Genomic DNA, 57,671 nt, shown 5'->3' on the forward strand with positions numbered 1-57,671 from the left:
TCTCTAATAGATCAAGAGTTTCTAAGTCTATTTAAATTACATTTCTGAGTTCATTTGCCGTGTTGCGCAGTAAGGGCAAAATTTGCTGAACCAAATAATCTTCTTGTACGCGGTTAGTTTGAGACATGCAGTTAAGTGCTGCTATGGCTTGACCTTGGGCGTTAAAAACGGGCACTGCAATCGCAATTACGCCAAGTTCATGTTCTTCTTTGGAAAGACAATAATCCGATAAAGAAATACCCTTAAGCACTTCAAAAAACTTTGACTCATATACTATGGTAAAAGGCGTTAAGCGTTTTAAACCGTAATTTTTTACCCACGTATGTTGGGCTTCTTCAGGTAGTGCTGCCAGCAATACTTTACCCGTGGAAGTGGCATGGGCAGGGAGACGGTTTCCTAAATGCATGCCATAAGGGCTAACGCGCAAATTATCTTGCTGTGGTAAATAACTACGGGCAATCGGCACCACTTCGTTATCGTCTAACACCACAATCGAAAAAGTCAGCGACGTCTGGGCACACAAAAGATTTAAAAATGATTGAGCAACTTTAGGCAGGTGGGCAGAGCTTAGATAAGAACTCGAAAAGCGCAGTACGCGATGAGTGAGCCAAAAGTAATGTTCATCTGTTTCTAAATAGCCTAAGTATTTTAAAGTTTTTAGGTAACGCCTTGCCGCTGTACGACTAATACCTGTTCGTTCTGCCACTTGAGTGACATTAAGCCGTTGCCGATCTGTTCCAAAAGCTTCCAATAAGGCCAAGCCTTTTGCTAATCCTGCAATGTAGTCATCTTGACGAATTTTCTCATGCGAGTTCGGGTGCTCTAGAAAAGCATCGAGAGAAGGCATCCTTTCATTCCTGTTATTTTGGTTGTTTCTGTCCGCTATTCGGACAAACTAAATGATAAACGGTTATTTTCGTCTTGGATACATAGTGAACAAAACTTAAAGCCAGTAATTTAAAAGTCAGGATGAAACAAGGATGAAGTTATGGATATTTTAAAGACACAGGTTGCAATTATTGGTTCTGGACCAGCAGGGTTATTGCTTGGGCAACTTCTATATAAAGCTGGCATCGATCATATTATTGTTGAGCAACGTAGTGCTGAATATGTGGCTTCACGGATTCGTGCAGGAATTTTAGAGCAAGTTTCGGTCGATTTACTTAAACAAGCAGGCGTTGACCAAAACTTAAAAGAAAAAGGATTACCACATTCGGGCATCGAAATCTTAACCAATGGTGAAAAGCATCGGGTTGATTTGGCTGCACTCACAGGTGGAAAACAAGTGACAGTATATGGTCAGACCGAAGTCACCAAAGATTTAATGGCTGCGCGTGAAGCAGCACAGCTCACTTCATTTTATGAAGCTCAAAATGTACAAGTGAAAGATTTCTACACTGCACCAAAAGTTGAGTTCGAGTACCAAGGTAAAGCCTTTCAAATTCAGTGTGACTTTATAGCAGGGTGTGATGGCTACCATGGTATCTGCCGTGCCAGCGTGCCTGAAGATAAAATTAAGACCTTTGAAAAAGTTTATCCGTTTGGCTGGTTAGGGGTATTGGCCGATGTCCCACCTGTAGCCGATGAACTCATTTATGTACAGTCTGAACGTGGATTTGCTTTATGTAGTATGCGCTCAGAAACACGTAGCCGTTATTATTTACAAGTCCCTTTAACAGATCACGTCGAAGACTGGTTGGATGAAAAGTTCTGGGATGAGTTAAAAAACCGCCTAGATCCTGAAAGCCGTGAAAAGTTAGTGACAGGTCCTTCTATTGAAAAAAGTATCGCGCCGTTACGTAGCTTTGTGACCGAGCCAATGCGTTTTGGAAAACTATTTTTAGCAGGTGATGCTGCGCATATTGTTCCACCAACAGGAGCAAAAGGCTTAAATCTCGCTGCATCTGATATTGCTTATTTATCAAGCGCACTCATTGAATATTACGCCGAAGGTTCTGAACAAGGTATAAATGAATACTCTGAAAAATGCCTACAACGCGTATGGAAAGCAGAGCGTTTTTCTTGGTGGATGACTCATTTATTGCATCGTTTTGAAACTGAAAGTGAGTTTGACCATAAGATTAAACAAGCCGAGTTGAGTTATGTACTGGGTTCGATTGCGGGTAAAACCACATTGGCCGAAAATTATGTCGGTTTGCCTTATGAGATTAAGCAAATTGATAGTTTTAAGCACGCAAGCTAAAGACTAAGTAAAAATAAAAAGGGCATGAAAATGCTCTTTTTTTATAGAAAAATTTAAGTGGGTCGTACTAGCTTAAGAGATTGTTTTGCTTAAAAGATCAGCATTAATAAAAGCTTTTGTCATATTTTTTCAGTATATTGCTATTAATTTCTTTATTTATAAATTCTAAGTTTGTATGGAACAGGACCAAGCACGCATACCTAAATATATTCCTATTCGCGATGCAATTGCCCATGACATTGAATCTGGCGTATTAGAAGCCCACGCAAAACTCCCTTCGGAAAGAGTGCTTTCTGAACAATTCCAAACCACTCGTGTTGCTGCACGTGAAGCTTTGCTGGCTTTGGAAACTGATGGCCTGATTTATCGACTAGACCGCCGTGGTTGGTACGTTCGTTCTCCTCGTATTATTTATCACCCACAATCGACTAAAAACTTTAATCAGTTTGTGATTGAACAAGGCTATGAACCTTCGACAGAAATGATTTCGAGTGAACTGACTCAGGCCACTTCTTGGGATGCCAAGCATTTAAAAGTTGAAAAAGGCCATCCGATTTATTCAGTTTGGCGACGTCGTTGTATTAATGGACGACCTGTTTTGGTTGAACATTTAAGGGTGAATGCCGAGCTTTTCCCTGAGTTTTTAACTCATGATCTCAAGCAATCCATTACTTTACTGATGGCAAATCAATATAACTGCCATATCACCAGAGCTGACATTAACCTCTATCCAACCGCTTTATCGGAACAGCAGGCCAAAGCACTGCATGTCAATGTGGGCGCGCTCGGTTTATATATTTGCCGTAGCAACAGAAATGAAGAGGGCGTGATTACCGATGTTGACCAAGAATATTGGCTACACGATGTTTTAGATTTGCATTTCGAAGCACGAGCATAAAAATACAATCTGGTTTAAACCAGATTAATTAAACTGTCATATAAAGCTGTTGAAATACGATCATCAAATAATTGCATTCGATGGTTTGCAGATGAAACAGTATGTTCAACAGACAATTAAACTCGGCACTGCATCAATTTTAGGTGTAGTAGTTACTATTCAAATGGGATGTTCATCAGCAACATCAAAACAATCAGAAGAAATTACAGTCTATACGGCAGTGGAAGCCGATCAGCTTAAGCAATACCAAGAAGAATTACACAAAGCCTATCCAGAACTCAAAGTAAAATGGGTACGTGATTCAACTGGTGTAATCACCGCGAAACTTTTGGCAGAGCAGAAAAACCCACAAGCGGATGTGGTTTTTGGTGTGGCTTTAACCAGTTTGTTGGTCATGGAAAAGAAGGACATGCTTGAGCCTTTTAAACCTGAAGGTATTCAAAATTTAAAACCAGAATTTGTAAGTCAAAAACCTGTACCAACTTGGACGGGTATGGATGCATGGGAATCTGCAATTTGTGTCAATAAAGTCGAATTAGAAAAGCGTAAATTACCGATTCCAAAAACTTGGAAAGATTTAACCAACCCAATTTATAAAAACTTAATTGTGATGCCAAACCCAGCTTCGAGTGGCACAGGCTATTTAGATGTCACGGCTTGGATGCAGATTTGGGGCGAAAAGCAGGCATGGGACTATATGCAGGCTTTAGATAAAAACATTTCACAATATCCTCACTCGGGTTCAAAACCTTGCAAGATGGCAGCACAAGGTGAAATTCCAATTGGTGTTTCTTTTGGTTATCCGGCATTTAAGTTAAAAGCAGAAGGTGCACCTTTAGAAGTGGTTTATCCAACTGAAGGTTTAGGCTGGGAAATGGAAGCCTCAGCAATTGTGAAAGGAACCAAGAAATTAAGTAGCGCGCAAAAATTTATAAATTGGTCGGTAAGCAAAGCGGCAAACGAAGCCTATGCCCATAACTTTTCAATGGTGGCCTATAAAGGCATTGAAAATACTACTATGGACTTCCCGAAAAATCTTCCTCAAATGCTCGTGAAAAATGATTTTTATTGGGCGGCCGAGCAGCGTGAACGTATTTTGGCTGAATGGTCAAAGCGTTTTGAAAAGTGATCTTTGGGATAAGGGCCTCATTATGCAAATACCTTCGTCATTGCAGTCATCGCTGCTAGGTCAAAATCAAAAGGCCGAGTTAGCAGGGCATTTATTGTCGACCTTAACGATCTATAAATATCCTGAACATGGTCCGTCGGTTTTAGAAGTGGTGGATATTCAAAAAAAGTTCCAACACTTTCAGGCCCTAACGCATATTAATTTAGACCTGAAAGCGGGCGAGTTCGTGAGCTTTTTGGGACCTTCTGGATGCGGTAAAACCACATTGCTACGCATAATTGCGGGTCTAGAAAAACCTGATTATGGAAAAGTCATAAAAAAGGGCGCAGACATTACGTTGCTAAGTGCTGAAAAGCGTCACTGCGGTATTGTGTTTCAGAACTATGCGTTATTTCCAAACTTAAACGTTGAAGAAAATATTGCTTTCGGCTTAGATAAAAAAAAGTGGGATAAAGTACAGCGTAGCCAACGAGTTCAGCAGTTATTAGAACTGATTGAATTACCCGATATTGCAAAAAAATACCCTAACCAATTATCAGGCGGGCAGCAGCAACGTGTTGCGCTTGCTCGGGCAATTGCACCGAAGCCTGATATTTTACTGCTAGATGAACCGCTTTCTGCACTTGATGCTCAGGTACGTCTAAAGCTAAGACAAAAGATCCGTTCGATTCAATCACAGCTTAATTTGCCGACCATTATGGTCACACACGACCAAGAAGAAGCATTAAGCATTTCTGACCGTGTTGTGGTGATGAATCATGGCGTTATTGAACAAATTGATACGCCGCACAATATTTATTACAAGCCGCAAACCCAATTCGTTGCAAAGTTTATTGGCACCATGAACTTTTTGGCAGCCACTTGTTCGGTCGTTAATCAGCTCGAGGTTTTAGGTTTTATTCCTCTAAATTTGGAGCAACAAAAACTTAAAGCAGGGGAAAATTACAGTATTGGTTTTAGACCCGAAGCTGTCGAGTTGGTTGATGATTTCGGTAGTGATAAAGAGTCGTTGTATTTGCCGGTTAAAGTATTAAGCACTGAATTTTTAGGTGCCAAGCGTCGTTTATTTTGCGCTATTCATATCGATGGAATTGAGCAGGCAAAACACCTTTTGCAAATTGAAATTGAAAATACCAAGTTCAAATCTTTACAAGAACTCATGTTTATAAAAGTGCCTAATCAGCTCATCCATGTCTTTGACGAACAAGGGTACGCACTATGTTAAATGAAGCTGCTTCAGCGGTTTTAAAAACACAGCCGCGTCGAAAAATTGAATATTCGTTAAGATCAAATGTTGCTTTAGCAACCGTTGCGATCGCTTTAACTTTAGCGATTATTGCTCCTTTAATGATGTTGTTTGAAACTGCATTTTTTGATGAAAATCAAAATTTTGTTGGTCTTGAAAATTTTTATAACTATTTTGCAAGTCCAGCTTTACTCAGCTCTGTATTTAACTCGGTGTGGGTTGCTTGTGCTGCTACTGTCATTACAGTATTTCTTGCCAGTATTTATGCTTTTGCACTCACCAATGTAAATATAAAAGGCAAAGGCTTCTTTAAATTAGTGGCTTTTTTACCGATTTTAGCGCCATCACTTTTGCCTTCTTTGGCATTGGTTTATTTGTTTGGTAAGCAAGGTGTGTTTAAACCTTTGCTGGGCGATATACAAATTTATGGTCCAATCGGTATTTTAATCAGCTACTGCTTTTGGCTATTTCCAGCAATTTTAATGTTGATGATGGTGTCTTTTCGCAGTGTCGATCAGCGTTTAATTGAGGCATCTTTGTCACTGGGCAAAAATATCTGGAAGACGCATTATCACGTTACGCTACCTGCAATTCGTTATGGACTCATCAGCTCAAGTTTGGTGGCTTTAATTTATGTGCTGACCGATTTCGGAATTCCGAAAGTCATTGGCGGTTCATTTAACATGATGGCGCTTGATGTCTATAAACAGATTATTGGTCAGCAAAATATGAGCATGGGTGCGGTGATTTCCATCTTGTTATTGCTACCAGCAGTGTTCGTCTTTATTTTCGATCGTATTCAAAGCAAACGTCATGCACGGTTTCAAGCCTTTCAGGCTAAACCTTATGTTTCAGCATCGAATAAAAAACTTGAAGTTGTTCTGAGCCTATTTTGTGGGTTGGTTTCAGGTTCGATTTTACTGATTATTTTTACGGCAGTGCTGGCTTCATTCATTCAGTCTTGGCCTTATGATTTGTCTTTGACCCTAGCACATTACAGTTTTGAATATGTCGATGGTGGCGGTTGGGCAGCGTACTTTAACTCGATTCGCATGGCACTCTTTAGTACTGTTTTTGGAACAGCACTCATTTTTATGGTAGCGCTATTAACCGAACGTTTTAAAGCATATCCACTTATTAAAAACTATGTGCAAGCTTTGGTTTTATTACCTCTTGCTGTGCCGGGGCTGGTCTTGGGTATAGCCTATATTTTGTTTTTTAACCAGCAGAGTAATCCGTTAAATGTGCTGTATGGAACCATGACCATTTTGGTGATTTCAACCATTGTGCATTATTACACCGTGCCACATCTGACTTTAACCAATGCGATTAAACAAATTCCGCTACAGCTCGACCAAGCAGCAGAAACTTTAGGAACATCGAAGTGGAAAACCTTTTGGAAAGTGTATTTGCCCATGTGTTTTCCAGCGCTATGCGATGTATCGGTCTATGTTTTTGTTAATGCGATGACGACTGTATCGGCTGCCATTTTCCTCTATTCACCAGACACCAGTTTAGCTGCTGTAGCTGTTTTAAATATGGATGATGCAGGAGATACTGTTGCTGCTGTTGCGATGAGCATTTTGATTTTAACCACCTCATGTGTTGTAAAACTCATTCACTGGTTATTTACCAGAAAAATTATGGCAAGAAGTCAGCAATGGCGTGAAAGTTCTCACTAAGTTTTAGCTAAACACAATTTTTATTTAACCGACTGAAACGAAATGCTTTGTTCAACAAGGCAAGGGTTTATTCATCCTAAATTTCGCAAATTGGAAGTCTTATGAATCACGTACAGTTTGATTTAATTGTTGTCGGAGCAGGTATTTTAGGTTTGTCCGCTGCCATACAGGCACAAGAACAAGGCTTGAAAGTTTGTATCTTCGAGAAAAATGCCAAGCCTGTGGGCGCAACTCGCCGTAATTTCGGTATGGTCGGAACATCGACCTTAACCCATCCAGAGCAACAGTGGCGAAAGTACGCTCTTGAAACGCGTTCTTTTTATCAACGCATTCAGGCTGAAACCGATATTTCATTTGAGCAAAGACAAGGTGTGTATCTCGCCAATACGGCACTTGAATGGCAGGTTTTAAATGAGTTTGCCGAGCGTGCAAATAGCTACCAAATTCCAGTTCATTTGTTTAGCCATGAGGAATTGGTCACCCAATTTTCTTATTTAAATCCTTCGCAGCAGTTTCAAGGTGGTTTGGTTTTTGAAGAAGACTATTCGGTCGAACCGCATGTGATTGGGCAGCGACTATTGGCATATGCCGAAAGAAACGGTGTAGAGATTTATACCAATGCCTGTGTTGTTCAAACCCAATATCAGCAGGAAAGTTGTCAGGTTCGTTTGGCAAGTGGCGAGGCATATCGGGCAAATAAAGTTTTGATCTGCCACGGTGAAGTCATCGATGTTTTATATCCAGATCTTTTACAAAGTTTGAATCTGAAACGTTGTGGCCTACAAATGGCTCTGACTCAACCGTTTCACCAAAACTTAAATGCTTCTCTTTATTCAGGCTTATCTATTTCACGTTATCCGGCTTTTGAAATTTGCCCAAGTCATGCTGAGCTAGTTAAAGCATCACAGCAGGGTTTCATTAAAGAATTCGGTATTCATATTCTGATTAAACAAAATGAATTTGGTGAACTGATCGTAGGCGATAGTCACGAATATCATTCTATTAATGAAGCGCCTCAGTTCGAGCAGCGTGAAGAGATTAATGAGTTTATTCAAACATACTGCCGCCAAAAACTAGGGCTGAATTTACCTCCAATTCAAAAACGTTGGAATGGTTATTACCTGACCCATGAACATGAGTTGGCCTGTGTCACTGAAGCTGAAAAAAATATCTTTCTGGTGAGTGCGATTGCTGGCAAAGGCATGACTACAGGGGCTGGCTTTATGAAAGAAATATTAGAACAAAATATTTACTAGTTTGTCATCTGGTTTAAACCAGATTGATGTATATTGAAATGAACGCGAACGAAATGAGTAACATTATGAACATGCAACCCCAACTCGATATGGATTTAGAGAACAAGTATTTGCTTCTTACTCCAGGACCCTTATCAACATCGGCAACAGTACGCCGTGCCATGCAAAAAGACTGGTGTACTTGGGACCAAGAATACAACTCGCTGGTACAAGATATTCGCTCTCGTCTAGTCAACTTAGCAACCAGCCAACCTGAAAAATATACGGCTGTGTTAATGCAAGGCAGTGGAAGTTTTGCTGTGGAGTCTGTGCTTGGGTCAGCTATTCCACGTGATGGCAAAATCTTGATCATTAATAACGGCGCATACGGTGCACGTATGGTGCAAATGGCGCGTTGCTTAAATATTGAAGTGATCGAGCTGAACTATTTAGAAACCCAAACACCAGATTTACAAGAAATTGAGCGTGTTTTAGTAGATAAAACCATTAGCTATGTTGCTTGTGTGCACTGTGAAACCACCACAGGTATTTTAAATCCGATTCAAGAGATAGGCCGTTTAGTTAAAGCAGCAGGAAAAATCTGGATTGTGGATGCCATGAGTTCATTTGGTGGTGTGCCAATGGATATCGCTGAGCTTGAAATTGATTTTCTAATTTCAAGTGCAAATAAATGTATTCAAGGTGTTCCGGGCTTTGGTTTTATTTTGGCGAAACGTGATTGCCTAGAGGCATGTAAAGGTTTAGCTCGTTCAGTCAGCCTCGATTTGTATGATCAGTGGAACACGATGGAGCAGTATAACGGTAAATGGCGTTTTACCTCGCCAACCCATGTGGTACGTGCTTTTTATCAAGCCTTACTTGAGCTTGAGACAGAAGGCGGTGTTGCTGCACGTTATCAACGTTATTTACAAAACCAACAAACCTTATCGCAAGGTATGCAACAACTGGGCTTTGAATTGGTACTCGGTGAAGAGTGCCCACAATCACCCATCATTACCACGTTTCTGTACCCGACAGCCGAAACATTTAGCTTCCAGTCATTTTATGAAACGCTGAAAAAAGCAGGCTATGTGATTTATCCGGGCAAAGTCACTGACCTTAACTGCTTCCGTATTGGCAATATTGGCGAAGTTTATATTCATGACATTGAAGGACTTCTTGCTGCGATTGCCAGTTACTGCGAAAGCCATCTCAATCAAGCTGTAACAGCATAACTTTTATTAAAACATTGGATTAAAGGGAATACACCATGACGACCAACAATACACAAATTCAGGCTGTGGTTTTTGACTGGGCTGGCACAACTGTAGATTTTGGCTCACGTGCACCAATTTTAGCTTTTATGGCTTTATTTAAAGACAATAAAATTGAAATTACGGTTGAAGAAGCTCGAGAGCCAATGGGTTTAGAAAAACGTAACCATATTGCTGCCGTTTTAAAAATGCCGCGTGTCGCAGCTGCATGGCAGGAAGTCTATGGGAAGCCTGCAACTGAAGCAGATATTGACCGTTTATATAAAGACTTTATTCCGTACCAGTTAAATTCTATTCCGAAATGTTCTGCTTTAATTCCAGGCGCATTAGAAACGTTTGAAAATATTAAAAAGCGTGGTGCAAAAATTGGCAGTAACACTGGTTATGCGTCCATGATGATTGGCCGCTTGGTCAAAGATGCTGCTGATCAGGGTTACCGACCGGACTGTATCGTTACTGCCAGCGACGTGAAATATGGCCGTCCATATCCTGAAATGCTATGGAAGAACTTAATTCAACTCGATGTGTCAGATATCAAAACTGTTGTAAAAGTAGATGATACCGTGGTGGGTATTGATGAAGGTTTAAATGCCGGATGTTGGACAGTCGGGCTTGCGATTAGTGGTAACGAAGTCGGTTTAAGCTATGAAGAGTGGAGTGCATTATCGGCGGATGAGCAGATCATTCTAAAAGATAAGGCATACCAAAAAATGAATGCGTCGGGCGCTCACTATGTGATTGATAGTGTCGCTGATTTGCCAAATGTACTCGATGATATTGAACGCCGTTTGGGGCAGGGTGAACGACCTTAAACAAAGTTTAGGTTTATATATTTTTAAGCTTAGCTCCCTTGGGAGCTAAGCTTACCTAAAAAATTAAAATGAAGAGTAGATACACTCTACATATTTGTGGAAATAAGGAGTAACTTTGAGGAGTAAATTCCTTATTTCCGGCTAACGATTTAAAACACATGTTTCGATTGTTAGCACCATCAATCAGATAGGCATATGACCTATGTGATAGATCTTTTTATGACTTTTGAGGGTCATATAATTTTTCTTTAATAAATAGGGCTGGTATCACGCCACAAATCAGGTAGGCAGCACCCATCACGACAAAACCTAAACCAATTGAACCGCCAGAGGCTAAGAAACCAATCGTTGCAGGGGCTAAAGCAGCACCTAAACGTCCGACGTTATAAGCACCACCAATGGCTGTACCGCGGATTGCTGTTGCAAAGCTTTCGGTCATATAGGTGGCATTTACGCCATACGGGATGCCGTAGAGGAAACCAAAGGTCACCAGTAAATATAAAATGTTGCTTGGAGAGTTATAAAAAACAATTAAAGGTAGGAAAATAGCAGTGCCGATTGCACCAAAAGCATAGGTAAAACGACGTCCTAATTTATCAGCCATCATGCCCGCAAGAACTTTACCCAAAATCATCGCGGTATATGTACCTACCATATAGGCAGTCATTTCCTTAAATTTCATACCGAGTTCACCTTCAAGGTATGAAGGCATCCAGTTATTTACACCATAGTAGCCAAACTGTAAAAAGCCAGCTGTTAAAGCCCATAAGATAAACATATTGCGGTTTCGTTTATCTTGGAAAATAAGCTTAAATGCCGAAGTTTTTTGAGCATTCTGAGTCACAACAGGTTGTTGTAGTCGAGACTTTTGCCATGCTTCTGGTTCTGGTACAAGAATATGCATGAGGAAAGCAATAACAACAGGAATAATCGCAACATAAAACAGCATGCGCCAGCCATGATCAGGAATAATCCAACCTGCAAGCAAGGTCGCAACAATATAGCCGACGGTCCAGCCAGCTTGTAGTGTGCCCAGTACTGTTGTGCGATAACGGGTTGGGACATACTCGGCCATGAGGGTATTACAGGCAATATAAAGTGAACCCAAACCCAGTGATGCAAAAAATCTTAAAATACCAAACTGAAGAAAGCTTTGAGTAAAACCTAAGCCACAGGTGAGGAGCGAGAAAGTTAAAATAGAAATAACCACAATGCGCACACGACCAAATTTATCGCACGCCCATCCCCCAAAAATTCCACCAACAGCCATGCCTGCCAATGTGAAACTGCCAAGCATACCTGCTTGTACTGAACTTAATCCAAAATCTGCCTTAATACTATTTAAGCTATAAGACAGTAGCATCAAATCTGCACCATCTACCAACAGTGCTAGAAAAGCAAAAATAAAAGCTATTTTCCACGTATGAGGCTGTATACGAGAAAGACCTTCTTTGTAATTTGTAGCCATAATCCATTACCTACATTTGATAAAAAGCACTTCAAGTCGTTTTGAAGTGCTTAAAATTTGATTAAGACGCAGCGCGAATCATGTTTCGGGCAATAATCACTTGTTGAATTTGAGTGGTCCCTTCATAGAGACGGAACAGACGAACATCTCGATAAAAACGTTCAATGGCATATTCACTGATATATCCCGCACCGCCGTGAATTTGTACGCAGCGATCAGCAACGTGGCCACACATTTCGGTTGCAAACATTTTTGCGCAAGAAGCCTCGGTGCTAACGTTTTGTCCTGCATCGCGTAGGCGTGCAGCGTCTAAGACCATACATTTAGCGGCATAAATTTCGGCTTTTGAGTCGGCAAGCATGGCTTGAATGAGTTGAAATTCGGCAATTGGTTGCCCAAATTGCTTACGTTCGATAGCGTAATTTAAAGAATCATCTAGCATTCGTGTTGCTGCACCGACACTCAAGGCCGCAATATGCAAACGCCCTTTATCCAGCACTTTCATAGCAGTTTTAAAACCAACACCTTCAACACCACCAATGAGTGCCGAAGCAGGAATACGACAATTTTCAAAAATCACATCACAGGTATGTGCGCCTTTTTGCCCCATTTTTTTATCGCGTTTGCCAAGAAAAATGCCCGGAGTTTGGCTATCGACAATAAAAGCAGAAATGCCACCAGCGCCTTTAATATCAGGGTTTGTACGTGCCATGACTGTAAATACACCAGCGTGAGGAGCATTGGTAATAAAGCGTTTAGTACCATTTAAAATGTAAAAGTCACCGTCTTTTACAGCGGTGGTTTTTAAAGAGGCAGCATCAGAACCTGCGTCCGGTTCGGTTAAGCAAAAAGAACTGATCACTTCACCACGTGCTAAACGTGGCAAGAAAAATGATTTTTGTGCTTCGGTCCCATCAATAATCAGGCCACTTGAGCCAATCCCATTATTGGTCCCAATGAGAGAACGAAAAGCAGGAGAGGTACGACCTAATTCAAAAGCCACATAGACTTCTTCTTCCATCGTCAGGCCAAGACCTTCGTACTCTTCAGGAATGGTTAAACCAAATAAACCGAGAGCTTTCATTTGCTCAACAATATCTTGAGGAATTTCATCCGTTTCAGCGACTTCATTCTCATGAGGAATTAATACACCTTCAACAAATTGTCGAATCATATCAACAAGTTGATCTAAGGTTTCCTGATCTCGAATCATAGTCTCGTCCTTTTACTACATACTAAAACATCAATGTGATGTTCGTAAAATCACCAATATTTGAAGCGATAGTAATCAAAGGGCGAACGCAAAACAATATATTTTGAAAATTAATTTCGCAATGCGATACTTTGTTGTTGATTTATGTTTGGCTAATTTATTGATTTATTTAAGCTATATTTTCTTATAAAAAATCATTATTTTTAGTGGAAAATTAAAGTTTGATTTTAAAAAAGAGCTGTGTATATTAAAAATATATATCGCTATGCGAAATTTTAAATGGATAAGTTTTCCTATAGGAAATGAGTCACAAAATATAGTGGGATGAAGATGGGTGCTTTAAATGGAATTCGGGTACTTGACTTAAGTCGGGTATTGGCTGGACCTTGGTGTGGGCAGATTCTTGCCGATCTAGGCGCAGAGGTAATCAAGATTGAACGACCAAAAGTCGGTGACGATACCCGTTCTTGGGGGCCACCTTGGATGAAAGATGACTCAGGCCAAGACACTCAAGAAGCTGCATATTATCAGTCTACCAACCGCAATAAACTATCGGTTGCCATCGACATTGCTAGCCCTGATGGTCAAGAATTGATTAAAGCTCTTATTCAAGACACCGATGTTGTGATTGAAAACTACAAAGCGGGTTCTTTGAAAAAATACGGTTTAGACTACGAGTCTTTATCTGCGATTAACCCTAAACTGGTGTATTGCTCGATTACAGGTTTTGGTCAAAATGGTCCAAGAGCAGAAGAGCCCGGTTATGACTTTATTATTCAGGGCATGGGTGGACTCATGTCAGTCACAGGTGAGCGTGATGATTTGCCGGGTGGCGGACCACAAAAAGTAGGGGTCGCATTTTCCGATTTAGCCACGGGTCTTTATTCTACGATTGCCATACAGGCTGCTTTACTCAACCGCCATGTGACAGGTTTAGGCCAATACATTGATATGGCTTTGCTTGATGTCCAAATTGCCACAATGGCAAATCAGGGAATGAACTACCTTTCATCGGGTAATATCCCTAAACGTTATGGCAATGCACACGCCAATATTGTGCCTTATCAAGTGTTCAAAGCTTCTGACCGTGATTTCATTATTGCGTGTGGAAATGACACTCAGTTTATTCAGCTCTGTCGAAGTATTGGGTTACCCGATTTAGCAAATGATGCACGTTTTGCCAGAAATGCAGACCGCATTAAGCATCGTGATGAAATTATCGGGATTTTACAAACCCACTTTTTAACAAAAACAGCAGATGAATGGGTAGATGCAATCTATGCGGCTAAAGTTCCCGTAGGTGTAATCAATAACTTGGAACAAGCTTTTCAAGAGCCGCAAGTAATTGCCCGAGAAATGTTAGTCGAGATGAACCATCCTCAACGTGAGAAATTGAAGGTAATTGGCTCGCCAATCAAACTTTCTAGAACGCCTGTTGAATACAAAACAGCTCCTCCATTGTTGGGTGAACATACGCAGGCGGTTTTAGGTCGATTAGTTTCTCCTGAAAAACTAGCTGAGCTCAAAGAAAAGGGCGTAATTGGGTAATTAATTTAAAAGCGGAAGGTTAAAATTATATTTAAAATCAGAAAATAAAATATTTAATCTTTCGCTTTAATGAGTTAAATGAAGTTATCTTTTAGATGCAGACTTGGATGTTTGCTCTTTTGCTATTTATAGAAAAAATAGATTATAATTTTCGCAGTGCGAAACAAAATGTGGATTGGTATGACAATGAACGACGCAGTTGATGCAGAACAGACAGAAAAATTATTAGCGCCTTTAAGGCATGAATTATTACATCCGATTGAAGACATGCAGGATGAAAATGATCGCCAATTTATTACTGCATTAGCACGTGGTTTAGAGCTATTACGTTGTTTTACACCGAAGCATCAGCATTTGGGCAACCAAGAGCTTGCTCAAATGACAGGTTTGCCAAAACCAACCATTACTCGCCTTACACATACCTTGTCGCGTTTGGGCTATATCAAACAAGTACCTAACTCAAGCAAATTCCAGCTTTCAGTAGGTGTTCTTGCGTTTGGTTATTCCATGCTGTCTAACGTATCGATTCGCTCTATTGCTCATCCATATATGAAAAATTTGGCAGACTATGCTGGCGCTGCTGTTGCCATGGCAACACGTGATCGATTGAACATGATTTATCTTGATGTGGTACAAGGCAAAGGCAATATGACCATGCGTCGTCAAGTTGGAACTTATTTACCGATTCATTTAAGTTCGATGGGACGTGCATGTTTAGCCGCAATGCCTGAAGATGAACGAGAATTTTTACTTGATGCCATCCGTAGCAAACACAAAGAAGACTGGATCAAAATTAACCGTGATCTAGACAAAGCTTTTAAAGACTACCAAGATTTTGGATACTGTTTTTCAATCGGCGAATGGCATAAAGATGTAAATTCGGTTGCAGTCCCACTTATTCATGAACAACATGGTTTGCTGGTGTTCAACTGTGGTGGTCCAAGTTTTATTATGAACCGTGAAAAACTTGAAGAAGATATTGCACCGCGTCTTTTACACATGGTGAATAATATTCGTACCGAGATTAGCTAAACCTATTTGATTTATTTATAAAAGCCAGCTTTGATCTTCAAGGCTGGCTTTTTAGTGGGTGAGTTTTAGGCTGTTTGCTTGTGAAAGTTCGGTTTCCGTTTTTCTTTGAAAGCATTTAATGCTTCTTTAAACTCGGAACCTTGTAAACAACGCGAGAAAATAGTCGACTCATGATCAATACGATTGAGTAGATCATCAATTGGCATATCTCTTAATAACTTTTTACTCAGTTGTAAGGCTTGGCTTGGTTTGTGAGCAAGTTTAATAGCCACATCTTCAACCGCTTGATCCAGCTCAGTTGCCTCAAATATTTCATTTACCAGACCATAATTTTTTGCTTGTTCCGCCGAAAACTTTTCACCGAGTAAAATAATTTCCGAAGCTCGAGCAAAGCCCAATAATCTTGGCAAGATGTAACTTGAACCCGCTTCGGGTACAAGTCCCAAGTTTACAAAGGGGAATTGGAAAATAGAGTTTTGGCTTGCATACACAAGGTCGCAATGTAAAAGCATGGTGCTACCAATACCAATTGCCACACCATTTACTTTAGCAATAATCGGTTTTGGAAACGTTGCTAAGCTTTTTAAGAAAACAATCGAAGCGGGTGGTTCTGAAGTGGTGGTATCGCGTTTTTCAAATGCGTTTACATCATTGCCGCTAGTAAATGCGGAGTCTTCACCAGTCAGCACAACCACATGAATGTCTTGATTAGTTGCAGCCTTATTTAAGGCCTCACTTAGGGCCGCATACATTTCGTAATTAATTGCATTCTTTTTAGTGGGATTACTCATGATGAGCGTTAGTATATTTTTATCTAAATGCTGTTGAATTGAGCCTGTTTTAAGCTGGTTTTGGGTTTTGTTGTCCTGCTGCATCATTCATTCCTTTAACTAACTTGCTGTCTAAAATTTAAACTTATTAAAATAATGCTATCGAAAAATAATTCCGCTATCAATTATTTTGTTTTATATTGTGGTATAAAGTTTTGTATTGTGAAATTTTCACCTTAAGTCACTTTAAATGACCATAAGATTTATGCGTAAATAAGCATCTAGCTCTGCTAAGGAAATGAGAAGCTAGCTATAGAACAGTGAGTGGGAATAATATGAAGACCAAAATTACAGAACTATTTGAAATCGAGCATCCAATTATTCAAGGTGGTATGCATTATGTTGGTTTTGCTGAGCTGGCTGCTGCGGTTTCTAACGCGGGTGGGCTAGGCATTATCACTGGCCTGACTCAACGTACTCCTGAAAATCTGGCAAAAGAAATTGCACGTTGCCGAGAAATGACCGACAAGCCTTTTGGGGTAAATTTAACCTTTTTGCCTACGGTGAATACTCCTGATTATCCGGGTTTTGTAGAGGCAATTATTAAAGGTGGCGTAAAGATTGTAGAAACAGCAGGGCGTAATCCTGAACAGGTGATGCCATATTTAAAGGCTGCTGGTATTAAAGTAATTCACAAATGTACTTCGGTTCGACATAGCTTAAAAGCTCAGCAAATTGGGTGCGATGCAGTTTCTGTAGATGGTTTCGAGTGTGGTGGGCATCCTGGTGAGGATGACGTGCCAAATATGATTTTATTGCCCTTAGCAGCCGATGCATTAGACATCCCGTTTGTTGCCTCGGGTGGTATGGCAGATGGACGCTCACTCGCGGCTGCTTTAGCGATGGGAGCCGATGGAATTAATATGGGAACGCGCTTTATTGCGACTCAGGAAGCTCCTGTACATGAAAATGTGAAACAGGCGATTTTGAATGCAACCGAAAGAGATACGCGTTTAATTATGCGTGCTTTGCGTAATACAGAACGTGTCATGAATAATGCGGCCGTAGAAAAAATCGTGGCAAAAGAAAAAGCACTTGGCGATAACATTAAATTTGAAGATATTATGGAAGAAGTTGCGGGCGTCTATCCTAAAGTCATGATTGATGGCGATGTAAATGCAGGTGCATGGTCATGTGGGTTAGTGGCAAGCTTAATCCATGATATTCCGACATGCGATGAACTGGTTAGCCGGATTGTCAAAGAGGCAGAAGATATTATTCGCGGTCGGTTATTAGGGGTTTTATAAAGTGGATTATTATCTATTTAAGCTTAATATTTGACAGAGATTCTATCTTAAAAATTTTTTAGCCCAAATTTAATCATTGATACTAGACTAAAATTGGGCTACTAATTAGGCTTGTTAATTATATTAGTGTTTTGAATATTGTTTTTTAATTACAATAGTTCCTGCAATAAAGTCATGAATAGCTCTTTTCCTCTTATTAAAAAGTAAAACGATAAACTCACTCCAAGTCCATAATTCACTCGCTGAGCGAACAGTACTATACCAAGCTGGATATAAAAGTAGAATATATTTTGCTCGATCAATTGGCCCTGCATTTAGATATATTTCAGGATCTGCATAGTTTAATGCGATTAATTGGGATATAACCATAACAATACAAAAGCCAATATCAATTGAGGATCTTAATACAGCTTGTGTAAGACTGATTTTACTACCATCAGGACGTGTGATTTTTATACCAACGACCATTTTTCCTATCGTTGCACCAAAATGATAGTGAAAGAAAATTGTATAAATGATACCCAGTACTGCCATAATAACTAAAGTTATCATTGAGCTGATTATAGATATACTTTGAGTAAAATGAGTTATTACCATAAAAGGAATCATCACTAGCATATCAATAATGCCAGCACTAAGACGTTTCCAAAAACCAGCATAGACTTTTTCATTATCTATTTTGATTGGTAAGAAAAATATTTCTTTTTTGTTGAACATACACTTAATTATTAAAAGTTTAATATTGTTAATGGTATGTTAAATAATTAGTCTAAGCAATTTATTATTATTTTTTTGTTGGTTATAAATATTAAAATAAGAAAAACTTTACTCGTTTTAAAAAATGAATATTAAGTTTATTAGTTGCAATATCAAAGAGGCAGAAGATATTATTCGTGGCCGATTATTAGGACTTTTATAGAGTTATCCTAGCTTCTATAACTCATTATTAGCCTAATTTATATACATCAGCACAAGTTTTAATTGTGCTGATTTTTTGCATCACTCACACAATAATAGAGACATAGCACGGCAAAAATTAAGCCTAAAATGCAGACACCAAACCATCCAAAGTGTTTCCAAGCATAACTTCCTGCTGTTGTACCTAAAGCTCCACCCGCAAAGTAACCTGTCATATAAATCGCGTTAAACCGTGAGCGTAATTCTTGATTAAGTTTAAATACAATACTTTGATTGGTGACATGCACAGCAGAAAGAGAAGCGTAGAGAATGAGTAAGGCAATAATGTAAAAAGCGAAATGGTAGGGTAAAAGTGAAAAAAGTATCCAACTTAAAATAAGCCCGATGCCGCAATAAATCGAAATTTTATGGATATAGCCTTGGTCAATAAATTTACCTGAAAAATTGGCAACGAACGTTCCTAACACGCCAACAAAACCGAAAAGGCCAATGGTAAAGTCGCTAAAAAAATAGGGTGCCGGAGCCAGAAGCAACGACATGGTGGTAAAGGTTAAACTCACACATGCAAATGTAAAACCACCAATATAAGTTCTGGTTCTTAACCGTCGACTTTGAATAAAAATCTGTGGTAAAGAACGAATAGTTTTTACATAGTTTTCAGATTTAGTCGGTGGGAATAACCCGATATTACGATGCAAAATAAAGGCAATAACAAGTAATAGAAAACCACTGACCAGATAAATAATATTCCAAGCAAAAAGTGTAGACATCAGCCCTGAAAGGGAACGGGCGAGTAAAACACCCATCATCAGGCCGCTCAGTAAAAAGCCAACCACACGGCCGCTTTGTTGAATCGGAACCAGACTTGCAGCAAGGGGTAATAAAAGTTGAGCTGAACTTGAAAATAGACCAGTAATCACAGTACCAAGCAGTAAAAGATAAATATTGTGTGAAAAACCGCTAATAATTAATCCACTTGAAGCCAATAACATAAAGATAAATAGTAGTTTGCGCTTTTCTATTATGTCCCCTAATGGCATTAAGAAGAGTAAGCCACAGGCATAGGTGATTTGGGCTAGAGTGGGCACCCATGCTGTAGTTGTTTCAGTTAAATTTAGACTTACACTAATTGAATGAATAAGTGGCTGACTAAAATAATTTCCACCTGTACAAATGCCTGCGGCAATTGCCATTAAAATAATGGTTGGGGTATAGAGTGCGTTTTTCATCATGCCTATAGTCATAATGAAAGTGGAACTTTAATCAACACAACCATGACTGTTTTAAGCAAGATTGTTAGTGCGTTTCATTCAAAGCATCTTGAATATTGTGCACCATGTGGATTAAACGTGGTCCAATTTCACCTTCAAGTTTTTCCGGATTTAAATGAAAACTTGGCGCACCACAGTTAAAAACATAAAGACCGTGTTTAGAACTAACCAAAGGTACAGCCACTGAGTTCACTTCTTTATGCCACTCACCTAACGACAAACAATATCCATAATCTTGATAATCACGGAAAGCTCGTTCTAAAGAGCGTTTTATGGCTGGCCAGTTTTCGGGGTTCTTTTGTTTTAGTGCATCAAGTAGAAAATTGCGCTCACGTTCAGGGGTCGCAGCCAAGCATGCTCGTCCCATTGAACTACTATGCAGTGGTAAAGTAGAACCAATTGGACGGCGCATATTCAATGCAGTTTCAATTTGCACAACATCGATATACACCATATTTAAGCGGTCACGCGTTGCCATCGCCACAGGCGCTTGAACATACTGACTCATCTCTTCCATATATTGATGAGCAATATTGCGAATCGAGATGTTAGATAATGCTGCATATCCTAAAGATAAGACACCAATATCTAGTGTGTATTTGGTCGAGTTAGGCAATTGTTTTAAATAACCTAATGAAACAAGGGTATTGGTAATACGTGCAATGGTCGGTTTAGGTAAACCTGTCATTTTTGCTAATTCTTGGTTGCCAAGCACCTGATTATTTGCAGAAAAGCATCTTAAAAGTTCTAAACCGCGTGCTAAAGAAGCAATAAATTGCGGGTTGTTTTCCCGATGTATATGCGAAATAGGATCTAAACGTATCTCATCAAAATTTATTGGTTTTTCAGTTTCCGTGTTTTGAGACATTCGATCCTCAAATATAATTAAAGCAATAGTTTTGCCATTATATTTCGCTCTGCAAAATAAATCCATTCATCACTGCGCTGTTGTGATGAATGGATATTGGGTTCAATGGTTATGAAACGTTTTCAATCACCATCGCAAGACCTTGACCTACACCAATACATAGACTCACCACGGCATATTTCTTCTTACGGCGCATTAACTCGCGCGCTACTGTTAAGCTAAGACGAGCGCCAGAGGCACCAAGTGGATGACCAACAGCAATCGCACCACCGTTCGGGTTCACACGTGGGTCATTAAAATCAACATTTAAACCTTTTAAACAAGATAAAACCTGTGAAGCAAAGGCTTCATTAATTTCAATAATATCCATGTCATCTAAAGTAAGGCCAGCGCGCGCAACAGCTTTTTTAATGGCTTCAATAGGACCTGCACCCATAATGCGTGGCTCAATACCAGCCGCCGCAGCGGACAAGATTTTTGCCATTGGTTTTAGGCCATATTTTTGACCTGCTGCTTCTGAACCAATCAAAAGTGCTGCTGCACCATCATTAATACCTGAGGCATTACCAGCTGTAACCACGCCACCTTCAAAGAGTGGTTTTAACTTTGTGAGTGCTTCAACAGTTGAGCTTGGGCGAGGGTGTTCATCTTCAGAAACGAGTTTAGGTGGCAATTTTTTGCCTTGGAAAACCTCAATTGGTGTAATTTCATCGACAAAGAAGCCTTCTTCTTTGGCTTTTTGATATTTGGCTTGTGATTGGGCTGCAAATAAGTCTGCTTGCTCGCGGCTAATCCCAAACTCGGCCGCAACGTTATCGCCTGTTTCAGGCATTGAATGACCGCCGTACTGCGCAATAATTTTTTTATTGGGAAAGCGAGAACCAATGGTGGTGTCATAAATTTTTGCATCACGGCTATAAGCACTTTCCGCTTTACCCATCACGAAGGGAGCACGTGACATACTTTCTACACCACCTGCAATATACAGTTCGCCTTCACCACAAGTAATAGCACGTGCTGAGTCAATCACAGCACCTAAACCACTAGCACATAAGCGGTTTACTGTCTGGCCTGGCACAGTAACAGGTAAACCTGCAAGTAATAGCGCATTTCGTGCCACATTACGGCTATCTTCTCCAGCTTGGTTGGTGTCGCCTAAGATCACATCTTCAATATCCGCACCCGGCACACCAGTTTTTTCTAGTAGTTTTTGAATGACAGTTGCGGCTAAATCATCAGGGCGAATTGAGGCAAGTTCACCTGCATGACGGCCAAATGGACTACGTAAACCATCATAAATATATGCATTTAACATTGAGAAATTCCTTTTCAAGACTCGTGAGTAAAAGTAAGAGGTAAATGAAGTGCGACACGACGCTGTAACCACGGGCTAGGGCGGTAACGCGGGTCATGCGTAAGTGCTGTTATACGGTTCAGAATGAGTAAGATTTTTTCGCTGCCGATTTGATCACCCCATTCAATTGGACCAAATGGATAGCCTAAGCCAAGACGTACTGCGGCATTAATATCATCTACCGTTGCAATATTTTGCTGGGCAATATCGCAACCTAAATTAATAACCATTGCTAAAACGCGCTGCGCAACAAAGCCAATACTTTCATTAATCATGCTGACCAGATTTCCATCTAGATTGAAAATAGAGTGAGCTGCTTGACGATATTCAGATTTGGTAATGAGTGATGGCATCAAGGAGCGATGCTTTGCAATGCCATAAAGCATGTCTATAGCAACAGCTTGCGCAGGATTAACCCCAAGGCGAGTAGCCGTTTGAGTGGTATCTTCACCATAACAAGCAAGTAAACATAAGCTATCTGTTTGTGGTTCCGAATTGGTGTCTAAGGTAATATTTTGCTGAGTTAAATAATCTTCGAGCTGTTTTTTATCGTCTAAGAAATCGGCAGCGATCCAAACTTTTGGATATTTTGCTAAACGCTCTACAAACTTCGCAGGTTGTTCACCTGTTTTTGAACCAGTTTCATAGTTATAAAAACCCTGATTAACTTTACGTCCAAGTTGTTTAGCATCTAGCATTTGTTTGGTGAGCGGGTTTGGTTTGTAGCGGGCTTCTTCATAGTACTGGTGATAAATCGACTCCATAACTGGATGCGAAACATCAAGGCCTGTTAAATCGAGTAATTCAAAAGGACCCATTCTAAATCCTACGCCGTCACGTAAAATTCGATCAATTTCACTGATATCACAGACATTCTCATTTAAGATTTTGAGCGCTTCGGTGCCATAAGCTCGGCCCGCGTGATTAATAATAAATCCAGGGGTGTCCTTCGCTACAACAGGGCGATGACCAAATGCACAAGACAGATCGTTTAAAGCATCAATAATAAGTGGGTCTGTTTTTAAACCACGAATGACTTCGACCACTTTCATGAGTGGAACGGGGTTAAAAAAGTGATAACCCACAACACGCTCAGGCTTTTTGCAATTTGCAGCAATGGCTGTAATAGAAAGAGAAGAGGTGTTTGAGGCTAAAATAGTATTATCCGAAACAATATCTTCAAGCTGCTGCATCAAGCTTTGTTTGATATCAAGACGTTCAACAATTGCTTCTACAATGAGGTCGCAATTTTTTAAATCTTCAATTTGATGAGCAACAATTAAATGGTTATTTGCCGCTGCTGCTTGCTCAGATGTAATTTTATTTTTGTCGACTAACTTTTGAAATGTAGCAGCCAGTTTTTCTTTAGCCTGTTCTGCTGCACCTGCTTTGGCATCATATAAATAAGTGGTATGACCTGACTGTGCAGCAATTTGAGCAATACCACTGCCCATAACACCTACACCAATCACAGCCATGCTTTTAATATCATAAGTCATGTCGATCATCCTGATTATTGATCTATATTTGAAATTAAACGGAAAAATAGGGTTGGGTGATTTAGCTTAAGCATTGTTTATCACCATCAATTGGTAAGATTTGTCCTGAAATTGAGCGACCACTGTCTGACGCTAAAAATAGGCATAAATCTGCAATATGCTTTGGATTGACAAAATATTTGAGCGACTGATTTTTCAGTGCATTTTGAGTCACTTCTTCAAGTGAGGTCTGCGCTACATCGGCACGGGCCTGTAATACGCGTTGAACCCGATCACCATCGACTGCACCCGGAAGAATAGCGTTAACTCGAATATTATCTGCACCGAGTTCCATAGAAAGCGTTTTGGTAAAACCAATCAGTCCCCATTTTGAAGTGGAATAGGCCAATCGATATGGATAGCCTAAGCGTCCGGCAATAGATGACATATTTATAATCACGCCTGCCTGTGCTTGCTTTAAATAGGGAATGGCTAACTGGGTAATTAAAAAAGTGCTATTCAGGTTTAAATTAATCACCGTGTTCCAATCTTCAAAACTTAGCTCATCTGCTGCAACGGTTGGGCCGGAGATGCCTGTGTTATTGACTAAAATATCAATACCGCCAAGTTTCTGAATGGCTTGACTAAACATCAGTTTAATTTGCTCATGATCAGCCAAATCACAGGTATATATATGTAGCTTTGGATAATCTTGTTGAAATTGTTCTAGGCTTTTAGCATTAATATCACAAACAAAAACTTCATCCTGATTGTTTAAAAATACCTCGGCAATGCATCGTCCAATCCCTGAACCACCTGCACTAATTAATACTTTCCTGGCCATTTTCATTCCTTTGTTATTATGGTTTTAAATTATTTACCTTGATACGACGGCTTACGCTTTTCGATAAAAGCTTGAACGCCTTCATTTTTATCTTCCGTAGAAAACAACAACTGGAATGCTTTTCGTTCTAGAGTTAAGCCTGCATTTAATGGAACATCCTCGCTCATCAACGCAACTTCTTTAATTTGTTGCAGGGCAATCGGCGGCATTTTTGCGAGGCTTTGTGCCATTTGAATTGCAGTTGGAATAGTTTGGTCATCTTCTGTGACTTGTGAAACAAGACCAATCAAATAAGCTTCTTCGGCTTTGACCATGGCGCCTGTCATAATCATGCGCATGGCATGGAATTTACCCACAGCACGGAATAAACGTTGTGTACCGCCAGCACCAGGCATTAAACCGACTTTAATTTCCGGCTGGCCAAAGGTTGCACCTTTACCTGCAATAATAATGTCAGCGTGCATTGCAAGTTCGCAGCCACCCCCTAATGCATAACCATTTACGGCAGCAATCACGGGTTTAGGGCACTGGGTAATCGCGTTCCAATAACGTTCTGTATGACGCAATAACATTTCTGTGGAAGTTGCGGTTGCCATTTCTTTTAGATCTGCACCTGCAGCAAAGACTTCTTCACCGCCTGTGAGCACAACCGCATTGATCTCATCGTTAAAACTTAACTCGGTAAAAACTTGTGCGAGTTGTTTGCGAACTTCACCGTTTAAAGCATTTTTTGCTTCTGGGCGGTTAATTTTAACAACCGCTATTTTTTGAATAGAAAAGTCGACTTCTACGAAATTATTCCCTGTTGACACACTCATTTTTGAATTCCTTGTTTCGCATATCAAAACTATATTCCTTTTATGATGCTTATTTTGGAATTTATTTCAAGTCTTATTTCTTTTAAGAGCGTAGTTGTTATCTTTTAAAAAATCTAAGTTATTGATATTACGTATTGGTCTAATTTTAAATTTCGTTAAACGAAATTAATTTTCAAAAAAGCTTGAAATTTGTATTTTTGTTCTCGTACTATGAAACACATCCGCAGTAAACAAGATTTAAAACATGGTATCCAGACAAGCTGGAGATGGCTGATGGGTACGATGGAAATACATAAAAAGGGAGATCACAGATGATCCGTGATGAAGGGATGTTGGAGCAGTTACTTTCAACAATTCGAGATTTTGTAAAAAATGAATTGATCCCTCGTGAAAACGAAGTGGTAGAGAAAGACAAAATTCCGGATGACATTGTGCAGCAAATGCGTGAGCTTGGTTTGTTCGGTCTTACAATTCCCGAAGAATATGGTGGCTTAGGCATCACTATGGAAGAGGAAGTCAGAGTTGCATTTGAACTTGGACAAACTTCACCGGCTTTTCGTTCTTTAATTGGTACTAATAACGGTATTGGCTCAAGTGCAATTTTGATTGATGGCACAGAAGAGCAAAAGCAGAAATATTTACCACGTTACGCAAGTGGCGAAATTATTGGTTCATTTTGTTTAACCGAGCCTGAATCTGGCTCTGACGCTGCCTCTTTAAAAACCAGTGCAATAAAAGATGGTGACTTTTATGTGTTAAATGGCACCAAACGTTTTATTACCAATGCACCCCATGCTGCAACTTTCACTGTAATGGCTCGGACGAATCCTGAAATTAAAGGGTCGGGTGGCATTTCAGCTTTTTTAGTCGAGGCCAATACACCGGGCATTACATTAGGCAAAATTGACCAAAAAATGGGGCAAAAGGGTTCACATACCTGTGATGTGATTTTTGAAAATTGCCGTGTACCTGCTTCTGCACTCATTGGTGGCGTAGAAGGTGTCGGTTTTAAAACGGCCATGAAAGTGCTTGATAAAGGGCGTTTGCATATTGGTGCCTATAGCGTGGGTGTTGCCGAACGCATGTTAAACGACGCATTGCACTATGCGATTGAGCGTAAGCAGTTTGGTCAAGCTATTGCAAACTTCCAGCTTATTCAAGCCATGCTTGCCGACTCAAAAGCCGAGATTTATGCAGCTAAATGTATGGTCCTAGATGCAGCTCGCCGCCGTGATAATGGCGAAAACATTAGTACAGAAGCATCTTGCGCAAAAATGTTTGCGACTGAAATGTGCGGACGTGTTGCTGACCGCTGTGTACAGATTCACGGTGGTGCGGGCTATATCAGTGAATATGCCATCGAGCGTTTTTATCGAGATGTGCGTTTGTTCCGTTTATATGAAGGAACCACGCAAGTTCAACAACTTATTATTGCCAAAAACATGATTAGGGAAGCTACAGCCTAATAAAAAATCAAATGCCATGAGGCATGGGATGCCTCATGTTCCTTCTGAGGATATGGACATGACAACAAAGACTGTTACAGAGAATATGAGTAGCACTGAAGCTATTCAAACACCAAAAAAGATTTGGATTACAGCTTTTATATTCGCTTTTTTTACACTTTTATGTGACGGGGCCGACTTAGGTTTTTTGGCATTAAGCCTCACTAGTCTTAAAGCAGAGTTTCATTTAACTGGTGTGCAAGCCGGAACATTAGGAAGCTTGACACTATTTGGTTCGGCCGTGGGTGGTCTTATTGGTGGTTGGGCTTGCGACCGTTTTGGTCGGGTCCGCATTATTGTTTTCTTTATTGCTTTTTCTTCGATATTAACCTGTGCACTCGGCTTTACACATTCTTATATGCAATTTGCAGTTTTAAGAACAATAGGCGCCATGGGCTTAGGTGCATTATATATTGCCTGTAACATTCTTATGTCTGAAATGGTGCCAACGAAACACCGTTCTACTGTTTTAGCAACGCTGATGACAGGTTATACCCTAGGTTCTTTATTAGCGACATTACTAGCGGGTCATATTATTCCTGAACATGGCTGGCGTTTTCTATACTGGATTGCAATTACCCCTGTGGTTTTGTCAGTTTTGATGCACTTTTGCGTACCTGAACCTGAGTCATGGAAAAAAGCCCGTCAACTAAAAGCGCTAGAAGTCGCTCAAAGTAACCAACCTAAAAAACGCCAAAATCCATATCTTGAGATTTTAAGAGATAAGAAACATGGCACCATGTTTGTTCTTTGGATTATTAGTACGGGTGCATTGCAGTTTGGTTATTACGGCGTAAGTAACTGGTTACCTGCTTATTTAGAGTCTGACCTTGGCATCAAGTTTAAAGAAATGGCGATGTATATGGTCGGTACATTCCTAATTATGATGTTTGCCAAAGTAATTGCAGGTATTGTTGCCGATAAATTAGGACGCCGCGCTGTATTTGCTTTCGGAACCATTGGTACAGCCTTATTTATTCCGGTCATTGTCTACTTAAATACACCAACCAACATTTTATGGATGATGCTGTTTTTCGGTTTCCTTTACGGTATGCCTTATGCAATTAATGCCACATATATGACAGAAAGCTTCCCGACTTCTATTCGAGGCTCGGCAGTGGGTGGTGCTTATAACATTGGCAAAGTACTTTCTATTTTCTCTCCATTAACAATTGGTTATCTATCGCAAAACGGTTCTATTGGTTTAGGGCTCTTGGTGATGGCTGCAGCTTATTTTATCTGCGGGGTAATTCCATTGTTATTTATTAAAGACCGACTATTTAACCCGCAAAAGGCAGAGTGACAGATCAATCTGTCACCTTAAATTAAGGATGAAAAGGGACAAGTGAGATGATAAATAAAATCACCAGTGACATTGAACCGATTTTAAAACCTATTCCTGATGGGGCAACCATCATGACAGGCGGGTTTGGTGTGACGGGGCAACCTGCTGAATTAATTGAAGCCTTAATCGATTTAGGAAAAAAAGAACTCACCATTGTAAATAACAATGCAGCTTCGGGTGACCGTGGTTTAACCAAGCTGATTATTGCTGGCTGTGTTAAAAAAATGATTTGTTCATTTCCGAAATCTGCCGGATCAACCGTTTTTCAAGACTTATATAGAGCGGGAAAAATTGAGTTAGAACTGGTTCCACAAGGTAATTTGGCTTGTCGTATTCAGGCCGCAGGTGCTGGTCTCGGGGCTATTTTTACTCCGACTGGTTATGGTACTAAAGTTGCCGAGGGTAAAGAGACCCGAACCATTAACGGTAAAAACTATGTGCTTGAATATCCACTTGAAGCTGATTTTGCACTGATTTATGCCGATAAAGCCGACCGCTGGGGCAATTTAACATACCGTAAAGCAGCCCGCAATTTTGGCCCAATTATGGCAAAAGCCGCCAAGACCACGATTGTTCAAGTGAATGACACCGTAGAGCTAGGAACGCTTGACCCTGAGTGCATTATTACACCGGGAATTTTTGTACAGCACGTTGTAAAAGTAGGAGATATCTAATGTCAGTTCAAAAGCGTTCTCGTGAAGATATTGCCAAACTCATTGCCAATGACATTCCGGAAGGTTCTTATGTCAATTTAGGGATTGGCTTACCGACCAACGTTGCTAAATTTTTGCCAAAAGACAAAGAAATCTTTTTACATTCGGAAAATGGGGTTTTGGCTTTTGGTCCACCACCACAACCGGGTGAGGAAGACCAAGACTTAGTGAATGCCGGAAAAGAGCTTGTTACTTTGTTAGACGGTGGATGCTTTATGCATCATGGCGACTCATTTGACATTATGCGTGGCGGTCATCTGGACATTTGTGTGATTGGTGCATTCCAAGTTGCGGTAAATGGAGATTTGGCAAACTGGCATACCGGTAAGGCAGATGATGTGCCGGCAGTTGGCGGTGCTATGGATTTGGCAGTCGGTGCAAAAACGATTTATGTCTATATGGAGCATGTCACTAAAAAAGGTGAGCCCAAAATTGTAAAAGAACTGAGCTATCCAATAACGGGTGAGCAGTGTGTAAACCGTATTTATACCGATTTATGCATTATTGAACTCAAAGACCAAAAAGCTTACGTCAAGGAAATGGTAGACGGCTTAACTTTTGATGAGTTACAGGCAGTCACTGACTGTGAACTAATCGATGCACGTGTAGCCTAATAAATACACACGGAAAAACGCTTCTTTAAGGATTAAAAGATGAAAAAATTAATTTTAGCTGCAGCTTGTGCTGCGGCTTCAGGGACTATTTTTGCAAATTCTTCAGATACGACAGAACAAAGAATTAATTTGCTAGAAACTGAGCTGCAAAAATTAAAAGCAGAACTTGCTGCTCAGAAACAAACTCAAAATAATTTACAGGTCAAACAGGTTAAGATCGAAGAGAACATTGAAAAAACTAAAGCAACGGTAACAGAAAAGCCAGTTGCTCCTTCATGGGTCACTTGGACGGATAATGTCAAGGTTTACGGTATTGCCCGTATTGATGCAGCGGTGGATTTTAAATCATCGCCTGATTCGGGTGGTAGAACGACCAGCAGCCTGTACCGAACACCTTTTGAAAGTGAAAAACGTTCAAACCATGCACGCTCTGATGCCATGATTAATGCAAGCCGATTAGGCGTTTATTTTAATAGCCCAAATAAAGCGGTTACAGGGAATATCGAAGCCGATTTCTTTGATAGCTCTAACATGGGAACGGGGGATGGTAAATTCCGTATCCGTCATGCATTTTTTACCTATAAAGACTGGACTTTTGGTCAAACATGGTCACTCATGTCTAACATGGAAACCCGTACAGAAGCTGTCGATTACACCCAATTTGTGGGGACTTCTTATACACGTACTCCTCAAATTCGTTATGACTGGAAAATTGATGCCAATAATGATTTAAAAGTAGCTTTGGAATATACAGGTTCGAGAGTATCGGCATTTCCAACTTTAACGGGTCGCTATACCTTTAAACAGGGGCCTCTAACGGCACTTGCTCAAGGCTTTATTAATGAAAAGTCTACAGATGTCGCAACTGCCACGGTGAAAAAAGTAAGCTGGGGTGCTGGAGGCGGTTTAAAATATCAACTCACGCCACAACAATCAGTACAAGCAAATTATCAATATATTGTCGGTGATCAAAAATTTATGCCGTATACCACCCAAAGTGGGTTGGCAAATTCAACAAGTTTAAATGCCGCGGGTGATTTCTCATTAAACGAAGACAAAACAGATTTGGTTATGAATAAGTTGAATAGCATCAATATTGGTTATTCATATAAATTTAATGAGCAATGGCGTGCAAACTTATCGGCTTCAATGTTTGATTATGATGACGACACGGCATATGCCAAACTCAACCCAGATGCTAATAAACGCTTAACGGACTACGCAGCTAACGTCTTTTATTCACCAATTGAGCAAATGGATATTGGGATGGAATATCACCAAGGCAAACGAGAAGTGTTTGATGGCAGAACCGCTGATGTATCACGTGTAAACTTTGTTTCGATGTATAAATTTTAAAATAGGGCGTAGTTAAAAATGGAAAAAATAGTTGAGCCCAATGCAGAAAATATACTGTCAAAAAGCTTTATTTTTATCATGGCAATGACATGTGGAATTTGTGCGGGTTCAAACTATTATAACCAGCCCTTAATCTATTCGATTGCTGAAGCATTAAAAGTTAATGCCGATCAAGTTGCTTTAACTATTGTGATTAGCCAACTGTCCTATGCAGTTGGCCTTTTTATATTGGTTCCCTTAGGCGACTTTTTTGAAAAGCGAAGTTATATTTGCTTGCTCATGTGTTGTACAGGCCTTGCCCAAGTAGGGCTATCTTTAAGTCAAACCTTGCCAGCTTTATATGGCTTTACCTTTTTAGCCACATTCTTTTCGATTGCGACTCAAGTTTTGGTTCCTTTTGCCGCAGGTTTAGCTAGCCCGAAAAAAAGCCCTCAAGTTGTAGGCACTCTCATGAGTGGTTTGTTCTTGGGAATATTATTAGCGCGCTCTATTGCAGGCTTACTTTCTACAGTTTGGTCTTGGCATGCGGTTTATTTAATTAGCGGAATTGTCATTTTGGTATTTGCTTGGGTGATGTGGGTGAAGTTACCGGTTGCGCGAAAATCCCATCAACTCAATATTCTACAGATTTATGGTTCACTATTTTCATTAGCTGTTCACCAGCCGCATTTATTACGCCGTGGTTTGGCAGGGGGGATTGGCTTTGGTATTTTGGCTCTCATTTTTACCACCATGACCTTTATATTAGCGAATGAGCCTTATCACTTTAACGATTTCCAGATTGGTTTATTTGGAATTGTTGGGTTGGCTGGTGTATTTGCGACCCCATGGGCAGGTAAGAAAATTGCAGCAGGTCTTGAAAATAAAATTGCAGTGATTTGCATGGGGTTATTAATGAGTGCATGGATACCACTATTTTTTGCGCAGCAGTCTCTGGTTGCCTACGCTGTTGGTGTGATCATGGCGTACTTCGGTTTGTCAGCATTTCATGTACTCAACCAAAATCTGGTCTATCGAATTTCGGCCGAGGCACGTTCTCGTATTAATTCAATTTATATGACCTTATATTTTGGTGGAGCCGCCTTAGGTTCTTTTATTGCGGTGTATGCTTGGAAACACTGGGGATGGGAAGCATGTGCAGCCTTAGGGCTAGGGTTGGCAATATTAAGTTTCGTGATTGATCGCTTTGATTTTTATGAAATGAACAAGATAGCAAAGCAAGAAAAAGCTCCATAAACAGGAGCTTAGATATTTTATTATTTGCGAATAATCATTAAGGTTGCCGAAGCAAAAGCATACACTTTGCCGTTTTCATCTACGATTTTACCTTGGGTACTAATAATATTGCGGCCCGCATTAATCAACTCGGCCGTCGCATAATAAGACGTATCAACCTGCATGGGGCGGATCATTTTTACATTTAAATCAATAGTTCCATAGCCAACGCCATGTTCAAGTAGGGTATGGGCCGCACTGCCTGTCGCCGTATCTAAAGCTGTCGCACAAAAGCCGCCGTGTACACCGCCTTGTATATTTCTATGTTCTTTGCGAGGAGTAACTTTATAAGTTGCTTTACCTTCGGAAACTTCAACGAGTTCCATTGGTATGGTGTGAGCCATAGGTGATGGAGAAACTTCACCATTTTTTAAAGCGGTTAAAAACTCAAGACCTGTGTATTTCGGGCTTTCCATAAATCGTCCTTGCATGATTAAGCAGTCTAATCACCATACTATAAATTGATTTTTTACGGAATAAAATTTTGCAATACAAAATAAAAATTTATTCTAGTTAAACGAGACTAACTACTTTTTATATTATATTTGTATTTAAAAACATATGTTTATATTTTATCTCTATAGCTAAGTTAGGATAATTTTATTAAATTAGTGAAAATATATTTTGCTATAAGAAATTTTTTGATATTTTGGTGAGATTGAAACAATAAAAAGTCCATTTTAAGGAAAAACGATATCTGCCCATGACACAGGCAGTGAAGTGAAAGGAAAAAACTATGCCTTTATACAAAGCTCCATTACGTGATATGCAATTTGTACTGCATGAAATGCTTCAAACAGAACAAAACTATCAAGGTTTAAGCAAATATCAGGAAAGCGTAAATCGAGAATTAATTGATCAATATTTAGAGGCAGCAGCAGATTTTTGTGAAAATGAATTGGCGCCTATAAATCAAAATGGTGATCAAGAAGGGTGTCATTTAAATCAAGGCGTAGTCACAACGCCGAAAGGTTTTAAAGAAGCCTACCAAAAATATGCCGAGCTTGGGTTTACTTCATTAACCGCCGATCCGGAATATGGTGGGCAGGGCTTGCCGACATTGCTGCGGATTGCGATTTCTGAAATGTTATGTGGTTCTAATTGGGCTTGGGCAATGTATCCGGGATTGTCTCATGGCGCAATGAGAACAATTGAGCATCATGGGACTGAGCAACAAAAACAAAAGTTTTTGACTAAACTTATTAGTGGGGCTTGGACTGGAACGATGTGTTTAACCGAATCCCATGCAGGCTCAGACCTTGGGTTAATTAGAACGAAAGCCGAACCAAATCCGGACGGTAGTTACTCAATTACGGGGGAAAAGATTTTTATTTCAGCAGGTGAACACGATCTTTCAGAAAATATTATTCATATTGTTTTAGCCCGTTTGCCTTAGGCACCTGCAGGGACCAAAGGTATTTCTTTATTTATTGTGCCTAAATTTAATGTAGTCGATAAAGGTAATCTAGAAGACCGTAATAAAGTCGTCTGTAGCGCGATTGAACATAAAATGGGGATTCATGGCAATGCCACCTGTGTACTGAATTTTGATGGTGCCAAAGGTTATTTGATTGGTCCTGAAAATCGCGGGCTCAATTGTATGTTTACCTTTATGAATACCGCACGCATTGGAACAGCAGTACAAGGGCTTGCTGCTTCTGAAATTTCATTTCAAGGCTCATTAAGTTATGCCAAAGAGCGCCTCGCTATGCGTTCGTTATCCGGTCCTAAATATCCTGACAAAAATGCCGATCCAATTATTGTGCATCCCGCTGTACGTTCAATGTTAATGACACAAAAAGCTTTTTCCGAAGGTGGTCGTGCGCTGGCTTATTTTCTGGCTCAGCATGTCGATATTGTCGAAAGCTCAAACGATCAGGAACAGCAAAAACACTCCGACGAATTACTGGCTTTTTTAACGCCAATTGCTAAGGCCTTTTTAACAGAGTCGGGTAATGAGTCTGCAAAGCATGGCGTTCAAGTATTTGGCGGCCACGGCTTTATTGTTGAGCATGGTATGGAGCAAATTGTACGTGATGCACGTATCTCAACCTTGTATGAAGGAACAACAGAGATTCAGTCTCTAGATCTGCTGGCACGTAAAGTCCTCAAGTCGGAAGGCAAACTTTTAAAGAACATGACTGATTTAATTGATCAGTTTATTAGCCAGCACCAATCCAATGAAGTGCTGAAACCTTATCTAGAAAAATTAGCTGAGCTTAAGCAGCAATGGCTGTCACTGACCAAATCGATTGCAGAGAAAGCCAAGCACAACCCTGAAGAAATAGGAGCCGCTTCAGTAGATTATCTTTATTTTTCCAGTTACGTTGTGTTCGCGTATTTGTGGGCTCGAATGGCACAAGTTGCCCATGAAAAAATAGAGGTGGGTACACAAGAGGAAGCTTTTTATAAAGCAAAATTAACGACAGCTAAGTTTTTCTATCAAAAACTTTTACATCGTACACAGAGCCATGCTGCTTCTATTGAGTCTGGAGCTGAATCTGTGATGGAGCTCGATCAAGATGCTTTTGCCTTTTAGTGAATGGTAAGTTCTAGAATCGCTGGGTGAAATTGACATGCGAAATTTTACCTAGTGATTAAATTTGTAATTTTAGACTCATCAGTTTTTGGTAGGAAAAACCAGTTGAGCCAATGAAATAGAGGGTTAACATAAGCATTAAAACGTGAATTTTCATCAAATATTGAAGTTGTATAAGGACTAAGGAAAGAAAATCATGAATGCTTATTATCAATTACTGAATAGAACAATTGGTCCTCAAGGTGAAGTGATTGCTCATTATTGCTCAACTGTTCATGCGCAAGGTGCTTGGAACCCTCATGAACAGCATATGGCGCCTGCAAGTGGTGTCATCGCAGTAGAGTTAGAACAGTTTTCACCGCGACAAGATATGCGAATTGGCCGAATTAGTTTTGATATTTTTGGATTAATTGCATTTGGTGAATTTACGATTAAGACCCATGTGATTCGTGCCGGTAAAACGATTGAATTGATTGAAGCAGAACTACAAGCACAAGGTAAAACTTGTATTGTGGCTAGAGCATGGCGCATGTGCACTCAAGACAGTTCCGAGATTGCGGGGCTTGAAGATCAACCAATTCATCATCCCGATACCTTTACAGAATGGACGGGTATGAAAAGATGGCCAGGTGGCTTTATTCAAACGCTAGTCACTAAAACGGATGATCAGCATCGTGCGGGTAAAGGCATTGTTTGGCTCAATAATGATAAAGAAATCGTGGAAGGGCAGCCGACCACAGATTTTGCGCATTTAATTGGCATGGTAGATGCGGCAAACGGCATTGTCCCAAGACAAGAAGGCGAATTTACTTGGGGCTTTCCAAATCTTGATTTGCAAGTTCACATGCACCGTTATCCGCAAGGGAAATGGCTAGGTTTGGAAACCGTTCAGCAATATGGTTCGGATGGTATTGGTTTAACCAGTGCGGTTTTACATGATGTATATGGTCCATTTGGACGAAGCGAGCAGATTTTGACGTTACGTAAAATGACTAAATAAATTTTTGAGCCAATAAAAAAGTCATCCCTAAGGATGACTTTTTTATTTTGATATTTAATTTTAGTTACGGACTTTTAGCAGTGTTGGGGTAAGTTCATCCCAACGTTGTTTTGCAGCGTCCATTGCTTTCATTTTGATATGCCCATAACCACGAACTTCTGCCGGTAATTTTGCAATTTGTTCAGCAACTGCCAAGTTATGATTGTCTGGTGCTTCAACAAGTGCTTCAACAAATGCGATGTAACGGTCACGCCAAGCTTGTTCGTGTTGACGTTCTTCTTGACGTGCAAATGGGTCAAGGAAAGTTTCACGAAGCCATTGTAAGCGAGCAAGCATCATCATTGGGAAGCGCATCCAGTAACCAAACGCACGTTTACGGACATTTTTCAGGCCACCAAGTAATGCTGGCGGAGCAAGATGATACGTTAAACGTAAGCCTTTACCGAATTGGGTTTCAATCGATTCTTTGAAGCTTTTACCTGTTAGTAGACGTGCAACTTCATATTCATCTTTATAAGCCATAACTCTATAAAGCTGAGTTGCAATCGTACCTGTTAACTCTTCTGGTAACTTTTTAGCTGCCAATTCTACAAGTGTGCGGTATTTAGCTGCATAAGCTTCATTCCAGTAGTCTGTTAGACGAGCAGAACGGTCTTCAACAAGTTCAGCCAAAGTTTGCGGAGTTTTAGTTTTTGGCATTGCTGCAAGTAAACGAGCAGCTAAAGTCGGGTCACTTGCAAGATGACAACCCACGCGGAAAGCTTCGATGTTCTTTTCAACAGCCGTACCATTTAGGCGAATTGCTTTTTCAATGCTTTCACGTAATAGCGGAATGCGACCAGATTGCCATGCCATACCGAGTAATAACTGGTTGGTATAAATTGAATCACCCAAGAGTAGTGTGGCAATGCGAGCCGCTGGTAGAGAAACCAGTTGACCTTGACGAACACGACCACGAAGACGATCAATTAAATCGGTAATAGGCGCATACCAGTCACGAGATTTAATAAACTCAGAAGTAGGAGTGCTGTCTTCATTCACAATGACTAGAGCATCTTCTTTTAAGCGCGAAAGGGCTGCACCACTACCAGCAACTACCGCATCTGCACCAATGAGTAATTCACATTGACCTGCTGGAATTTTGGTCGAAGAAATTTGCTCATCACTTGCTGCAAGTTGTACGTATGAATAAACCGTACCACCTTTTTGCGCAAGACCTGCCATATCCATAACACGTGTTGCTTTGCCTTCTAGGTGAGCTGCCATACCAAGAAGTGCACCAATAGTCACAACACCCGTACCACCAATACCGCCGACCATAATACGACTTGGAACATCATATAACTGAGGAATGATTGGGGACGTTGGCCATCCTGCGCTAATACCTTCAAATTTAGCAGGACGTTTCATATCACGTGTATGAACAGTCACAAAGCTTGGGCAGAACCCTTCAGCACAAGTGAAGTCCTTATTACAGCTACTTTGGTTAATTTGACGTTTAGTGCCTAAAGCTGTTTCTACTGGCTCAATAGATAAACAGTTTGATTTTTTAGAACAGTCGCCACAACCTTCACAAATATCACTGTTAATGTATAAACGCTCAGCCGGATCAGGGTAGGCATCACGTTTACGACGACGGCGTTTTTCACTGGCACAGGTTTGTACATAGATTAAAGCAGTTACACCTGTAACTTCACGAAGCTCACGTTGAACTGCGTCGAGTTCATTACGGTGGCGAATTTCTACACCTGGTGCAATGCCATCTTCTTCGTTTAATAGTTTAACTTCATCAGTCACAATGACTTGTTTTTTAATACCTTCGGCAGCGAGCTGACGAGTTAACTGTGCAACGCTCAAATGTCCATCTACATGCTGACCACCTGTCATAGCGACCGCATCGTTGTAGAGGATTTTGTAGGTAATATTAGTTTTTGCAGCGATAGACTGACGAATTGCTAAGTAACCTGAGTGGAAGTAGGTTCCATCACCAAGGTTGGCAAAAATATGTTTTTCATTGGTAAATGGTGATGCACCCACCCAACTTACACCTTCACCACCCATTTGAGAGAATGTTTCCGTACCACGGTCAAGTGAAACGGCAATATAGTGACAACCAATACCACCTAATGCACGACTACCTTCAGGAACTACGGTTGAAGAGTTATGTGGGCAACCACTACAGAAATAAGGTTTACGTTCAGCAAGGTCAATAACACGTTTTGATTCTTGCTCTGCTTTTAGTAGGAGGTCGATTCTGCTTTGAATTTGTACTTTTAAGCTTTCTGGAATATCTAGTTTTAAGAAGCGAGCAGCCAACATTTTTGCAATCGGTTCAGGCTGGTACTCATAGTGACCAATGAGCGGTGCTTCTTCAATAGAGGTACTCCATTCACCTTTGCCGTCAGTTGCTTTACCAATGACACGAGGACGTTGGTCATCAGGCAGTGAGTAAAGCTCATCTTTAATTTGTGTTTCAAGAATTGGACGTTTTTCTTCAATAACGATCAACTCTTCTAAACCTTTGGCGAATTCACGAATACCTTGTGGTTCTAAAGGCCAGATTAGACCAACTTGATAAACACGTAGCCCAAGCTGTTGGGCTGTTTCATCTTCAATTCCTAAAATACGTAGGGCTTCAATGGTATCTAAATAACCTTTACCACTTGCAGCAATACCAATACGGGCATTTTCACAAGGCCATGTTACGGTATTGATTTTATTCGCACGGGCATAGGCCAAAACAGCAGGTAAGCGATATTTATAAAGACGTTCTTCTTGTTGGATGCCATGATCTGGCCAACGAATGTTAACGCCACCCTCTGGGAAATTAACATCTTCTGGTATAACAGGAGTGACACGGTCTAAGTCGACATGAACTGAAGCGGAAGTTTCTACAATTTCACTGACCAGCTTCATGGAAGTCCAAAGACCAGAAAAACGTGAAACTGCGATGGCGTGAACACCAAAGTCTAAAATTTGTTGAACGGATGTTGGGTAGAAAATTGGAATACCGCAACCAATCATGACATGTTCAGACTGGTGGGGAACTGTAGAAGATTTACATGAGTGGTCATCACCGAATAAAGCAACGACACCACCACGTTCAGAGGTACCAGCTAAGTTAGCATGGCGGAGTACATCGCCTGAACGGTCAACACCCGGGCCTTTACCATACCACCATGAAGACACTCCATCATATTTGCCTTGACCTGAAAGATTTGCTTGTTGTGTACCCCAGATTGCGGTAGCAGCCAAGTCTTCGTTTACACCAGGTTGAAATACGACATTATGGGATTTAAGTAATCCTTCAACTTGCCAAAGGAAATTATCATAGTTACCAATAGGGGAGCCACGATAACCAGAAATAAAACCAGCAGTATGATAACCATTGATCGCGTCACGGCGAGTTTGGGCAAGAGGCAAGCGAACAAGTGCCTGAATGCCGGTCATAAATGCTGTACCGTTATCACTTACATATTTATCTTCAAGTGACACATCCTTTGTTGCAATAATATTTGGAGTGACTTTTGTAGCTATATTCATTTATATCTCCTTAGAATTTTTAGTAGCTCGGACTACTTTCTTTTTTCAACATCCAGTTGAATATTTGGAGCAAGTGACATACGAAATAAAAAAGATCGGTTCCTCTTCTTAAAAAAAGAATTAGTGCCAATGTATGTACATTTAGTCATTGTGGTTGATCTAAACTGGTGCAACAATCCGTAATTTAGGAAAAGATATTTACGTTATGCGCAAAAATCTCGATGGTGGACTTTTGCATGCAATGCATGCATTCCTGAAAGTGATTGATAGCGGGAGTTTCACAGCAGCAGCTGAGCAGATGGATCTGACCACAGCACAGGTTTCACGTCTTATCAGCGAGCTAGAAACACGCTTAGGTACAAAATTAATACAACGCTCAACGCGCCAGCAGGCACTGACTGATATTGGTGCAACTTATGCAGAGCGTTGTCGGCAAGTTATTTCAATGGTGGATGAAGCAGAGGCAGAAGTCACCGGAACGGCATCTAAACCTAAAGGTCGTTTACGTGTATTAAGTATGGGAAGCTTTGGGCATCATTATGTTTTCCCTGTCATGGCAGAGTTTTGTAAGCATTATCCCGAATTAACCGTGGAATATACGACCTCACAATACGTTCCAGACCTGTTGGCAAAAGGGGTGGATGTCAGTCTTTATCTCACTGAATCATTAACAGACTCTCGTTTTGTTGCACGTAGAATTGGCACTATTTTTTCTGTTTTATGTGCTTCACCTGCGTACCTAGAAAAACATGGTGTGCCGAAGTCTCCAGAAGACTTAAAAAATCATGCCTGTTTACGCTTGGTAAACCCGTCTATTACGCCAGATTGGCATTTGTTAAATGCCAATGGTGAGTCTTATCAAATCGATATTGGGGGGCAACTCATTGCAGATAACCCTGAGTTATTACTAGATGTGGTACAACAGGATATGGGGGTCGCGTTATTGCCGATGTTTTCGGCTTTAGACGCGGTTCAAAATGGAAGATTATGTCATATCTTGCCTGAGTGGCGTTCGCCCGATATTGGAGTTTATACCTTATTGCCTTCACGCCATTTTATTGATGCCAAAACACGCGCATGGCTGGATTGGGTAGAAGAATATATTTCTCCAAAAATTGAAATGGATGCATCTTATTTTTATAAATAATGAGATAAATTTTTTAAGGATTAAGATAAAAAAGGATGAAGAATAATACGGGTTAGAATAAAAATAGGGTAGAAAATGCTTCTTTTTAAAGAGGCATTTAATACAGAGATGAACAATAAATTTTAAAAAAATTGCATGAGAGATTGTGTCCCAATTCCTGAACAGAATGAGATAAAGATGAGATAGGATGATCTGGTACCTTGCCTAATATTCAGCTTTATACCAGATGCTGAACTATTTTAATTTATGACTATGCACACTTGGTTTGCCAATACGCATTTGCATAATTCGACAAGCTTTTTCGGTTTAATACGTTGCTAATATTTTGGCTGGCTTGCATCAGTTTTTCTAAATCAATACCAGTTTCAAAGCCCATGTGTGATAGCAAATAAAACAAATCTTCAGTTGATACATTACCTGAGGCGCCTTTGGCATAAGGGCAACCCCCAAGTCCTGCAAGAGACGAATCAAAAACACGAATACCTTGCTGTAAGGACTGATAAATATTGGCAATTGCCATGCCATAGGTGTTGTGGAAATGCCCAGCTAAAACCTTGCTATCGAGTTCAGCAAGGCAGGCTTGCCATACCTTTTGAACGCGATCTGGTGTTGCGGTGCCAATGGTTTCACCTAAAGACACTTCATAGCAGCCCATGTCATAGAGTCGTTTAACCACTTTCACCACTTGCTCAGGTGCAATTGCGCCTTCATAGGGACAATCGACAATACAAGAGACATAGCCGCGTACACGGATGTTATGTGCTTTTGCTGCATTCAGGACATCGCTAAACTTTTCAAAGCTTTCGTCGATTGAACAGTTGATATTTTTACGGGTAAAACTTTCAGAAGCTGCGGTAAACACCGCAACCTCTTTGCATCCTACCGCTTGAGCAGTTTCAAAACCTTTGATATTGGGGGTGAGCAGGCTAAATTGCACATCGGTTGTTTGGGGTAATAACTTAAATAGCTCATCACTTTGAGCCATTTGCGGTACCCATTTTGCCGAAACGCATGAACCGACTTCAATGGATTTTAGGCCTGCACTGATTAGGTCATTAATAAAGTTTAAGCGTTGTTCGACAGTTAAAGCCTGCTTTTCATTTTGGAGGCCGTCTCTGGGACCGACCTCTACGATTTTGACAAACTCACTCATGCAACTTCCTCCTGTGCAGGCTGAAATTCCACAAGCTCATCGCCAGCTTTGACCTGATCACCGACTTGGAAATAGGAGTCTACAATCACGCCGTCTTTAGGCGCACGAATGGTATATTCCATTTTCATCGCTTCAAGTGTCATTAAAATATCGTCTTTTTTAACGCTATGATTTGCACTCACCAAAACTTGCGTGACCACACCCGGCATTGGTGCTTTTAGGTGACCTTCATCGGCTTGGCTATCTGCCTGATTAAAGTCTTGGCGGATATAAGCAAACTTATAGCTTTGACCATTTTGGAACAAGGTAATGCCTTGCTGACTTTGGTTAAAAGGTAGCTTTTGCTGAGTCTCACCAATTTGAACAGACGCCGTATGCGCATCAATCAATTGGCCAGAAATCGGGTAGCTTTGACCGTTATATTCTGCGGTGAAGCCATCTTCATTTGAGGCAAATTTAATTTGAATATTTTGGTTTAAATAATTTAATTTAATACTGTGCTGATAGGCAATATTTAAACGCCAAAGCGGTTGAGCCTGCCAAAGCTGTTTTTGGCTTGAACTGTTGTTATTAAGTTGGCTTAAAAACTCAATAAATGCCGCTGCTACCACCAGTTCCGGTTTGATCTCTTCAGGGCTAAACAAGAAGTTTTGTTCACGTTGAATCAGGTTGGTATCAAGCTTGGCTTGTTTAAACGATTCGCTACGAACAATCTTTTCCAGAAAGGCAATATTGTTGCCTAAACCATCGACATGGAATTGGCTTAAAGCATTTTGCATTTGAATAAGCGCAGCTTCACGGTTTTTACCCCAGACGATGAGTTTGGCAATCATCGGGTCGTAATAGGTCGTGATTTCATCGCCTTCAACAATACCGCTATCTACACGCACATATTGGTTTTGGGTTGGGTAGTGCAGATAGTCAATTTTACCAATTGCGGGTAAAAAGCCTTTTTCTGGTTCTTCGGCGTAAATACGTGCTTCAAGCGCGTGTCCATGAATTTTTAATTCGTTTTGTAGTTTAGGTAAAGGTTCGCCATAAGCGACGCGAAGTTGCCACTCGACCAAGTCTTCACCTGTAATCATTTCAGTAACAGGGTGCTCGACTTGCAGACGGGTATTCATTTCCATGAAATACGCCGTACCGTCTTGTTCTACAATAAACTCAACCGTACCTGCGCCCACATAATTTACCGCGCGTGCAGCATCAATTGCCGCTTGGCGCATTGCATCGAGCTTCTCGCTTGGCATTTGTGGAGCAGGGGCTTCTTCTAACACTTTTTGGTGACGGCGTTGTACAGAACAGTCGCGTTCAAACAAATGTACATAGTTGCCATGTGTATCGCCAAACACTTGCACTTCAATATGGCGCGGTTGAATCACATAACGCTCAATCAAGACATCATCATTACCAAAGCTGGATTTGGCTTCACGTTTACAAGAGGCTAAAGCATGCAGAAAATCTTCACTGCGTTCAACCAGACTCATGCCTTTACCACCGCCGCCAGCACTGGCTTTAATTAAAACAGGATAGCCAATTCGGTCTGCCTGTTGCTTTAAAAAGTCAGCATCTTGGTTGGTTCCGTGATAGCCCGGTGTTAAAGGGACACCTGCTTTTTCCATTAAAGCTTTCGAGGTCGCTTTTAAGCCCATCGCTAAAATGGCATCCACTGGTGGCCCAATAAAGCAAATGTTGTGTTGTTGGCAAGCGAGTGCAAACTGGTCATTTTCAGAAAGGAAGCCGTAACCCGGATGAACCGCTTGGCTGCCTGTATCAATGGCAGCTTGAATAATACGATCAACCTGTAAATAACTTTGTGTTGCAGGGGACTGACCAATATAAACCGCTTCATCTGCAAGTTTGACGTGTTGGGCATTTGCATCTGCATCTGAGTAAACGGCAACCGTTCTAATACCTAATTTTTTAGCTGTACGAATTACGCGGCAGGCAATCTCGCCACGGTTCGCAATTAAAATCTTTTCAAACATGATGATCGTCCTTAATTGTTGTTATTCGAGTTAGAAACCCAAGCAGGCTGTTGTTTATTTAAAAAGGCACTTAGACCTTCTTTTGCCTCACTGCCTTGACGAACTTGAGCAATATGATGTGCTGTCTGTTGCAGCAAGTCATTGCTCATGGTCTGGTTGCTCACCATTTGAATGAGTTGTTTTGAAGCCGCTTGAGCGTGCGGGCCACCGAGTAATAGAGCATCAACAATTTCTTGAACTTTTTTATCTAAGTCTTCAGCATCTGCTACTTCGTGGGCCAAACCAATTTGCTTGGCTTCACGTGCTGAAATCCGCTCGGCAGTTAAGAAGTAACGGGAAGCTTGTCTTGCACCAATCGCACGAATCACATAAGGACTAATGGTAGATGGAGCAAGCCCTAAACGAACTTCAGAGGTTGCAAACTTGGCATCAGTGCTGGCAATGCAAATATCACATGCCGATGCTAAGCCCATACCGCCGCCAAAGGCAATGCCATGCACGCGGGCAATAGTCGGTTGCTTAAGTGTTGCAAGTGCATCAAGCATTTGTGCAAGTTTTAATGCATCTGCTTCATTTTCTGCTGAAGATGCCTGACCTGCCTGTTTCATCCAGTTGAGGTCGGCACCTGCCGAAAAGCTTTTACCGCGACCAGCTAAGACCACAACACGAATGTCATCACGAGTATTAATTTGCTTAAAGCAAGTATGCAGCTCTTCAATGACTGTCGTATTAAAAGCATTGTGCAATTCAGGGCGGTTCAGCCATACATAGGCAACCTGACCTTGTTGTTCGAGTTGTAAAAATTGATAGCTCATATACACCTCTTACATGCGGAACACGCCAAATTTGGTTGGCTGGATTGGAGCGTTCATGGCAGCTGCAAGACTTAAACCAAGTACATGACGAGTTTGAGCTGGATCAATTACACCGTCGTCCCAAAGGCGGGCAGAAGCATAGTATGGATGGCCTTGGCGCTCGTATTGTTCACGAATTGGTTGTTTAAATTCGTCTTCTTCTTGCGCTGACCACTCGGCACCTTTTTGCTCAATTTGATCTCGTTTTAAAGTCGAAAGTACGCTCGCTGCTTGTTCGCCGCCCATCACTGAAATACGAGAGTTTGGCCATGTCCATAAAAAGCGTGGTGAATAAGCGCGGCCACACATACCGTAGTTACCTGCACCAAATGAACCACCAATAATTAGGGTGAGTTTAGGGACATTTGCAGTGGCAACTGCCATCACCAGTTTAGCGCCGTGTTTGGCAATCCCTTCATTTTCATACTGGCGACCAACCATAAAGCCAGTGATGTTTTGTATAAATAACAATGGAATATTGCGCTGTGTGCACAGTTCAATAAAGTGCGCGCCTTTTTGAGCAGACTCGGAAAATAAAATTCCGTTATTGGCAATAATCCCAACTGGCATGCCGTAGAGAGAAGCGAAACCCGTTACAAGTGTTGAGCCAAAGCGGGCTTTAAACTCGTCAAAGCGAGAGCCGTCTACAATACGTGCAATGACTTCACGTACATCAAAAGGTTTACGTGCATCACTTGGAACTACGCCATAGAGTTCAGATGCATCAAACAATGGTTCATCAACTTGCTTATTTAACTCATTTGGCTTTTTATTTAAGTTCGCAACAATGTTTCGTGCAATCGCAATGGCATGTTCATCATTTTCAGCTAAGTGGTCAGCTACACCTGAAAGACGTGTGTGTACATCGCCACCGCCTAAATCTTCACTGCTCACCACTTCGCCAGTTGCAGCTTTTACCAAAGGAGGTCCACCTAAGAAAATCGTACCTTGATTACGTACAATAATGGTTTCATCAGACATCGCTGGTACATAAGCACCACCTGCGGTACAGCTACCCATTACTACGGCAATTTGAGCAATACCTAGGCTCGACATGCGTGCCTGATTATAGAAAATACGCCCGAAATGATCGCGGTCTGGGAAAACCTCATCTTGCATTGGTAAATAAGCACCGCCTGAATCTACTAAATAAATACAAGGCAAGTGATTTTGTTCGGCAATTTCTTGTGCGCGTAAATGCTTTTTAACCGTAAGTGGGTAATACGTTCCGCCTTTAACCGTTGCATCGTTGGCAACGATCATGCAAGTGATGCCGTTGACTTGACCAATACCAGCAATCACACCCGCAGCAGGAACATCATCTTCATAAACGTTGTACGCTGCCAATTGACCAATTTCTAAAAATGCTGTGCCGACGTCAATGAGTTGATCAATACGTTCACGGGGTAAAAGTTTACCTCGAGCCAAATGTTTTTGACGGGCATTTTCGCCACCACCTAAAGCAATACGCTGGGCAACTTGTTTGAGATCTGTGACCAATGTTTGCATGGCTTGCTGGTTTGTTTTGAAGTCTTCGCTTCGAACATTAATCTTGCTTTGTAATTGGTTCATAAGATGCGTCCTTATTTATAATTATTATTTGGTTTCATTGAAGAGTTCGCGGCCAATCAACATGCGGCGAATTTCAGAAGTTCCCGCGCCAATTTCATAAAGTTTTGCATCGCGCCATAAACGGCCAGCAGGGAATTCATTGATATAACCGTTACCACCTAAAGTTTGAATTGCTTCACCCGCCATCCATGTTGCTTTTTCAGCAGCATATAAAATGGCACTTGCAGCATCTTTACGTAGGCTGCGGTCATGATCCGCTTTGTCACAGGCAGCACCAACAGCATAAACGAGAGCTTTACATGCCAACCATGTTGAATACATATCGGCAAGTTTGCCTTGCATAAGTTGGAATTCACCTAAAGCCTGACCAAACTGTTCACGTTGATGCAAGTATGGAATTACTACATCTAAACAAGCATCCATAATGCCTAAAGGTCCGGCACTTAAAACTGCTCGTTCATAGTCCAAGCCACTCATGAGTACTTTAACCCCGTTACCCACACCACCGAGTACGTTTTCAGCAGGGACTTCTACATTGTCAAAGAATAGGGGGTAAGTGTTAGAGCCGCGCATACCGAGTTTGTCTAAGTGGTTGCCGTGACTAAAGCCTTTCATGCCTTTTTCAATCAAGAATGCGGTCATGCCTTTCGGGCCAGCTTGCGGGTCAGTTTTAGCGTAAACGACCAGTACATCTGCATCACCGCCGTTGGTAATCCACATTTTTGAACCGTTTAAAACAAAGTGATCACCTTTTTGCTCGGCGCGTAATTTCATGCTGACGACATCGGAACCGGCATTTGGCTCAGACATGGCAAGGGCACCAACATATTCACCGGAAATCAGTTTTGGTAAATACTTTTGTTTTTGCTGCTCATTACCGTTACGGTTAATCTGGTTTACACATAAATTAGAATGAGCACCATAAGAAAGACCAATGGCTGCCGAAGCACGGGAAATTTCTTGCATGGCAATAATATGAGCTAAATAACCCATATTGGCTCCGCCATATTCTTCAGAAACCGTCATGCCTAAAAGGCCCATATCTCCGAATTTTTTCCAGAGATGTGCAGGGAATTTGTTGTCTTGATCAACTTGTTGGGCAATTGGTGCAATTTCCTTTGCACAAAATGCGGCTACCGAATCTTGAAGAGCAATTAAAGTTTCATCTAGACCGAAATTCAAGCTGCGTAGGTTCATGATATTTTCATCCTATTGGTTATATTTGTTGTCCATAAAATATTTTGTGGGTATTTGATAATTACCATACAATGATTTTTTGAAAAAGTGAATACAGATTCATAAAATGATTTACAATTCATTTTATTTGTTAGAGAATAAATTATGAGCTATAAACGATCATCTTTAATGCAAGAGCGGATGGAGCAAAATCGAAAGTCGATTTTGAGTTCAGCCAGAAAAATAATTTCAGAGGGAGGGTTCAAAGACGCACAAATACAAACAATTGCAGAGCAAGCGGGTGTATCTAGTGGACTGGTTTATCGCTACTTCGATAATAAAAGCCAAGTGCTAATAGAAGTTTTGTCTGATGCCATTAATACAGAACTATTGGTGATTGAATCGATTACCGAAAGTGATTTATCGGCAAAGCAGAAATTACACAAGGCGGTAGCAACCTTTGTAAAACGGGCACTGAATAGTCCTCAGCTTGCATATTCACTCATGTTTGAACCCGTCGATTCAACGGTTGAACATGAGCGTTTTCGTGTGAAGCAATTGATTAAACAAAGTATTAAAAAAATACTTGCGGATGGAAATGCAAGTGGTGAGTTTGTCTTGGATGATTTAAACACAGCAGCACTTTGTGTAGTCGGTGCTATGACTTATGTGGTAGTTGAACCTCTAGACCCAGCTCAAAATACAAAGTTTGATCATGCGCATAAAGACTATTTTTCAAAACAGATTGCTGATTTTTGTGTGGATGCTGTGCAGAAAAAATAGGGCATATAAAGGATAAAACAACACAAAATAAGTAGTTTGGAAAAGTAGTTGCAGTAACAACAATTAGATCAGGTAAGAAGAGAATTACAAAGAATCAAGGAGAATGATTCAATGCAACAAGAACGGTTAAGCTACGCCTCGGGACCAAGTACACAACCCTTATTGGGTATGACCATTGGTGAACAATTTGATCAGGCCTGTCAGCAATATGCTGAAAAGGAAGCGATTGTCAGTTTTCATCAAAACAGACGATTAACCTATAAAGCTTTACAGGATGAAGTAAACGCTTTTGCTTGTAGCCTATTAAAATTGGGATTAAAAAAAGGAGACCGATTAGCGATTTGGTCACCTAACTGTGTGGAATGGACCATTACGCAGTTTGCAGCTTTTAAAGCAGGGATTATTTTAGTCAATCTAAATACAGCTTATAAAAGTCATGAGCTTGAATATGTGTTGAATAAGGTCTCATGCAAAGGATTGATTATTGCTTCTCAATTTAAAACGACGGATTACCAAGAATTACTCACAAAAATTGCCCCTGAGTTAACCACCTGTACAGATAAAGTGCTCAGTTCAGAGCGACTGCCACATTTAAAATTTGTCATTAAAATTGATGACCAACAACATACTGGTATTTATCGTTTTAGTGATTTACTAACTACACCAACTTCTGAACAGCTAGAACAATTAAAACAATTAGCCAGACAGCTCCAGTTTGATGAAACCATTAATATCCAATTTACTTCAGGTACAACAGGTAACCCGAAAGGGACCATGTTAACCCATCATAATATTTTAAATAATGGTTATTTTGTCGGTGAAGGCATTCGTTTAACCCCCCAAGATAAAGTCTGTATTTCTGTGCCATTATTCCATTGTTTTGGCATGGTGATGGGAAATCTGGCGTGTGTGACACATGGGTCAACTATGGTCTATCCATCTGCTGTATTTAATCCTTTGGAAACTTTAAAAGCGATTCATCAAGAACGTTGTACGGCAGCTTACGGCGTACCAACCATGTTTATTGCAACCTTAGAGCATGAACAGTTTAATGATTTTGATCTGTCGAGCTTAAGAACAGGCATTATGGCAGGTAGTCCTTGTCCACGTGAAATTATGCAACGTGTTATAGACCGAATGCATATGTCTGAAATCACCATTTGTTATGGCATGACCGAAACCTCGCCAGTGAGTGTACAAAGCTCAGTAAACGATTCGATTGATAAGCGAGTAAGCACAGTTGGGCATGTCCATCCACATGTTGAAATTAAAATTGTCGATTTAGAAGGGCAAATTGTTCCGCAAGGGACTTTGGGTGAGCTATGCGTCCGTGGTTATTCAGTGATGGCTGGTTATTGGGGTGAAGAGGAAAAGACCCGTGAAGTGATTGACGCGGCTGGCTGGATGCATACGGGTGACATTGCCGAGATGGATCAAGAAGGTTTTATTAAAATTAAAGGCCGTATTAAAGATGTCGTGATTCGTGGTGGGGAAAACCTCTTTCCAAAAGAGATTGAAGACTTTTTATATACTCATCCAGATGTAAGCGATGTACAGGTGATTGGCTTGCCAGATGCGAAATATGGCGAAGAACTTTGTGCATGTATTATCCTGCATGAGCATCACCAAGTCGATGAAGACAGCATCCGCCAATTTTGCAAAGAACACATTTCACATAACAAAGTGCCGCGTTATGTCCGTTTCTTTAATGAGTTTCCAATGACTGCTTCTGGCAAAGCCCAAAAGTTTAAATTACAGGAAATTATGCGAGCTGAACTTAATTTAACAGGAAATGTCTTTGACTAAATAAGTCAAAAGCTCGGTCAAAGTGCAGCAAAGGAAAATCGAAATACGGTTTAAATAGAGGACACGCAAAATGGCAAAAGACTTTAATAGCCCTAAAGTAGTCGAAGGATATGATGCGCATATTCGTAAATTAATTCCGGGCTATGAAGTGATCCATCAACAGGTGGATGCCATTTTGCAGTCGGTGTTGCCACCAGATGCTCATATCTTAATTGTGGGCTGTGGTACGGGTTACGAACTCGAATATTTACTTAAAAGACATCCAAACTGGCAATTTACAGCGGTTGATCCATCTTTAACCATGCTGCAAAAAGCTCAGGAGCAGGTGGAGATTTTAGGTAAATCTGCCCAAGTCACTTTTGTTCACGGTGAAACTTCAGCTTTACCTCTCGAGAGTTGCTTTGATGCTGCACTTTCTATTCTTGTGGCTCATTTTATTGCAGATGACATAAAACCAGCCTTCTTTAAGGATATTTATGATCGCTTAAAAGAAAAGGCGCCTTTACTTACCTATGACCTCATGACTTGTGTAAATCCACAACAGCTTCAAGCATTACGTTATTTGTGTTTGGCTCAAGGGTTAACAGAAGAACAATGTCAAAAAATGTTGGAGCGTATGGCGGAGGACTTTTTTAGTTTAACGACTGAAGGATATATAAAACTTTTGGAAGAGACAGGCTTTGAAAGCGTACAGCCATATACGCAAATTTTGACTTATCAAGGGTTTATTGCAAAAAAATAATACTATTGGGGAATATAAATAAGGGTTTAAAACCGAATATTCTCAATGTGGAAGAGAATATAAAAAATGGAAAATTAAAAAGTTGCTTTTGCTGCACTAGGGAGGGTGGATCTAAAAAATATGAGGGAACGTCTTTCTTGTGAAAGAAAGGCAAATTTTCAAGGATCTATTTTAGATAGGTACATAACAAAAAGGATGTCGAGACTTTTAAGACTACTTAAAGGTCTAAAGGAAAATTTCATGATGAAAATTTTAAATACAACGATTCAAAAAAGCTTGTTGGCAGTTTCTGTGACTCTGCTTATGTCTTCTGCTTTTGCAGGCCAAGTAAACCCTGAAATAGAGCAACTTCGCCAAGAAATAAAAGAACTACGAGCTATGCTACAAATTAATATGGAGGCTCAAAAATCTTTAGCTCAAAAAAGAGTAGAACAAGCTGCTCCTGTAGTTACTCAAGCTCCACAACCTATACAGCAAACATTAACTAAATCTGGTGCGGAATTTAACTTATACGGTTATATACGAGCAGATGCTTCTTATCAAATTAAGGGTGCATCTAGCATGTATAACAATATTAGCGGCGTTCCTCTTGAAAATGCGCCAGAAGAATCTGCACAGAAAGACCAGTTGCACAGTACTGTGTATGTGACACGCTTCGGATTGAATTTTAAAACACCTACAGCCGTTGGTGATGTGGGCGGAAAGTTAGAAATGGACTTTTTTGGGGCGGCTACACGTGATCAGTTTCGCATACGTCATGCCTATTTAACTTTTGATAAATGGCTTATTGGCCAAACATGGTCGACATTTATTGCCCCTGAATATTACCCAGAAACAATTGATGCGGGTACATTTGTAGGTAGTGCATTATTAAGATCGCCGCTTGTTCGCTATAGCGATAACTTAACGGCAAATACAAGTTTTGCAGTATCAGTTGAAGACCCGAAATATACTGCTGCAACTGATCCAGATAATAAAATGCGTTTACCTGCTTTAGTCGGACGTTTAAATCATAAATTTGCCAATGGTTCGATGCTTTCAGGCCGTAGTTTTGTTGCAGAAAAAAGAACTAACAATGATAGTGAGTGGGCGTGGGGTGTAGGCTTGGGCGGTAAATATCAAATTACCCCTGATACATTACTTAAAGCCGATTATTACCATGTTAAGGGTGATGGACGTTTCTTGCTATGGAGTAACAGTGGCTATGCAATAGACGATCAAAACAATATGCATAGCAATGAATTTGACACGGTTTCTTTGGGTATCACTCATCAATTTACACCGCAAATTCGCTCGACTTTAGGCTATGGCTATATGAAGGCTAAAGATGATAACCGTTTTGCCGAATTACAGCGTACGAGTACCACCCAAAACAAACAGCTTTGGCAAGGTTGGGTGAATGCACTTTATAACCCGTATAAGCCGATTACTTTGGGTATCGAATATGTTTATGGGGAACGAGAAACATTTGATAATCGCAATGGGATTGATAACCGCTTCAACATGATAGCGAGTTATGATTTTTAAATAAGCAGCCCCATCATGTGAAGATTTCACCTGATGGGGGAATCATTAATTTTTAATAATTTGATCTAAATCTACCAATTCTGCCATATGCTGATTGCCTCGATCATTAGGATGTAAATGATCTCCAGAATCATAAATTGGATTTAATCGATTGGGATGTTTTGGATCTTTTAAGCCTTCATCAAGATCAAGCACACCATCAAAGGTATGACTGGTTCTCATCCAGTGGTTAATGCGCTGACGTAATTGATCTTTGTTGGGTTGATAATAATTATCTAAAGGGGTATTAGGCAAAGCACCAGAGAACGGAAGTAAGGTTGCACCAATCACCTGAATATTATGTTTATGGGCCTCACTTACAACACGTCGATAACCTTGAGTGAGCGCTTCAAAAGAAGGTATTTGCTGTTTAGGAGCAAAAGCTGTACCGGGCCATGAAATGTCATTGATACCGACCAAAACAATTAAAGTTTTAACTCCTGAATATTGAAATACTTCACTGTTTAAGCGTTTTAAAACCCTATCGCCCATACCATCGGTAAGTAATCGATTTCCTGAAATTCCGCTATTAATCACGGCTACATGGTGTGCTGATAAACGCTTAGCTAAAAAATCGGTCCATCTTGTATTTGCATCTAAGGTTGCAGTCGCCCCATCGGTAATTGAGTCTCCAACAACTGCAACTACATGAGCCTTTTGTTTGGGTTTTACCTCTATTGCAGACAGTAATAATCGCGCAGTGGTGGTTTTGGCACTGCTAGGCGTATTTAAGTTCGCAGTCTGGTTGCCCGTAATGAGCCAACTGGTTTGTTTGGCATCCCAATGAAATGTTTTAAACGTTGTAGGCTTTTGAATAAAGCTATTCACCACCAATTGAGCATGATCGGGTACAGGCAACTGAATTGGATCACTTATGAGTTGTTTGCCAGGTAAAATTCTTGCTTTAAGTTGACCAGAAAAATAAACGGGATAGGTGCTCTTAGATTTTAGAGTTGCTGCGTTCGCTAAACCAATCGTTGTTTGATCAATATAAAGTGGCTGTTCACCATATTGATTGGTAAAAACGAGCCGAACAGCTTCACCGCCCAAACTAATTTTGCTCATTTGTCTAATAGTCTGATTAGATACTTGCTCTGGAATGAGTGTTGGAAAAACGAAGTCTTTATTCCAGACTTTTTGAGGGCTCGCAGACCAAGTGGTAATCCATTGGCTGTTTTCTGCATCAGCTTGTGCAAAGCTCGTAAATAAAACCAAAGAAAATAGGGTGGCTTGATAAAGTTTCATCTCAAGAACTCTTTAAAACGAATTAAAGGTATGTTGAAACAAATTGATGCCTTGTTATAGCGGTCTAAGCGGAATAAGATTTGTGAATCTAATTCATAAATAAATTTTGCTATGTCTTATTTTGATATCAATCGTTCTGGCGAGTTAGCAATTTTTATAAGGGTGGTCGAGCTTGGAAGTTTTTCAGCGGTAGCAAGAGCATGTAATATGACGCCGTCTGCCGTAAGCAAGTTAATTTCTCGTTTAGAAAAAAGATTGGGTGTCAGGTTACTCAATCGTTCAACACGTCAGTTTCAGCTTACCAGTGAAGGATGCCAGTTTTATGAGCAAGGCATTCAAATACTCAATGACTTAGACGAACTGGAACAAGCGGTTACCGCAAATCATATACCGAAAGGGCGAATTAGAATCCATACCAGTTTTTCATATTGGACACACTTTTTATTGCCTTGTATTAGTTTGTTTAATCAACGTTACCCGGAAATTGAATTAGAAGCTCATTTGAGTGATGAAGTAATTAATTTGGTTGAACAAAGAATTGATGTTGCGATTCGAACAGGACCTTTGAAAAGTTCCAATTTGGTGGCCCGATCGCTTGGCAGTACTTATAAACACTATGTTTGCTCACCTGTATATATTGAAAAGTACGGTTGCCCCGAACATCCAGATGAACTACATGAACATCAGCTTTTAGATGTAAGTTATCAGCGCCAGAACAAAACCTGGTTATTTAAAAAAGCAACTCAGGAAATCAGCCTAACCCCCTCTAAAGTTTTAAAAGTAAACCATGGCGAAGCAATTTTACAGTTGGCACTGGCAGGTGCCGGTATTGCTCAACTAAATGAATTCCAGATTCGAAATGCTTTACAGCAAAAACAACTCGTCAAAATTCTTGAAGATTGGAATATTCATGCTTCTGAAGAATTTCATGCTGTCTGGATTGGCCATGATAAGTATGTTCCTAATCGCGTACGTACATTCTTGGATTTTTTGGTAGAGCATGCCTCTATAAATTAGTTTAGTGTTTGCTCGCACTCAATTGGCACTGCTGCATTGTTTGATTCATGGTTTCTACAAAGTTCATTTTTGCATCAATATTTTGCAAACTTAATTTTGGTAAACTTTCTACAAATTGAGGTGAATAATGCTGCTCTAAAGAATTATAAATACAATTACACGCTGAAAGGTCATGTCCGGCCCATACACAACGCGTATTAAATTCATTTTTACTCATTGGCCTGCACCCCATCAAATTTAAAACACCTATTGTCAGAAGGCTCACCAAAACAAAACGATAGAGAAAAAACATTCTTGTTACTCTTCATGGGTTGTTGTTATCGTTAAGTGATGTTGATAGAAGTTTTAATCTTTATGTGATTTTGAATACATAAAACTTCTGCCCCAATCTTGTATATCAAGATGGGTACACAAAAAGATTAAGTAAAAATTTTTCGAACTCTATAGTGTGTAATTCTTTTAAACAGAGGATGAGAAAGAACTCTAAGAAATGACTGCTTGAGTGAAAGATGTTGAATGTAAGTAGGTTTAATAAAAGAATTTAAAAAATATAGAATAATAGTCATGAGTGACTCCTTGGTTAAAAGAAGTTATGCCCACTCATTGCTCATTATTATGGTGGCGAAACGAAAGAGGGTTAGCAGACTGATACCTAAGAAACCAGCACACCCAAGGGTGTCCCACTCCCGTTCCTCCATCAAAGGCACGAGGGGCGTCACACCAAAAAACGTGTTTTTAGTGCACTTAGGTAGACGGTCTGCTAAAACCGACTGACAAAATTGGTCAGCGCGAGCATCATAAGCTGAGCATTGAGGTGGGTCAATTGCAAAAATAAAAGATTGATTTATATAACTTGATATAAATATTTCACTGTTTTTATTTAGAAAATAGAAAAATTAAAAAATATAATATGAGTATAAATAATTTGAATATAAGTCACACTATTATTTTTTAATCTTATATATCAAATATTTATTAATTGTCTATTTGTATAGTATATCAATATCTCTAATTAGGTGTGTTGTTTGGCTAAACTATTTAATAATTCGAATTTTATAACATGACCAGAGTCTCCTAAACATTGCTTGCCAAAAAATAACCAAAATATCAATTGCAAGAAATATAATTTTATTAATCATAATTTTTGGTTTTTACAAAAGCTTGCATAATCTACAAAAGTTAAGAGAACCACTGCGGTAGGCCAACATAAGATAATGTTATTCATAAACCTACATTTTAATATTTATAAAGGTGATTTAAATGGTAAGAATCTTTTGTGCAGTAAGTATGGTGTTGGCAATTGCTATGGGTATGAGTGCTTGCCAAGATCGTAATTCAAGAAATGACGGCATGCATGAAGCAAGTGATCCAGCCACATCTCATGACATGAATAAAAACTCGTAATAGATTAGCTTTTCTCAAAAGCCTACTTTATTAGTAGGCTTTTTTAATCGTTATTTTATATAAAAAATATAATTTAATAATAATGAAATATATAAAAATATAAAATTAATCAAATATTTATTTTATTTTTACAATTTGGAGAATTTGTTGTTACCGTTTTGTTGCAATCTTAAGTTACCGTTTCAAAAAGTTAATAAAACAAACACAATAGCTTACTTATATTCATCCAAAATTCATTTTAGTAAGAGCGAACTATAAAAGGTAAGGATATGCCCCAATATTTAAAAATAGCTGAGAAAATATATCAAAATGTTAAAGAAAAAAAAGGCTTTACGGATGACCCGATGGAAGATCTTAATAATTTGATGATTGAACTCAGACAAGAAATAAAGGGGACAAAATTAAAGCTTTTATATAATTATATTGATTTTGCTGAAATACTCATTAAACCTTTGCAAGAGTCAAAAATTAAATTGGATTTAAGTCTTATTCCTAAAAGTAAAAATACTCAGGAGTTTGTACTTTGGCTTGCTGGTTTTATTGAGCGAATTACTACAGGTGGACAAGAAAAATTACCTCCAATTCGAGCTAAAATTACTTTACCCGCCTATGCCTATGAAGAAACTTACCCTTCGCAGAAAAAGCCTGTAAATAATGGGGAAGAAATAATTGAATATTTTAAGAAAAACCAAAGTTAATTTTGATGAAAGGCCTGACCTGATTATCTGAGTCAGGCTTTATTCTTGATAAGACCGCTATGATGAGTAATATTTAAGGTAGGACGTATGTTTGTATATTTTACAGATGGAACTTGCATTAATGATTCTGAGATTTATGGTGTAAAAGCCAAATATGAGCAAAATAAGTATGTAGTGGAAGTTACTATTAAGCCGACACATGTACTCGCTACAACACCGAGTGTACAATTTAAAAAAGAAATTTTTGATGATCCAATTTTAGCAAATCAATATCTTAGTCATAATTTTAATATGCCACCATTTTTTTAATGCTCATAATTTTAGGACAATAAAAAAGCCTATTTCCCAGGGCCAATAGGAAATAAGCTTATAGCTATGGACCTTTTGAGGATGTTACATATCATCCCATGCATCTTTAATCGCTTGTTTAGCGTGTTCCCATTTTAGGCGGGACTCAGCTTTTAGCTCTTCCCATTTTTGCTGCAAGCTGCCTTCCATATCTTCAAACTGAGTTCCTTCTTTAGATTCAGAACGAGCTCGATGACCAAGTTCATAAGCTGCAGAGAAATCACGATCATAATCTAGATCTGGTGTAGTTAATTGCGCTTCTTGATAATAAGGTCGAGTAAGATAGCTTTCGCGCCAGCGAGAGTCAGAATAGTTATGATCGCCAGCTACCAATTGAGCATGATCTGTATTTTGATCTGTCATCAGAATTCCCTCATATTTTATTGAATTTTATGCTTATATTTTGATTTAGGAAGGTGAGGTCACCTTCCTAAATGATCGACCGCATCAAAGAACAACTACAAACGATTAACGTTGTTGGTTGTTATTTGAGTTTTGTTGGCCAGAATCTTTTTGATTAGATCCTTGTTGTTGGCCGCGGTTATCATTTTGCTGTTGTTGCTGGTTATTTTGTTGCTGTTGATCGTTTTGCTGTTGGTTACCGTGTTGCTGTTGATTACGGTTGTCATTTTGCTGTTGTTGTTGCTGCTGATTATTGCGTTGATTTGCTTGATTATTAGTAGTGCTCATTTTTAATACCTCATATCAATTATGACGATGTGTTTTATCTGAGAGCTTCAGATAGGGTTATTAAAACATGTAGATTTTAAATGTGTAGGGTAGGGGTGTTACCCTATATTTAACTGTAAACTTAAAATTTATAAATTTTAAATAACTTGCTGATTTTTAATGTATGTAATTTTATGTCATAAACATTATTAATATGAACATTTAAAAAATTACATTTCAGCACA

49 protein-coding genes and 1 pseudogene are annotated in these 57,671 nt (G+C 40.0%); 28 read left to right on the forward strand and 22 right to left on the reverse strand.

What is annotated here, in order from left to right:
* Positions 1 to 31 precede the first annotated feature (31 nt).
* Entirely contained in the window at positions 32 to 847 is an 816-nt protein-coding gene (pobR, locus tag NQ782_RS03875) for an IclR family transcriptional regulator PobR (RefSeq protein ID WP_057094539.1), read from the reverse strand.
* A gap of 141 nt (positions 848 to 988) precedes the next feature.
* Between pobR and pobA the strand changes: the two genes are divergently transcribed.
* From pobA to phnX, 8 genes are all read left to right on the forward strand, one after another.
* A complete protein-coding gene (pobA, locus tag NQ782_RS03880; RefSeq protein WP_057094538.1) occupies positions 989 to 2,203 on the forward strand; it encodes a 4-hydroxybenzoate 3-monooxygenase in 1,215 nt (404 codons plus the stop codon).
* A gap of 175 nt (positions 2,204 to 2,378) precedes the next feature.
* Complete coding sequence (locus tag NQ782_RS03885; protein ID WP_002157417.1) at positions 2,379 to 3,101, forward strand: UTRA domain-containing protein; 723 nt, start codon at positions 2,379 to 2,381, stop codon at positions 3,099 to 3,101.
* A 91-nt stretch (positions 3,102 to 3,192) separates the two neighbouring features.
* Positions 3,193 to 4,230: a putative 2-aminoethylphosphonate ABC transporter substrate-binding protein gene (locus NQ782_RS03890; protein WP_017816167.1), complete on the forward strand. Its 1,038-nt coding sequence runs from the start codon at positions 3,193 to 3,195 to the stop codon at positions 4,228 to 4,230.
* A gap of 22 nt (positions 4,231 to 4,252) precedes the next feature.
* Positions 4,253 to 5,455, forward strand: a complete 1,203-nt coding sequence (locus NQ782_RS03895; protein WP_057094536.1) for an ABC transporter ATP-binding protein — start codon at positions 4,253 to 4,255, stop codon at positions 5,453 to 5,455.
* Positions 5,449 to 7,158: a putative 2-aminoethylphosphonate ABC transporter permease subunit gene (locus NQ782_RS03900; protein ID WP_057094534.1), complete on the forward strand. Its 1,710-nt coding sequence runs from the start codon at positions 5,449 to 5,451 to the stop codon at positions 7,156 to 7,158. The genes NQ782_RS03895 and NQ782_RS03900 overlap by 7 nt, the downstream gene beginning before the upstream one ends.
* 101 nt (positions 7,159 to 7,259) lie before the next feature.
* A complete protein-coding gene (locus tag NQ782_RS03905) occupies positions 7,260 to 8,414 on the forward strand; it encodes a TIGR03364 family FAD-dependent oxidoreductase (RefSeq protein ID WP_057094532.1) in 1,155 nt (384 codons plus the stop codon).
* Between the two features lie 26 nt (positions 8,415 to 8,440).
* Positions 8,441 to 9,628 carry a 2-aminoethylphosphonate--pyruvate transaminase gene (gene phnW, locus NQ782_RS03910; RefSeq protein WP_057094530.1) on the forward strand — a complete coding sequence of 396 codons (1,188 nt, stop codon included), beginning with the start codon at positions 8,441 to 8,443 and terminating at the stop codon, positions 9,626 to 9,628.
* Positions 9,629 to 9,663: 35 nt separating this feature from the next.
* Positions 9,664 to 10,479: a phosphonoacetaldehyde hydrolase gene (gene phnX / locus NQ782_RS03915; protein ID WP_057094528.1), complete on the forward strand. Its 816-nt coding sequence runs from the start codon at positions 9,664 to 9,666 to the stop codon at positions 10,477 to 10,479.
* A 217-nt stretch (positions 10,480 to 10,696) separates the two neighbouring features.
* Here phnX and NQ782_RS03920 read toward each other — a convergent pair whose 3' ends face one another.
* Both NQ782_RS03920 and NQ782_RS03925 read right to left on the reverse strand, forming a co-directional pair.
* Positions 10,697 to 11,947, reverse strand: a complete 1,251-nt coding sequence (locus NQ782_RS03920) for an MFS transporter (protein ID WP_057094527.1) — start codon at positions 11,945 to 11,947, stop codon at positions 10,697 to 10,699.
* A gap of 61 nt (positions 11,948 to 12,008) precedes the next feature.
* Positions 12,009 to 13,160 (reverse strand): acyl-CoA dehydrogenase family protein, encoded by a 1,152-nt coding sequence (locus NQ782_RS03925; protein WP_057094525.1) that lies wholly within the window; start codon positions 13,158 to 13,160, stop codon positions 12,009 to 12,011.
* 330 nt (positions 13,161 to 13,490) lie between these two features.
* Between NQ782_RS03925 and NQ782_RS03930 the strand changes: the two genes are divergently transcribed.
* Together NQ782_RS03930 and NQ782_RS03935 are read left to right on the forward strand one after the other, a co-directional pair.
* Positions 13,491 to 14,708 carry a CaiB/BaiF CoA-transferase family protein gene (locus tag NQ782_RS03930; protein ID WP_057093084.1) on the forward strand — a complete coding sequence of 406 codons (1,218 nt, stop codon included), beginning with the start codon at positions 13,491 to 13,493 and terminating at the stop codon, positions 14,706 to 14,708.
* Positions 14,709 to 14,894: 186 nt separating this feature from the next.
* Positions 14,895 to 15,740: an IclR family transcriptional regulator gene (locus tag NQ782_RS03935; RefSeq protein WP_000996082.1), complete on the forward strand. Its 846-nt coding sequence runs from the start codon at positions 14,895 to 14,897 to the stop codon at positions 15,738 to 15,740.
* Positions 15,741 to 15,805: 65 nt separating this feature from the next.
* Here NQ782_RS03935 and NQ782_RS03940 read toward each other — a convergent pair whose 3' ends face one another.
* The gene (locus NQ782_RS03940; protein WP_057093086.1) at positions 15,806 to 16,615 is read right to left on the reverse strand and encodes an enoyl-CoA hydratase; all 810 of its coding nucleotides are present in this window, start codon (positions 16,613 to 16,615) and stop codon (positions 15,806 to 15,808) included.
* Positions 16,616 to 16,845: 230 nt separating this feature from the next.
* Between NQ782_RS03940 and NQ782_RS03945 the strand changes: the two genes are divergently transcribed.
* Positions 16,846 to 17,817, forward strand: coding sequence for a nitronate monooxygenase family protein (locus tag NQ782_RS03945; RefSeq protein WP_031987584.1), 972 nt, complete (start codon positions 16,846 to 16,848; stop codon positions 17,815 to 17,817).
* A gap of 123 nt (positions 17,818 to 17,940) precedes the next feature.
* On the opposite strand, the gene NQ782_RS03950 is transcribed toward NQ782_RS03945, so the two are convergent.
* From NQ782_RS03950 to NQ782_RS03980, 7 genes are all read right to left on the reverse strand, one after another.
* The gene (locus NQ782_RS03950; RefSeq protein WP_000482230.1) at positions 17,941 to 18,534 is read right to left on the reverse strand and encodes an RDD family protein; all 594 of its coding nucleotides are present in this window, start codon (positions 18,532 to 18,534) and stop codon (positions 17,941 to 17,943) included.
* Between the two features lie 260 nt (positions 18,535 to 18,794).
* Positions 18,795 to 19,967, reverse strand: coding sequence for an MFS transporter (locus NQ782_RS03955; protein ID WP_000977189.1), 1,173 nt, complete (start codon positions 19,965 to 19,967; stop codon positions 18,795 to 18,797).
* A 64-nt stretch (positions 19,968 to 20,031) separates the two neighbouring features.
* Entirely contained in the window at positions 20,032 to 20,874 is an 843-nt protein-coding gene (locus NQ782_RS03960) for an IclR family transcriptional regulator (RefSeq protein ID WP_000081482.1), read from the reverse strand.
* A 109-nt stretch (positions 20,875 to 20,983) separates the two neighbouring features.
* Positions 20,984 to 22,189: a 3-oxoadipyl-CoA thiolase gene (locus tag NQ782_RS03965; RefSeq protein ID WP_000930807.1), complete on the reverse strand. Its 1,206-nt coding sequence runs from the start codon at positions 22,187 to 22,189 to the stop codon at positions 20,984 to 20,986.
* A gap of 14 nt (positions 22,190 to 22,203) precedes the next feature.
* Positions 22,204 to 23,727: a 3-hydroxyacyl-CoA dehydrogenase gene (locus NQ782_RS03970; protein WP_031987583.1), complete on the reverse strand. Its 1,524-nt coding sequence runs from the start codon at positions 23,725 to 23,727 to the stop codon at positions 22,204 to 22,206.
* Between the two features lie 61 nt (positions 23,728 to 23,788).
* On the reverse strand, positions 23,789 to 24,550 hold the full coding sequence (locus NQ782_RS03975) for an SDR family oxidoreductase (protein ID WP_000101935.1): 762 nt from the start codon (positions 24,548 to 24,550) through the stop codon (positions 23,789 to 23,791).
* 29 nt (positions 24,551 to 24,579) lie between these two features.
* Positions 24,580 to 25,368, reverse strand: a complete 789-nt coding sequence (locus NQ782_RS03980) for an enoyl-CoA hydratase (RefSeq protein ID WP_031987582.1) — start codon at positions 25,366 to 25,368, stop codon at positions 24,580 to 24,582.
* Positions 25,369 to 25,679: 311 nt separating this feature from the next.
* Between NQ782_RS03980 and NQ782_RS03985 the strand changes: the two genes are divergently transcribed.
* From NQ782_RS03985 to NQ782_RS04010, 6 genes are read left to right on the forward strand one after another with little or no spacing between them, the layout of a single operon-like run.
* Entirely contained in the window at positions 25,680 to 26,834 is a 1,155-nt protein-coding gene (locus NQ782_RS03985) for an acyl-CoA dehydrogenase family protein (RefSeq protein ID WP_031987580.1), read from the forward strand.
* A gap of 58 nt (positions 26,835 to 26,892) precedes the next feature.
* Positions 26,893 to 28,176: an MFS transporter gene (locus NQ782_RS03990; RefSeq protein ID WP_002041103.1), complete on the forward strand. Its 1,284-nt coding sequence runs from the start codon at positions 26,893 to 26,895 to the stop codon at positions 28,174 to 28,176.
* A 47-nt stretch (positions 28,177 to 28,223) separates the two neighbouring features.
* Positions 28,224 to 28,892, forward strand: a complete 669-nt coding sequence (locus NQ782_RS03995) for a 3-oxoacid CoA-transferase subunit A (RefSeq protein WP_031987577.1) — start codon at positions 28,224 to 28,226, stop codon at positions 28,890 to 28,892.
* Entirely contained in the window at positions 28,892 to 29,545 is a 654-nt protein-coding gene (locus NQ782_RS04000) for a 3-oxoacid CoA-transferase subunit B (protein ID WP_000116039.1), read from the forward strand. Before NQ782_RS03995 ends, NQ782_RS04000 begins: the two co-directional genes overlap by 1 nt.
* A gap of 39 nt (positions 29,546 to 29,584) precedes the next feature.
* Positions 29,585 to 30,901 carry an outer membrane trimeric porin-like protein DcaP gene (gene dcaP / locus NQ782_RS04005; protein WP_000733488.1) on the forward strand — a complete coding sequence of 439 codons (1,317 nt, stop codon included), beginning with the start codon at positions 29,585 to 29,587 and terminating at the stop codon, positions 30,899 to 30,901.
* An 18-nt stretch (positions 30,902 to 30,919) separates the two neighbouring features.
* Positions 30,920 to 32,137, forward strand: a complete 1,218-nt coding sequence (locus NQ782_RS04010; RefSeq protein WP_031987575.1) for an MFS transporter — start codon at positions 30,920 to 30,922, stop codon at positions 32,135 to 32,137.
* Positions 32,138 to 32,157: 20 nt separating this feature from the next.
* On the opposite strand, the gene NQ782_RS04015 is transcribed toward NQ782_RS04010, so the two are convergent.
* Positions 32,158 to 32,607, reverse strand: a complete 450-nt coding sequence (locus NQ782_RS04015; RefSeq protein ID WP_001984007.1) for a PaaI family thioesterase — start codon at positions 32,605 to 32,607, stop codon at positions 32,158 to 32,160.
* Positions 32,608 to 32,912: 305 nt separating this feature from the next.
* On the opposite strand from NQ782_RS04015, the pseudogene NQ782_RS04020 reads away from it, so the two are divergent.
* Positions 32,913 to 34,715: pseudogene (locus tag NQ782_RS04020) on the forward strand (acyl-CoA dehydrogenase C-terminal domain-containing protein).
* A gap of 196 nt (positions 34,716 to 34,911) precedes the next feature.
* Positions 34,912 to 35,715, forward strand: a complete 804-nt coding sequence (locus NQ782_RS04025) for a thioesterase family protein (protein WP_057092870.1) — start codon at positions 34,912 to 34,914, stop codon at positions 35,713 to 35,715.
* Positions 35,716 to 35,775: 60 nt separating this feature from the next.
* Here NQ782_RS04025 and NQ782_RS04030 read toward each other — a convergent pair whose 3' ends face one another.
* The gene (locus NQ782_RS04030) at positions 35,776 to 39,258 is read right to left on the reverse strand and encodes an indolepyruvate ferredoxin oxidoreductase family protein (RefSeq protein WP_057092872.1); all 3,483 of its coding nucleotides are present in this window, start codon (positions 39,256 to 39,258) and stop codon (positions 35,776 to 35,778) included.
* Between the two features lie 205 nt (positions 39,259 to 39,463).
* On the opposite strand from NQ782_RS04030, the gene NQ782_RS04035 reads away from it, so the two are divergent.
* Positions 39,464 to 40,405, forward strand: coding sequence for a LysR family transcriptional regulator (locus NQ782_RS04035; protein ID WP_001230726.1), 942 nt, complete (start codon positions 39,464 to 39,466; stop codon positions 40,403 to 40,405).
* A 250-nt stretch (positions 40,406 to 40,655) separates the two neighbouring features.
* On the opposite strand, the gene NQ782_RS04040 is transcribed toward NQ782_RS04035, so the two are convergent.
* Genes NQ782_RS04040 through NQ782_RS04060 form a run of 5 tightly spaced genes read right to left on the reverse strand, consistent with a single transcriptional unit; the run spans position 40,656 to position 47,169 of the window.
* A complete protein-coding gene (locus NQ782_RS04040) occupies positions 40,656 to 41,558 on the reverse strand; it encodes a hydroxymethylglutaryl-CoA lyase (RefSeq protein ID WP_004747556.1) in 903 nt (300 codons plus the stop codon).
* Positions 41,555 to 43,546 (reverse strand): acetyl/propionyl/methylcrotonyl-CoA carboxylase subunit alpha, encoded by a 1,992-nt coding sequence (locus NQ782_RS04045; protein WP_000461801.1) that lies wholly within the window; start codon positions 43,544 to 43,546, stop codon positions 41,555 to 41,557. Before NQ782_RS04045 ends, NQ782_RS04040 begins: the two co-directional genes overlap by 4 nt.
* An 11-nt stretch (positions 43,547 to 43,557) precedes the next feature.
* Entirely contained in the window at positions 43,558 to 44,361 is an 804-nt protein-coding gene (locus NQ782_RS04050; RefSeq protein ID WP_000121728.1) for an enoyl-CoA hydratase/isomerase family protein, read from the reverse strand.
* A 9-nt stretch (positions 44,362 to 44,370) separates the two neighbouring features.
* The gene (locus NQ782_RS04055; protein WP_057094713.1) at positions 44,371 to 45,972 is read right to left on the reverse strand and encodes a carboxyl transferase domain-containing protein; all 1,602 of its coding nucleotides are present in this window, start codon (positions 45,970 to 45,972) and stop codon (positions 44,371 to 44,373) included.
* A gap of 24 nt (positions 45,973 to 45,996) precedes the next feature.
* Positions 45,997 to 47,169, reverse strand: a complete 1,173-nt coding sequence (locus tag NQ782_RS04060) for an isovaleryl-CoA dehydrogenase (protein WP_001053639.1) — start codon at positions 47,167 to 47,169, stop codon at positions 45,997 to 45,999.
* A 144-nt stretch (positions 47,170 to 47,313) separates the two neighbouring features.
* Here NQ782_RS04060 and NQ782_RS04065 point away from each other — a divergent pair, with 144 nt between their 5' ends.
* The 4 genes from NQ782_RS04065 to NQ782_RS04080 all read left to right on the forward strand — a co-directional run bounded on the left by NQ782_RS04065 (position 47,314) and on the right by NQ782_RS04080 (position 52,006).
* Positions 47,314 to 47,931 (forward strand): TetR/AcrR family transcriptional regulator, encoded by a 618-nt coding sequence (locus NQ782_RS04065; RefSeq protein ID WP_000120692.1) that lies wholly within the window; start codon positions 47,314 to 47,316, stop codon positions 47,929 to 47,931.
* Positions 47,932 to 48,042: 111 nt separating this feature from the next.
* A complete protein-coding gene (locus NQ782_RS04070) occupies positions 48,043 to 49,737 on the forward strand; it encodes an AMP-binding protein (RefSeq protein ID WP_001183743.1) in 1,695 nt (564 codons plus the stop codon).
* A gap of 70 nt (positions 49,738 to 49,807) precedes the next feature.
* Entirely contained in the window at positions 49,808 to 50,479 is a 672-nt protein-coding gene (locus NQ782_RS04075) for a class I SAM-dependent methyltransferase (RefSeq protein ID WP_057094711.1), read from the forward strand.
* 243 nt (positions 50,480 to 50,722) lie between these two features.
* On the forward strand, positions 50,723 to 52,006 hold the full coding sequence (locus NQ782_RS04080) for a DcaP family trimeric outer membrane transporter (protein WP_086231156.1): 1,284 nt from the start codon (positions 50,723 to 50,725) through the stop codon (positions 52,004 to 52,006).
* A gap of 45 nt (positions 52,007 to 52,051) precedes the next feature.
* Here NQ782_RS04080 and NQ782_RS04085 read toward each other — a convergent pair whose 3' ends face one another.
* Positions 52,052 to 53,290, reverse strand: coding sequence for an SGNH/GDSL hydrolase family protein (locus tag NQ782_RS04085; protein ID WP_057094707.1), 1,239 nt, complete (start codon positions 53,288 to 53,290; stop codon positions 52,052 to 52,054).
* A 111-nt stretch (positions 53,291 to 53,401) separates the two neighbouring features.
* Between NQ782_RS04085 and NQ782_RS04090 the strand changes: the two genes are divergently transcribed.
* On the forward strand, positions 53,402 to 54,307 hold the full coding sequence (locus NQ782_RS04090) for a LysR family transcriptional regulator (protein WP_000119778.1): 906 nt from the start codon (positions 53,402 to 53,404) through the stop codon (positions 54,305 to 54,307).
* Between the two features lies 1 nt (position 54,308).
* Here NQ782_RS04090 and NQ782_RS04095 read toward each other — a convergent pair whose 3' ends face one another.
* Positions 54,309 to 54,599 carry a hypothetical protein gene (locus NQ782_RS04095; protein WP_001984002.1) on the reverse strand — a complete coding sequence of 97 codons (291 nt, stop codon included), beginning with the start codon at positions 54,597 to 54,599 and terminating at the stop codon, positions 54,309 to 54,311.
* 968 nt (positions 54,600 to 55,567) lie between these two features.
* On the opposite strand from NQ782_RS04095, the gene NQ782_RS04100 reads away from it, so the two are divergent.
* The 3 genes from NQ782_RS04100 to NQ782_RS04110 all read left to right on the forward strand — a co-directional run bounded on the left by NQ782_RS04100 (position 55,568) and on the right by NQ782_RS04110 (position 56,718).
* On the forward strand, positions 55,568 to 55,711 hold the full coding sequence (locus tag NQ782_RS04100; RefSeq protein WP_000251637.1) for a hypothetical protein: 144 nt from the start codon (positions 55,568 to 55,570) through the stop codon (positions 55,709 to 55,711).
* A 269-nt stretch (positions 55,712 to 55,980) separates the two neighbouring features.
* Complete coding sequence (locus NQ782_RS04105; protein WP_001136759.1) at positions 55,981 to 56,409, forward strand: hypothetical protein; 429 nt, start codon at positions 55,981 to 55,983, stop codon at positions 56,407 to 56,409.
* Positions 56,410 to 56,496: 87 nt separating this feature from the next.
* Complete coding sequence (locus NQ782_RS04110; RefSeq protein ID WP_000498474.1) at positions 56,497 to 56,718, forward strand: hypothetical protein; 222 nt, start codon at positions 56,497 to 56,499, stop codon at positions 56,716 to 56,718.
* A gap of 84 nt (positions 56,719 to 56,802) precedes the next feature.
* On the opposite strand, the gene surA1 is transcribed toward NQ782_RS04110, so the two are convergent.
* Both surA1 and NQ782_RS04120 read right to left on the reverse strand, forming a co-directional pair.
* Complete coding sequence (surA1, locus tag NQ782_RS04115; RefSeq protein WP_000132045.1) at positions 56,803 to 57,120, reverse strand: surface antigen protein 1; 318 nt, start codon at positions 57,118 to 57,120, stop codon at positions 56,803 to 56,805.
* 105 nt (positions 57,121 to 57,225) lie between these two features.
* On the reverse strand, positions 57,226 to 57,447 hold the full coding sequence (locus NQ782_RS04120) for a hypothetical protein (RefSeq protein ID WP_000108365.1): 222 nt from the start codon (positions 57,445 to 57,447) through the stop codon (positions 57,226 to 57,228).
* Positions 57,448 to 57,671: the final 224 nt, after the last annotated feature.

Origin of the sequence: Acinetobacter sp. BD54 (assembly GCF_044778325.1) — a bacterium.
Lineage (GTDB): Bacteria > Pseudomonadota > Gammaproteobacteria > Pseudomonadales > Moraxellaceae > Acinetobacter > Acinetobacter baumannii.

Coding starts and splice junctions, on each gene's coding strand:
- NQ782_RS04025 (WP_057092870.1), top strand. CDS start 34,912: ATGAATGCTTATTATCAATTACTGAATAGAACAATTGGTCCTCAAGGT.
- phnX (WP_057094528.1), top strand. CDS start 9,664: ATGACGACCAACAATACACAAATTCAGGCTGTGGTTTTTGACTGGGCT.
- NQ782_RS03955 (WP_000977189.1), bottom strand. CDS start 19,967: ATGATGAAAAACGCACTCTATACCCCAACCATTATTTTAATGGCAATT.
- NQ782_RS03950 (WP_000482230.1), bottom strand. CDS start 18,534: ATGTTCAACAAAAAAGAAATATTTTTCTTACCAATCAAAATAGATAAT.
- NQ782_RS04090 (WP_000119778.1), top strand. CDS start 53,402: ATGTCTTATTTTGATATCAATCGTTCTGGCGAGTTAGCAATTTTTATA.
- NQ782_RS04110 (WP_000498474.1), top strand. CDS start 56,497: ATGTTTGTATATTTTACAGATGGAACTTGCATTAATGATTCTGAGATT.
- NQ782_RS03995 (WP_031987577.1), top strand. CDS start 28,224: ATGATAAATAAAATCACCAGTGACATTGAACCGATTTTAAAACCTATT.
- NQ782_RS04010 (WP_031987575.1), top strand. CDS start 30,920: ATGGAAAAAATAGTTGAGCCCAATGCAGAAAATATACTGTCAAAAAGC.
- NQ782_RS03890 (WP_017816167.1), top strand. CDS start 3,193: ATGAAACAGTATGTTCAACAGACAATTAAACTCGGCACTGCATCAATT.
- NQ782_RS04080 (WP_086231156.1), top strand. CDS start 50,723: ATGAAAATTTTAAATACAACGATTCAAAAAAGCTTGTTGGCAGTTTCT.
- NQ782_RS04105 (WP_001136759.1), top strand. CDS start 55,981: ATGCCCCAATATTTAAAAATAGCTGAGAAAATATATCAAAATGTTAAA.
- NQ782_RS04015 (WP_001984007.1), bottom strand. CDS start 32,607: ATGCAAGGACGATTTATGGAAAGCCCGAAATACACAGGTCTTGAGTTT.
- NQ782_RS04065 (WP_000120692.1), top strand. CDS start 47,314: ATGAGCTATAAACGATCATCTTTAATGCAAGAGCGGATGGAGCAAAAT.
- NQ782_RS04120 (WP_000108365.1), bottom strand. CDS start 57,447: ATGAGCACTACTAATAATCAAGCAAATCAACGCAATAATCAGCAGCAA.
- phnW (WP_057094530.1), top strand. CDS start 8,441: ATGTATATTGAAATGAACGCGAACGAAATGAGTAACATTATGAACATG.
- NQ782_RS04100 (WP_000251637.1), top strand. CDS start 55,568: ATGGTAAGAATCTTTTGTGCAGTAAGTATGGTGTTGGCAATTGCTATG.
- NQ782_RS04035 (WP_001230726.1), top strand. CDS start 39,464: ATGCGCAAAAATCTCGATGGTGGACTTTTGCATGCAATGCATGCATTC.
- NQ782_RS04060 (WP_001053639.1), bottom strand. CDS start 47,169: ATGAACCTACGCAGCTTGAATTTCGGTCTAGATGAAACTTTAATTGCT.
- NQ782_RS04095 (WP_001984002.1), bottom strand. CDS start 54,599: ATGTTTTTTCTCTATCGTTTTGTTTTGGTGAGCCTTCTGACAATAGGT.
- NQ782_RS03940 (WP_057093086.1), bottom strand. CDS start 16,615: ATGCAGCAGGACAACAAAACCCAAAACCAGCTTAAAACAGGCTCAATT.
- NQ782_RS03920 (WP_057094527.1), bottom strand. CDS start 11,947: ATGGCTACAAATTACAAAGAAGGTCTTTCTCGTATACAGCCTCATACG.
- NQ782_RS03895 (WP_057094536.1), top strand. CDS start 4,253: ATGCAAATACCTTCGTCATTGCAGTCATCGCTGCTAGGTCAAAATCAA.
- NQ782_RS03990 (WP_002041103.1), top strand. CDS start 26,893: ATGACAACAAAGACTGTTACAGAGAATATGAGTAGCACTGAAGCTATT.
- NQ782_RS03980 (WP_031987582.1), bottom strand. CDS start 25,368: ATGAGTGTGTCAACAGGGAATAATTTCGTAGAAGTCGACTTTTCTATT.
- NQ782_RS04030 (WP_057092872.1), bottom strand. CDS start 39,258: ATGAATATAGCTACAAAAGTCACTCCAAATATTATTGCAACAAAGGAT.
- NQ782_RS03930 (WP_057093084.1), top strand. CDS start 13,491: ATGGGTGCTTTAAATGGAATTCGGGTACTTGACTTAAGTCGGGTATTG.
- pobR (WP_057094539.1), bottom strand. CDS start 847: ATGCCTTCTCTCGATGCTTTTCTAGAGCACCCGAACTCGCATGAGAAA.
- NQ782_RS03965 (WP_000930807.1), bottom strand. CDS start 22,189: ATGTTAAATGCATATATTTATGATGGTTTACGTAGTCCATTTGGCCGT.
- NQ782_RS04055 (WP_057094713.1), bottom strand. CDS start 45,972: ATGAACCAATTACAAAGCAAGATTAATGTTCGAAGCGAAGACTTCAAA.
- NQ782_RS04050 (WP_000121728.1), bottom strand. CDS start 44,361: ATGAGCTATCAATTTTTACAACTCGAACAACAAGGTCAGGTTGCCTAT.
- dcaP (WP_000733488.1), top strand. CDS start 29,585: ATGAAAAAATTAATTTTAGCTGCAGCTTGTGCTGCGGCTTCAGGGACT.
- surA1 (WP_000132045.1), bottom strand. CDS start 57,120: ATGACAGATCAAAATACAGATCATGCTCAATTGGTAGCTGGCGATCAT.
- pobA (WP_057094538.1), top strand. CDS start 989: ATGGATATTTTAAAGACACAGGTTGCAATTATTGGTTCTGGACCAGCA.
- NQ782_RS03905 (WP_057094532.1), top strand. CDS start 7,260: ATGAATCACGTACAGTTTGATTTAATTGTTGTCGGAGCAGGTATTTTA.
- NQ782_RS04085 (WP_057094707.1), bottom strand. CDS start 53,290: ATGAAACTTTATCAAGCCACCCTATTTTCTTTGGTTTTATTTACGAGC.
- NQ782_RS03925 (WP_057094525.1), bottom strand. CDS start 13,160: ATGATTCGAGATCAGGAAACCTTAGATCAACTTGTTGATATGATTCGA.
- NQ782_RS03975 (WP_000101935.1), bottom strand. CDS start 24,550: ATGGCCAGGAAAGTATTAATTAGTGCAGGTGGTTCAGGGATTGGACGA.
- NQ782_RS04075 (WP_057094711.1), top strand. CDS start 49,808: ATGGCAAAAGACTTTAATAGCCCTAAAGTAGTCGAAGGATATGATGCG.
- NQ782_RS04040 (WP_004747556.1), bottom strand. CDS start 41,558: ATGAGTGAGTTTGTCAAAATCGTAGAGGTCGGTCCCAGAGACGGCCTC.
- NQ782_RS03985 (WP_031987580.1), top strand. CDS start 25,680: ATGATCCGTGATGAAGGGATGTTGGAGCAGTTACTTTCAACAATTCGA.
- NQ782_RS03900 (WP_057094534.1), top strand. CDS start 5,449: ATGTTAAATGAAGCTGCTTCAGCGGTTTTAAAAACACAGCCGCGTCGA.
- NQ782_RS03885 (WP_002157417.1), top strand. CDS start 2,379: ATGGAACAGGACCAAGCACGCATACCTAAATATATTCCTATTCGCGAT.
- NQ782_RS04045 (WP_000461801.1), bottom strand. CDS start 43,546: ATGTTTGAAAAGATTTTAATTGCGAACCGTGGCGAGATTGCCTGCCGC.
- NQ782_RS03960 (WP_000081482.1), bottom strand. CDS start 20,874: ATGTCTCAAAACACGGAAACTGAAAAACCAATAAATTTTGATGAGATA.
- NQ782_RS03935 (WP_000996082.1), top strand. CDS start 14,895: ATGAACGACGCAGTTGATGCAGAACAGACAGAAAAATTATTAGCGCCT.
- NQ782_RS03945 (WP_031987584.1), top strand. CDS start 16,846: ATGAAGACCAAAATTACAGAACTATTTGAAATCGAGCATCCAATTATT.
- NQ782_RS03970 (WP_031987583.1), bottom strand. CDS start 23,727: ATGACTTATGATATTAAAAGCATGGCTGTGATTGGTGTAGGTGTTATG.
- NQ782_RS04000 (WP_000116039.1), top strand. CDS start 28,892: ATGTCAGTTCAAAAGCGTTCTCGTGAAGATATTGCCAAACTCATTGCC.
- NQ782_RS04070 (WP_001183743.1), top strand. CDS start 48,043: ATGCAACAAGAACGGTTAAGCTACGCCTCGGGACCAAGTACACAACCC.